The sequence below is a fragment of the Streptomyces sp. NPDC030814 genome (genome assembly GCF_055572155.1).
On record NZ_JBVIDX010000007.1, the window covers coordinates 1 to 57671 of the forward strand.

Consider the following 57671-nt stretch of genomic DNA (forward strand, 5'->3'; position numbering starts at 1 on the left):
CGCACCCGCACCAGCCACTTCGCAGCACTTTGCCCCGCCGAGCTCATGCTCGACGGGGCAAAGTAGGACCAGCCCCCGAATAAACCAACAGCGTCCGGTAGTTCACAGGGGGCGGTTGCCGGGAGAACCACCGGTGGGCGACTCCCTTTGTCCGGCACTGAGCCCTGGGCCCCGCTCAGGGCCCCAGCGCCGCGCAGAGAGCGGCGGCCGGAGCGCTGTCGCCGCGGGCGGCAACTCCCAGGCACCGGCCGCTGCCGCTGCCGGGCGATGGACACAAAAAGGCCGCCGCCGCCCGCTCCCCGCATGCGGGGAGCGGGCGGCGGCGGCCGTGCCTCTCAAGTCGGCGCCCGCGGACGGACGCCGTCGAGGCAGCGCCGTCAGCCGCTGCAGATCGTCAGGCTCTTGCCGCCGGTCCGCGCCGTGGCGCAGACCTGCCGGACCTCCGGCACGGTGACACTGAGGGTGCGCCGCACCTTCGCCTTCACGGCGAGGTCGGCCTTCGCCAGCTCGGTCCGACCCGAGGTGATCGTCACACCGACGGTCCGCGCCTTGGAGCAGGTGACGTTGACGTCGATCGTGGTGGTCTCACTGCTGCTGACCTTCCGAAGGCCGACGTCACAGGGGAAGTTCTGCTGCACGGCAGCCTGAGCGGGCGCGACCGTCCACAGGGGCGCGGAAGCGAGGAGCGCGGTGGCCGCCGAGCGAAGCATGAGGTGAGGCATGGGTCCTTCCACGTTGTCACAGGGGCAGACCGCCCGCCGGCGGCCTGCCCTCGATAAGGCGCCAGGAGATCCCTTTTGCGCCTTTCGAGAGATGCGACCACGGTGCCCTGAGCCCCGCAACGTGCCACGCCCGGCAACTTCCGGGCTCCGCCTACCGAGTGACCGAACCGTCGTGACCTCGTCGCTGGTGTGTGCGGGGAGTCAGTCGCCGTACAGTGCCGCGATCTCCTTCCCGTACGCCTCCGTCACCGCATGCCGTCTGATCTTGAGAGACGGGGTGAGCAGGCCGTTCTCCTCGGTGAACTCGCCCTCGACGAGGCGGAATTCGCGGATGGACTCGGCACGGGAGACCGCCCGGTTCGCGTAGTCCACGGCCTTCTGCACGTCGGCGCGCATCCGCGGGTCGGAGACGAGCTCGGACAGCGGGGTGTCGGCGGGCATGCCGCGGACGTAGAGCCAGTGGGCGACATCCTCGGGATCGAGGGCGATCAGGGCACCGACGAACGGGCGGTTGTCGCCGACGACGATGCACTGGCCGATCGGCGGGCAACTGCGCAGACGGTCCTCCAGAACGGCAGGAGAAACGTTCTTGCCCCCGGAGGTGATCAAAATGTCCTTCTTGCGGCCGGTGATGGTGAGGTAGCCGTCCTCGTCGAGGGAGCCCAGGTCGCCCGTGGCGAACCAGCCGTCGGCCAGGACGGCGTCGGTGGCCGCCTGGTCGTTCCAGTACGAGCCGAAGACGATGCCGCCCTTGATGAGCACCTCGCCGTCGTCGGCGATACGGATCGCGGTGCCGGGAACGGGCCGGCCGACCGTGCCCGGGCGGGGGCCCAGGGGCGGAACGATGGTGGCGGCCGCGGTGGTCTCGGTCAGGCCGTAGCCCTCGTAGACAAGGATCCCGGCGGCGTAGAAGAACAGGTTGAGGTCGCGGTCGAGCGGGGAGCCCCCGCTGATGGCATAGCGCGTGCGGCCGCCGAGCTCTCTGCGGATGCGGCGGTAGACCAGGAGGTCGTACAGCGCCCACGCGGCGTACAGGGCGAGGCCGGGGCCCGGACCCCGGCCCAGGAACTTGTTCATGTGCGCCTCGCCGAAGCGGACGCCGATGCGGTGCGCGCGGTCGAAGGATGCGCCGCGGCCTATCCGCTCGGCGGTGGCGCGCCCGGTGTTGTGGATCTTCTCGAAGAGGTACGGCACGCCGACCAGGAAGGTGGGCCCGAACTCCTTGAGTGCGGGCCGGAGTTCGGCGGGCTTGATGCTCGGGCAGTGGCCCATCTCGATGCGGGCCATGAGACAGGCGATCTGGATCGTCCGGCCGAGGATGTGGGCGAGCGGCAGGAACAGGAGGGTGGAGGCGGTCTGGCCGGTGACCGCCTTGAAGACGGGGTGGAGCGACTCGACCGTGTTGGCCGCCTCCGCGTGCAGGTTGGCGTGGGTGAGCAGACAGCCCTTCGGCCGGCCCGTGGTGCCGGAGGTGTAGCAGACGGTGGCGACTGTGTCGGGGGTGAGGGCGGCGCGGCGTTTGGCGACCTCCGTGTCCGGGATGTCCCTGCCGAGGGCGGCGAGTTGGGACATCGCGTCCTCGTCGAGCTGCCAACAGCGCGGCGGCACCGAGTGGGCGGCGGTGCCGGCACGCACGGCCGCCGCGTTCTCGGCGGTCTCCACGATCATGAGGCGGGCCCCCGAGTCCCGCACGATCCACTCGATCTGCTCGGCCGACGACGTGGCGTAGAGGGGGACACTCTGGCCGCCGGCCGCCCATATCGCGAAGTCGAGGACCGTCCACTCGTAGCGGGTGCGGGACATGACCGCGACACGGGCGCCCGGTTCGAGGCCGGCCGCGATGAGTCCCTTCGCGGTGGCGGTGACCTCCTGGGCGAACTCGGCGGCCGAGACCGGGCGCCAGGTGCCGGCCTCCTTGCGGCGGAGCACCACGGCACCGGGAGCCTCGGTCGCGTTGACGAACGGGAGGTCGGCCATGCTTCCGGTCGTCGGCCGCGGTGCCATGACAGGAGTGCGTGCCTCGCGGACGACACCGTGGTCGTCCGTGACGACCTCGACCGTGAGACGGCCCGCCAGGTCGCTGCGCTGCTTCGCCTGCTTCAAATCCTTGCGTACGCCCATGACGGCTCCCGGTCGCGGCTGTGCCGGCATGCTGCCTCATACCTGGTGTGCTTGCCGGACAGATAACTTACCGGCAAGTAATGAAATTTCAATGGTTCGGTGCAGAACGTCCCGAAGGCCCTCCGCCGAGCGAGGGCCCCCGGCGCGAACGGCCGGGAGCCCTGTCGGCGCGCACGTTCAGCAGAACGTCGGGGCCGGCGGCGCCGATGTGACGCGGTCCGCGGGGCCCTCGTCCGAGGGACGGCGCACCACACCGGGCGCGACCCGGCAGATGTTGTCGGCCCGGATGCCGGACGAGTCCTCGGTGATGTCGAAGAACACCCGCTCGCCCGCGAGCAGTGTGCGATCGGCGCGGCCGTGCACGGCGGAGCGGCAGGCGGCGACGTCCGGTGCCTCGCCGTCCCGCGCGATGACACCCACTCCCCGGTCGTGGTCGAACCACTTCACGACGCCACTCGGCACAGCCACCCCCGGTTTCCGGCGCTCCGGTCGGGACGCGCGTCCGGCACGCGTCCACGCCTTGTCCTGGACCCGCGTGCGTCCGGCACACGAGACCTCTCCGTCATGTCGCTGCCGCGCGTCCCGTTCTCCCGGCGCCACCGGCCTGACCGGGTGCCCAAGGACGGCGATCCGCTTGTCCGACGAACTGATGGCCCCGAACGAGGGACTCGCTCTCCTTCGATGCGGGCAATGCCGGGAAGCGTGCGTATCGCTCGACCGCGCAAAGGCATTGACGGAGACATGCGTCGCACAGTCACTTCAGAAGACCTCCTCCTCGAACGCGAGGGCGAACCGGCGCCGCACGGGCCGCCTTTCAGCGCCTGCGCCGGGGGTCCGCCCCTCCACGCCGTTCTCTTCACACGCCATCAGGCGGGCACCAGGCGGCTCTCGGCACGGGCGTGCACACCACGGCACCGGCGTGTGTGCCGAGAGTGTGCGGCCACGTCGTCACGCGGCCCCGCGAATCCGGGGCAACCCGGTCGTCGGCTCGCCGCCCGAGGCGTCAAGCCGACCTCGGGCCCTTCATCGTCAGCCGGACCGGCCGCCGCCGAGCAGGCGGGTCTCCTCGGTCCGCGATCCGCACACCGGACACCGCCGCCGTGTGACGGCCTGGGCCGCGAGTGTGCCCAGGGCCTGCTGAAGGGCCGCTTCGACGGCGTCGGGGACGAAGAGCGTTCCCCCGTCGTCGGGGCGGACCAGCCAGCGCAGGCGTCCCGACACCCGATGCGGGGCCGGCACCGTGATCCATGCGTCCTTGCCCAGGTATCTGACGTCCCTGCCGACCCAGCGGCCCGCGGGATCCGGCGGCAGGAAGAAACCCACTCGGCGGGCGACGGCGTCCGCCAGCACGGGACCGGGTGTCTGCGCGACACGCAGGAGGGCGTCCAGGGCCAGGACGCCCAGTTCCTCCGGCACGCTCAGCACATCCCAGAAACGTCCGCAGGCCAGGACCGCGACGCCGCTTTCTCCGTGCCACCGCCGTTTGCAGTCGCGGGGATCGGTCGCGGCGGCGGCGAGCCACTCGGTGGCCTGCCCGCTGATGGTGCGCATGAGGTTCCTCCGGATCCGTCGGACACGGCGTTCTCCCCCTCAGCGCCAAGGCTGGTCAGACCCGGCCTGTTCATGCTGATGGATACTCGCGTCCGACGGAAGGGGTGGCGTACCGTGGCGAATTCCCCTGGAGCGTTCGGAACCGGATTCATTCCGTTCACTGCCCATTGAAGATCATCCAAGCATATGAACGACACTTCCCCATGGGCTCGGCTCCGTCGGCCATGGCCATGGCTCTGGCGAAAGGTCCGTGCGCTGCCCCGTCGGCGCCGCTCCGGCGGCGAAACTCCCCTGGACGCCCTGGTGGAGACGGCGCGACGGCTCGACTACGGTGCCGGCCGGTGCGGCGACGGCACCGACGACGCGCAGGACGAGCGGTGACGCAGCGCCGGTGGCCTCAACCGTGCAGCGCGTCGGCGGCTTCGATGGCCTCCGCGAGGCCGCGCAGGTCGTCGTCCTCGTGGTCCCGGGCCAGCTCCCACGCCCGCTCCGCGAGCCGTCCGAGTGGCGGCCGGCCCGGCAGCCCCGGCCCGCGACCGTCCCCGTCACGCAGGGCGTCCGCGAAGTAGGCGGCGACGACGGCCACCTGAAGGCCCCGGGGCGAGGTCCACAGATCGCCGTGGAGGGCCAAGGCCTCGATGCCCTCGGACTCCTCGTGCGGGATGCGGCTGTCGGGGTCGAGCCAGCGGACGGTGGCCGTGGCGAGGTGGCCGGCCTCGGTGCCCGGCCTGGTGCTGACCGCGTAGAGGGCGGTGACGGTGTGGCCGGGGCCGACCTCGCCGCCGTCCACGGAGTCGTCGCGGAAGTCCTCGTCGGCGACCTGCCGGTTGTCGTAGCCGATGAGGCGGAACTCCTCGACCGTCTCGGGGTCGAAGGTGACCTGGGCCTTGGCGTCACGGGCGGTCAGGTCGACGTGGCGCGGGAGTTGCTCGCAGAACACCTCCTCGGCCTCCTTCTCGCTGGACACATACGCGGTGTGGCCGTCGCCCTTGTCCGCGAGGCGTTCCATGAGGGCGTCCCCGTAGTCGCTGCCGACGCCGACGCCGAAGAGGGTGATGCCGTGTTCGCGGCGCTCGCTCCCGATGCGTTCGAGGATGGTGTCGGCGTCGGTCTCACCGGTGTTGGCGAGGGCGTCGGACAGCAGGACGACGCGGTTGGTGGCACCCTCGCGCAGGCCCTCGACGGCGGTCTCGTAGCCGCTCTCGACGCCCGCGCCGAGGTTGGTGGAGTCGGAGGGCTCCAGGCTGTCGATGGCGTCGTGGATCCTGGCCCGGTTGTCGTCGAGGCGGGTCATCGGCAGGACGGTCTCGGCGGTGTCACTGAAGGTGACGAGGGCGACGGAGTCGTTGTCGCGGAGCCGGTCGGTCATCTTGCCGAGGGCGTCCTGAGCGAGGTCGAGGCGGCCGGGTTCGGCCATGGAACCGGAGACGTCGATGACGAAGGTGAGGGCGGCGGGCGGCCGTTCGCGGTCGCTCTCGGCGGCACGGGTGGCGAGGCCGACGCGGACGAGGGACCAGTCGTCGTCCCTGGTGCGGGCGCCGTCCACGGTGACCGAGAAGCCGTCGCCGTCGGGGCGTTCGTAGTCCTGGCGGAAGCTGTTGACGAACTCCTCCGGGCGGACCGTCGACGGGGCGGGCAGGCTGCCGTCCTGAAGGGTGCGGCGGGCGTAGCCGTAGGAGGCGGTGTCGACGTCCAGGGCGAAGGTGGAGAGATGGTCCGGCGACGGCGCGATGTCGCCGGACTCGTCGTCCGGTTGCTCCCCGGTGCCGGTTCCGTCGGGGGCCGGGGCCGGGAAGCCGTCGGCGGTGCGGCCGCCGTCCTTGGAGCGGTCGTACGCGGAGGAGTTGCCGCGTTCGCCGGTCTGACCGCAGCCCGTGAGGAGCAGGGCCCCGGCCGTGCCCAGGGCGAGCAGTGCGGTGGTCAGTCGTCGTGTCGTCCCTGTGCTGCGATACATGTGCATCGGGCCCCCTCGGCACGTCGTCCGTCGCCCTGTCGTCGGGCGACTGTTGTGACTGTGACGGCCGAGGAGGCCCGATGGTGCGTGACAGGGAGTTGCGGATGCGTCTCGAAGCGGCCACGGCGGGTGCCCGTCGAGACCGGTGGGTGATCCTCCGTTGACCTACGAGACCACGTCCTTGCGGCCGAAACCGCGGAAGGCCAGGGCGAACAGGACCAGCGCGTACGTTACCGAGACCGAGACGCCCTGGATCATGTCGGTGTAGTCGGGCTGCGGTCGGACGACGTCGAGCCAGGCGTACTGCCAGTGCGCCGGCAGGAAGTGGCGCCAGTCGCCGAGGGCGGTCACCTCGTCGAGGACGTTGCCGATGATGGTGAGGCCCACGGCGCCGCCGACCGCGCCGAGCGGGGCGTCGGTCCTGGTGGAGAGCCAGAACGCCATGCCGGCGGTGACCAGTTGGGACACGAAGATGTACCCCACGGTGATCACCAGGGCCTGGGCGGCGGCACCGGAGGCCAGTTCGCCGCCCGTGGGCAGTTCCAGCGGGCCCCAGCCGTAGGCGACCGTGCCGATGGCGAGGGCGACCGCCGGGAGCAGGACCAGCGCCGCGAGGCTGAGGGTGAGGCCCACGACGAGCTTGGACCACAGCAGCCGGGCGCGCGGTACGGGCGCCGCGAGGAGGTAGCGCAGGGAGGACCAGCTGGCCTCCGAGGCGACGGTGTCGCCGCAGAACAGCGCGACCGGGATGACCAGCAGGAACCCGGCGGCGGCGAAGAGGTTCACCGCGGCGAAGTTCGCGCCGGACGCCGTCGCGGTGTCCATGAGGTTGACCCGGTTGTTGCCCTCGCCCGGGGTGCCGCCTATCTGGAAGGCGATCACCAGGATGACCGGCAGGGCGAACAGGATGCCGCCCATGACCATCGTGCGCCTGCGCTTCAGCTGGCGGACCAGCTCGACCCCGAGGGGCAGGGTGCGGCCCGCGCGGTAGCCGTCGGCGACCTCGGCGGGTTCTGCGTGCTCGGCACGCTCGGCCAGCGTGCTCATGCGGACTCTCCGATCAGGGTGAGGAAGGCGTCTTCGAGGCGGCGGTGGGGGCCGACCGCGTCGACGGGGACCTCCAGCCGGACCAGCTCGGCGATCAGGCGCTGGGCGCTGCCGTCCGCGTCCAGGCGCACGACCAGGCCGTCGTCGGTGCGTACGGCCGAGTCGACGCCCGGAAGTGCGGCGATCTTGTCGACGACGGGCTCCTCCACGGGGGCGGAGGTACCGACCAGCAGGGTGTCGCCGGAGCCGACGATCTCGCCGACCGGGCCCGCCTGGACGAGCTGTCCGTGGTCCATGACGACCAGGTGGGTGCAGGTCTGCTCGACCTCCGCCAGCAGATGGCTGGAGACGATGACGGTGCGGCCCGCCGCCGCGTACCGGATCATGACCTCGCGCATCTCACGGATCTGCGGCGGGTCGAGTCCGTTCGTCGGCTCATCGAGTATCAGCAGGTCGGGCAGGCCGAGCATGGCCTGGGCGATGGCCAGGCGCTGGCGCATGCCCTGGGAGTAGGTGCGCACCGCGCGGGCGAGGGCGTCGCCGAGGCCGGCGATCTCCAGCGCCTCGTCCAGGTGGGCGTCCTCGGCCGGACGGCCGGTGGCCCGCCAGTACAGCTCCAGGTTCTCCCGGCCGGACAGGTGCGGGAGGAAGCCCGCGCCCTCGACGAAGGCGCCGACGCGGGACAGCACGGGCGCGCCCGGCACGATCGCGTGGCCGAAGACGCGGATCTCACCGCCGTCCGGCTGGATCAGCCCCATCAGCATGCGCAGGGTCGTGGTCTTGCCCGCGCCGTTCGGGCCGAGGAGACCGAGCACCTGGCCCTTCTCGACGCGGAAGGACACATCGCGGACGCTGTACCGGTCGCCGTTCTTGTACTTCTTGCTGAGGTCGGTGATCTGGAGGGGGACCTCGGCGAGCGTCGGGTCGGGGGCGGGGGGCACGACGCGGCGGCGGCCCGTGACGAGCAGGACGGCCGCGACGGCCGCGCCGCCGATCGGCAGGTACCAGACCCAGGCGGGCAGGATGTCCGAGCGGTCGGCCCCGCCGAACGGGGTCGGCACCTCCAGCTCGCCCTTCAGGGAGACGGTGTACGTGGCCGGGGCGGCCGGGGAGGCGTAGCCGAGGTCGGTGGAGGCGAGGACCAGACGCAGGCTGTGCCCGTCGTCGAGTTCGTGGTCGATGGCGGGGAGGGTGAGCTTCACGTCCTTGCCGGCCTTGGCGCCCTCGACCCGTACGGGCTGGACGAGCTGGGAGGGGAGCACCTGGGAGACGCCGCCCGGGCCGACGTCGTAGACCTTGGCGAAGAGCACGGCGTCGTCGCTGGTGGACTTCACATGGACGGTGGCCGTGGGTGAGCCGGTGATCTGGAGGTCGTCCGTGACGGGCTTCGACTGGAACGCGGCGAACTGGCCGGGGAAGTCCAGCGAGAGACTCACGCCGAGCGAGGACAGCTGGGAGAGGCCGCCGGCCGCGCCGCCGATGCCGGGCAGGGCCGACACGGCGGGCGGGCTGGCGCCGGCCGGGTTCTCGAAGCTCTGCTCGCGTCCGGCGAGGGCGATGGACCGACGGTCGCCGTCCAGGCCCGGGTAGGTGTCGTCGGTGGTGCCGCTCAGACGGGGCTCGCCGTCGCCGGAGCCGGTGCCGAGGGTGCGGGTGACGCGGAACGCGGAGCCGGTGTCGGCGGTCTTGTCGCCCTTCAGATAGCGGTCGAACCAGGCCTCGACGCGGGACTGGACGCGGCCGGTCTCCATGTCGCCGCCGTCGTGGCCGCCGGAGATCCAGTCGACGTCGACCGGAGCGCCGTTGGCCTTGATCGCCTTGGCGGCGGCGTCGGCCTGGCCGAGCGGGAAGAGCGAGTCGGTCTGGCCCTGGAGCAGCAGCGTGGGCACCTTGATGCGGTCGCCGACGGCCTCGGGGCTGCGCTCTTCCAGGAGCTTGACCGCCTCCGCGTCCGGAGATCCGGCCTCGGCGACCCGCTCGTACATCGCGCACAGGTCGGCCTCGAACTTGGCGCAGCCGCCGCCGGTGTTGAAGAAGAGGCCGGTCCAGAGCTTCTTGTACACACCGTTGGGGAACAGGGCGTCCGCGAGGTTCCAGTACGTGATCGCCGGGGCGATGGCGTCGACCCGGTCGTCGTACCCGGCGGCCAGCAGGGCGATCGCCCCGCCGTAGGAGGCGCCGGCGGCGCCCACGCGCGGGTCGCCGTCCTTGTCCAGCTGGACCTCGGGGCGCTTCGCCAGCCAGTCGATCAGCCGGGAGACGTCGGCGACCTCGGCCTTCGGGTCGTTCAGCCCGATCTTTCCGGTCGAGTCGCCGAAGCCGCGCGCCGACCAGGTCAGCACCGCGTAGCCGTCGCGGGCGAGGTCCTCGGCCTGCCGTCGTACGTCGTTCTTGCTGCCGCCGAAGCCGTGCCCCAGCAGGACGGCCGGGCGGCGGCCGTCCGAGCCGGAGGTGAAGTACGAGGTGTCGATGCGTACGCCCTCAGCCATGGCCATGACCTGGTCGGTGCGCTTCACCGGCGCCGCTTCGTCCGAGGCGGTGGCCGTCCACGTGCCGGCCCCGGCGAGCACGGCGACGGCCGCCACGGCGGCGAGGGTGCGCCGCGGCCTCCGCCGCAGCGCCCTTCGCACTCGCGGTCCGGACAGTCGAAGATCCATGCGTCAACGGTACGGGGCTCCCTAGGCACCCCACGGCAGCCTCCGGTCGGATCAGTGGGCCATCCCACAGTCGTACGGGCGGATTTCGACATACAGCGGTCGCGGTACGCGGAGGCGCGGCGCGGACTGACAGCAACCTGTCAGGCGGACCGACAGCACGCGAACAAGCCGGGTTTCGGCGGCCCCGCCGTTCATCCGTGGCCGGCGGGTCGGTGGGGCCGGATAGAGGCGCCGCTCACAGTGGGCACACGTGTCCGGCAGGGGCAGGGATCTTCGGGGTGGGGCACATGAAGCTGCGGCAGACCGCGGCCTGGGTGGGGGTCACGGCGACGGCGCTCCTGGCGACAACGGCGTGCGGCGGCGCGGAGCGCGTCAAGCGGGCCGCCGAGACGGTCGACAAGTCCGACGCGATTCTGGCGGCGCTCAGCCGGGCCACGGACCGGACCGAGGAGCTGGGCTCCGCCGAGGTCGAGGTGAGCGCCGACACGGGCGACGGCCCGGTCACCATGGAGGGCACGTACTCCTGGGGCGACGGCTACGCGTACGACATCGAGATGGACACCAGCGCCGCCGGGATGCAGGACCTGACGGACGACCCGACCATCCACGCCCTCTTCGTGGACGGCGCGTACCACTACAACGTCGACCCCATGACCTCCGGTCCCTACAAGGGCAAGGAGTGGCTGAAGGTCGACGGGTCGGCGGTGTTCGGCCCGCAGGGCGCCCGGGCCTTCAGCGGCGGCAGCGGGGCCGGCCCGGCGGCGTCCATGCGGAGCCTCAAGTACGCGAAGGGCTTTGAGGACCTCGGCCAGGAGCGTGTGGACGGGCGGGCCGCCACCCACTACCGGGCCGTGCTCGGCAGGAAGCAGCTGGGCAGGTTCAGCGACGCCTTCTCCGGCGAGGGCAGCGTCGTGGACTGGGCGACCGGCGGCGTCGACAAGGTCACGATGGATGTGTGGGTCGGCGCCGACGACCTGCCGGTCCGGCTGCGGCAGGAGATGGGCGCCCTGACCGTCACCATGGACTTCGAGAAGTTCGGCGCCACCGCCGAGGTGAAGGTCCCGCCCGCCGCGGAGACCGCCGATGTCACCGAGGCCCTGCGGGAGAACCTCGAGCAGCAGCGCTGATGCGGGGGCGACCGGACTCGGCGGGCCAGGGCTGATCCCCGGCCGGACACGGCGGTGCCCCGCCCCTTCCCGTGGAGGGAGGGACGGGGCGCCGTACGCGCTCAGTGGTTGCGCGGGAAGCCCAGGTCGACGCCGGTCGGGCCGTCGGCCGGGTCGGGCCAGCGGGTCGTGACGACCTTGCCGCGGGTGTAGAAGTGGGTGCCGTCGTTGCCGTAGATGTGGTGGTCGCCGAAGAGGGAGTCCTTCCAGCCGCCGAAGGAGTGGTAGCCGACGGGGACCGGGATCGGGACGTTCACGCCGACCATGCCGGCCTCGACCTCCAGTTGGAAGCGGCGGGCGGCGCCGCCGTCCCGCGTGAAGATCGCGGTGCCGTTGCCGAAGGGCGAGGCGTTGATGAGGGACATGCCCTCCTCGTAGGTGTCCACGCGGAGCACGCACAGGACGGGGCCGAAGATCTCGTCCTGGTAGGCCTTGGCGGTGGTGGGCACCTTGTCGAGGAGCGAGATGCCGATCCAGTGGCCGTCCTCGAAGCCGTCGACCGTGTAGCCGGTGCCGTCGAGGACCACCTCGGCGCCCTCGGCCGCCGCACCCGTCACGTACGAGGCCACCTTGTCGCGGTGGACCTTGGTGATCAGCGGGCCCATCTCGGAGGTCGGGTCGTTGCCGGGGCCGATCTTGATCTTCTCGGCGCGCTCACGGATCTTCTCCACCAGCTCGTCGCCGATCGCGCCGACCGCCACGACCGCGGAGATCGCCATGCAGCGCTCACCGGCCGAGCCGTAGGCGGCGGAGACGGCGGCGTCGGCCGCCGCGTCCAGGTCGGCGTCCGGGAGGACCAGCATGTGGTTCTTGGCGCCGCCCAGGGCCTGGACCCGCTTGCCGTTCGCGGAGGCCGTGGTGTGGATGTAGCGGGCGATCGGGGTGGAGCCGACGAAGGAGACCGCCTTGACGTCCGGGTGCTCCAGGAGGCGGTCGACGGCCACCTTGTCGCCGTGGACGACGTTGAAGACACCGTCGGGCAGACCGGCCTCGGCCAGCAGCTCGGCGATCTTGATGGACGCCGAGGGGTCCTTCTCGGACGGCTTCAGCACGAACGTGTTGCCGCACGCGATGGCCATGGGGAACATCCACATCGGGACCATCGCCGGGAAGTTGAACGGCGTGATGCCCGCGACGACACCCAGCGGCTGGCGGATCGAGGAGACGTCCACGCGGCTCGCGACCTGCGTCGACAGCTCGCCCTTCAGCTGCACGGTGATGCCGCACGCCAGGTCGACGATCTCCAGGCCGCGCGCGACCTCGCCGAGCGCGTCCGAGTGCACCTTGCCGTGCTCGGCGGTGATCAGCTCCGCGATCGCGTCCCGGTTGGCGTCCAGCAGCGCCCGGAACTTGAACAGGATCGAGGTGCGCTGGGCCAGCGAGGACTGGCCCCAGGTCACGAAGGCCTCCTTGGCGGTGCGTACCGCCGCGTCGACCTCGTCGACGGTCGCGAAGGCGACCTTGGTGGTGACCGCGCCGGTCGCCGGGTCCGTGACCGGACCGAACGTACCCGACGCGCCTTCGACGGTCTTGCCGCCGATCCAGTGGTTGACGATCTTCGTCATGCCGAAAGACTCCTTCTTACAGATGGCGGCGTCGGGTAGAGACGTGCCGGTCGTACTCCTCGCGTGCCTTGACCGCCGACGCTCGCGTCGCGGTCTCGGCCACAGGTACATCCCACCAGGCCTGCGCCGGGGGCGGGCCCGACACTGTGTCTGCGGTTTCGGTCTCCACGTAGACACAAGTGGGAGTGTCGGCGGCCCGTGCCTCGGCGAGGGCCGCGCGCAGCTCGCGGACGGTCCTGGTGCGCAGGACGCGCATGCCGAGGCTGGCCGCGTTGGCGGCGAGATCCACGGGCAGCGGAGCGCCCGTGAACGTGCCGTCGTCCGGGTTGCGGTGCCGGTAGGCGGTGCCGAACCGCTCCCCGCCGACCGACTCCGACAGGCCGCCGATGGAGGCGTACCCGTGGTTCTGCACCAGCAGCACCTTGATCGGCACGTTCTCCTGGACGGCCGTGACGATCTCCGTCGGCATCATCAGATAGGTGCCGTCGCCGACCAGCGCCCACACCGGGCGCCCGGGAGCGGCCATGCGGACACCGATCGCGGCCGGGATCTCGTAGCCCATACAGGAGTAGCCGTACTCCAGGTGGTACTGGTCCCGCGACCGCGCCCGCCACAGTTTGTGCAGGTCACCGGGGAGGGAGCCGGCCGCGTTGATGAGGATGTCGTTCTCGTCGACGATCTCGTCGAGGAGGCCGAGGACCTGGGCCTGGGTGGGCCGGGTGTCCGGCTCCTCCGCCTCGTAGCAGGCGTCGACGCGGTGCTCCCAGCGCTGCTTGTCCTCGCCGTACTCGGCGACGTACGCGTCCGCGACCCGGTGGCCGTGCAGCTCCAGCGCCTCGGCCAGCTCTTCGAGGCCGGCCCGTGCGTCCGCGATCAGCGGCAGCCCGGAGAGCTTGTGGCCGTCGTAGGGCGCGATGTTGAGGTTGAGGAAGCGGACGCCGTCGGCGGCGAAGAGGGTGCCGGAGGCGGTGGTGAAGTCCGTGTACCGGGTGCCGACACCGATCACCAGGTCGGCGGTGCGGGCGAGTTCGTTGGCCGTCGCGGTGCCGGTGTGGCCGATGCCGCCGACGTCCTGCGGGTGGTCGTACCGCAGGGAGCCCTTGCCCGCCTGGGTGGAGGAGACCGGGATGCCGGTGGCCTCGGCGAGTTCGGCGAGCGCCTCCTCGGCGCGGGCGTGGTGGACACCGCCGCCGGCGACGATCAGCGGACGGCGGGACTCGCGGATCACCCGTACCGCGTCGGCCAGTTCGGCCGGGTCCGGGGCGGGCCGCCGTACGTGCCAGGTCCGTTCGGCGAAGAACTCCTCCGGCCAGTCGTACGCCTCCGCCTGCACGTCCTGCGGCAGGGCGAGGGTCACGGCGCCCGTGTCGACGGGGTCCGCGAGGACCCGCATCGCCTGGAGGGCGGCCGGGATCAGCGCCTCGGGGCGGGTGACCCGGTCGAAGTACCGCGACACCGGGCGCAGCGCGTCGTTCACGCTGATGTCGCCCGCGTACGGCACTTCGAGCTGCTGGAGGACCGGGTCCGCCGGCCGGGTGGCAAAGATGTCGCCGGGCAGGAGCAGCACCGGGAGGTGGTTGATGGTGGCGAGGGCGGCGCCGGTGACGAGGTTGGTGGCGCCGGGGCCGATCGACGTGGTCACGGCATGTGTGGACAGCCGGCCCGACTGGCGGGCGTAGCCGACGGCCGCGTGCACCATGGCCTGTTCGTTGCGGCCCTGGTGGTACGGCATGACGTCGGCGTACTCGACCAGCGCCTGACCGAGGCCCGCGACGTTGCCGTGGCCGAAGATGCCCCAGGTGGCGCCGATCAGCCGCTGCCGCTCGCCGTCACGCTCGGTGTACTGGGCGGCGAGGAACCGCACCAGCGCCTGCGCCACGGTGAGCCGCGTGGTCCGGGTGGTCATCGGTATCCCCCTGTGCCTTCTACGTGGTCCGGGTGGAAGCAGATCCGCCACTGCCGCTCGGTGCCCGGACCGGCCATCACGTTCAGGTAGTACATGCTGTGGCCGGGCTGCGCGATGGACGGGCCGTGCCAGCCGTCGGGGACGAGGACGGCGTCACCCGAGCGGACCTCGGCGAGCACGTCGGAGCCGCCCTCGCGGGAGGGGAACACGCGCTGGTAGCCGAAGCCGTTCGGGCCGTCGATCTCGAAGTAGTAGATCTCCTCCAGCTCGGTCTCCTCCCCCGGCCGGTTCTCGTCGTGCTTGTGCGGCGGGTACGAGGACCAGTTGCCGCCCGGGGTGATGACCTCGACGGTGATGAGCTTGTCGCACTCGAAGGCGTCGGCGGAGGCGAAGTTGCGCACCTGGCGGGCGCAGTTGCCGCTGCCGCGCTCTTCGACGGGAACCTCCGGCGCGGGGCCGTAGCGGGCGGGGAGTCGTCGCTCGCACCTCGCTCCTGCCAAAGCGAAGCGGCCTCCCGCGCCGGAGGCGATCTGTACCCGGGAGTCGCGGGGCGCGTAGACGAAGTCGGAGACTCCGGCGAACACGTCCTCGCGGCCCAGGATGTCGAACTCTGCGGTACCGTCGCCGTCCGGTTCGTCCGGTTCACTCGGATCCTCCGATACCCGAACCGTACAGGCGCCGTTCAGGGACAGCACGATCCATTCGCTGTCCCCCGTGCTGAAGGTGTGCGTACCGCCCGGCTCCAACTCCACGACGCGCAGGCTGCTGTGGGTCCAGCCGGCCAGCTCGGGGTCGATGTCGAGGGTGTAGTCCCCGTGGGCGGTCGTCCCCTTGGGGACGTGCAGCTCGGTCTTGTGTGTCATGAGGCCCTCACAGCAGTCCGACGGCGGTGTCCACGGCGGCGGTCACGTCGTCGTCCGCCGGGTAGAGCAACGAGCGGCCGACCACCAGGCCCTGCACGGTGGGCAGTTGCAGCGCGCCCCGCCACTTCTCGTACGCGCCCTCCTGGTCCTCGCCGACATCGCCGCCGAGGAGCACGGCGGGCAGGGTCGAGGTCTCCATGACCCGGGCCATGTCGTCGGGGTTCTCGGTGACGGGCACCTTCAGCCAGGTGTAGGCCGAGGTACCGCCGAGACCGGCCGCTATGGCGATCGACCTGGTGACCGCGTCGGCGCTCAGGTCGTTCCTGACCCTGCCGGTGACGGGGTCACGGCGGCTGATGAACGGCTCGACGAAGACGGGAAGCCGGCGCTCGGCCATGGCGTCCACGGCATGCGCGGTGGACTCCAGGGTGTCGAGGGAGCCGGGGTCGTCGTAGTCGACGCGCAGCAGCAGCTTCCCCGCGTCGAAGCGGAGACGCTCGATGTCCTCGGGGCGGTGGCCGGTGAAACGGTCGTCCAGTTCGAAGGAGGCGCCCGCGAGTCCGCCGCGGTTCATCGATCCCATGACGACCTTGCCGTCGAGGGCGCCGAGGAGAAGCAGGTCGTCGAGGATGTCGGCGGTCGCGAGAACCCCGTCGACGCCGGGCCGGCCGAGGGCCAGGCAGAGTCGTTCGAGGAGGTCGGCACGGTTCGCCATGGCGAGCTTGCGGTCGCCGACGGAGAGGGCGCCGCGGGCCGGGTGGTCGGCTGCGACGATCATCAGCCGTCCGGAGTCGCCGATCAGGGGGCGGCGGACGCGTCGGGCGGCGGCCTCGGCGATCGCCTCGGGGTGGTGGACCCTGGTGCGGACCAGGGCGGAGACGTCGACGCTCACCGCACTTCCCCCGCCGTGACCGCGGCTTCGATCTCCTGCTCGGTGGGCATCGCGGAGGAGCACTCCAGGCGGGAGGCGACGATGGCGCCGGCGGCGTTGGCGTACCGCATGACGCGCTCCAGCTCCCAGCCGTTCAGCAGGCCGTGGACGAGGGAGCCGCCGAAGGCGTCCCCCGCGCCCAGCCCGTTGAGGACGTTCACCGGGAGCGGCGGCACCTCGGCCGTCGTGCCGTCGCGGTGCACCGCCAGCACGCCCTTGGGGCCCTGCTTCACCACCGCGAGTTCCACCCCGGCGGCCAGCAGGGCCTCGGCGGCGGCGTGCGGCTCGCGGACGCCGGTGGCGACCTCGACCTCGTCCAGATTGCCGACGGCGACGGTGGTGTGCCGCAGGGCCTCCTCGTAGAACGGGCGGGCCGCGGCGGGATCGGCCCAGAACATGGGGCGCCAGTCGAGGTCGAAGACCGTCGGACCGGCCTTGGCGCGGTGGGCGAGGGACGCGAGCGTCGCCGTACGGCTCGGCTCCTCGCTCAGACCGGTGCCGGTGACCCAGAAGATCCTGGCCGCGCGGATGGCTTCGAGGTCCAGTTCGTGGGCGTCGATCTCCAGGTCCGGCGCCTTGGGGCGGCGGTAGAAGTACAGCGGGAAGTCGTCCGGGGGGAAGACCTCGCAGAACGTGATCGGGGTGGCGAGGCCGGGGACCGGCGTCACCCAGCGGTCGTCGACGCCGAAGTCCCGCAGCGCCTGGTGGAGGTACTCGCCGAAGGGGTCCTCGCCCGTGCGGGTGATGACGGCGGTGTCGCGGCCGAGACGGGCGGCGGCCACCGCGACGTTCGTCGCCGACCCGCCGAGGAACTTCCCGAAGGACGTCACCTGCGGCAGCGGGACCCCCGTCTGCAGCGGATAGAGGTCCACACCGATCCGCCCCATGGTGATCAGGTCGTACGCCATCGAGTTCCCTTCACGCTCCGGTTGCGTCAAGGTCTAGCTCCGCGAGAGCGGCCCTGTCAATGTTTTGTCCAGACATTCGGACTACCTATTGACACCTTTCGGTTCCGGCCTGAAGCTGGCCGCCATGACGTCGTTGTCACCTCAGTCCTCACTCTCGCGCATCCGGATCGGCTCGGCGCCCGACTCCTGGGGTGTGTGGTTCCCCGACGACCCTCAGCAGGTCCCCTGGCAGCGCTTCCTCGACGAGGTGGCGGCGGCCGGCTACGAGTGGATCGAGCTGGGCCCCTACGGCTATCTGCCGAAGGACCCCGCCGTTCTCGCCGAGGAGACGGCCAAACGTGGCCTGAAGGTGTCGGCCGGCACGGTCTTCACCGGGCTGCACCACGGCCCCGACGTCTGGGAGAAGACCTGGGCGCACGTCGCCGACAACGCGGTCCTCGCCCAGGCCATGGGCGCCGAGCACCTCGTCGTCATCCCCTCCTTCTGGCGGGACGACAAGACGGGCGAGGTGCTGGAGCCCAGCGAGCTGACCGTCGAGCAGTGGCGGCACCTGACCCAGCTCACCGAGCGGCTCGGGCGGGAGGTGCGGGAGAGGTACGGCCTGAAGATCGTCGTCCACCCGCACGCCGACACCCACATCGACAGCGAGGAGAACGTCGTCCGCTTCCTGGACGGCACCGACTCCTCGGTGGTGTCGCTGTGCCTCGACACCGGGCACTACGCCTACTGCGGCGGCGACAGCGTCAAGCTGATCGAGACGTACGGCGAGCGCATCGGCTACCTGCACCTCAAGCAGGTCGACCCCGAGATCCTGGCGGACGTCCGGGCCAAGGGGACGCCGTTCGGGCCCGCCGTCGCGCAGGGTGTGATGTGCGAGCCGCCGAAGGGCGTACCCGAGCTGGGGCCGGTGCTCGCCGCCGCGCAGAAGCTGGACGTGGATCTGTTCGCGATCGTCGAGCAGGACATGTACCCGTGCGAGCCGGACGCTCCGCTGCCGATCGCCAAGAGGACGCGGGCGTTCCTGAGGAGTTGCGGGGCGTAGGTCTCCTGGGCTCGGGAGGGAGTGGGGGCTGTGGGACGTTCGAGGCCGCGGGTTCGTCGTGGCCTGTCGCGCAGTTCCCCGCGCCCCTTCGGGGGCGGGCGACGGCTTTGCGGGTGACCCTCGTTCGTCACCACGGTCGCAAATGACACCCCTTTGTCACAGATGTCACGCGTACGCGGGGGTTGTGTCACGTGTGGCCCACTGCAGCTTCCCGGTGATCACTGTGCGTCGTTGAGCGAGCACAGGCTTGTGATCGCCAGCGCAGCGCCCGGCTCCCCCGACGGTCTTCCCGGCCGCCACCGCGGTGCGCGCGGGGAGGTGCCACAGATGACCGACCGACGCCTCTGGTCGTACAAGGACATCGCGGCGCACATCCGTGTGCAGCCCGACACCGTCCGCTCGTACCGCAAACACGGGTTGCTGCCGCCGCCCGACCATGTGGAGGCCGGCAAGCCCTACTGGTACGCGGACACGGTCCGTGCCTGGGTCGCTTCCAGACCGGGCAACCGCGGGCGCAGGCAGGTCGACTGACCACCACGCTCAGGGTTAATCGCTTGCTCCGGCCTCCGCCCGCTGCCAAGGATGCCGGGATGAGCTTCTCCGTGAAACCCGTGCTCACCGGTGAGCGGACCGCCCTGCGTCCCTTCGCCGCGGACGACACCCCCGTGATGGCCCGCATCCTGGCCGACCCGGACGTCATCCGGCTCACCGGCAGCCAGGACGGACCGTACGAGCCGGAGCGGCTGCGCACCTGGTACGGCAACCGCAACGAGCAGACGGACCGTCTCGATCTCGGCATCGTGGACCGGGCGAGCGGTGAGCTGGTGGGCGAGGTCGTGCTCAACGAGTGGGACGAGCCCAACCGCAGCTGCTGCCTCCGCATCCTGATCGGTCCCGGCGGGCGGGACCGGGGGCTGGGCACGGAGGCCGTGCGGCTGACGGCGGGCCACGCCTTCGAACGACTCGGTATGCACCGCGTCTCGCTGTATGTCTTCACCCACAATCCCCGGGCCCGGCGCGCCTACGAGAAGGCCGGGTTCGTGGCCGAGGGCGTGGAGCGGCAGTCGCTGTGGCAGGACGGGCAGTGGATCGACGCCGTACGGATGTCGATCCTCGCCCCCGAGTGGACCGCGCATCGTGGACGGCCGGGGACCGACCGGGCCGACGTCACGGCTCGCTGACCGTCAGAGCCGTTCCGCCCACGGCTCGATGACCGTCACCCCGCTGCCCGGTGCGGTGCCCATCGCGGCGAGCGCCGCGGGGACCGCGTCCAGCGGGATCGTCGATGTCACCAGGAGGTGGGGGCGCAGAACACCCGAGCGGACCAGTTCCAGCATGGGCGGGTAGGCGTGGGCCGCCATGCCGTGGCTGCCGAGGAGCTCCAGTTCCAGGGCGATCGCGCGGGCCATGGGGACGGGGGTGGTGCCGGTCGACGACGGGAGCAGGCCCACCTGGACGTGGCGGCCGCGGCGGCGGAGACTGCCGACCGAGGCCGCGCAGGTGACCGGGGAGCCGAGGGCGTCCAGCGAGAGATGGGCGCCGCCGCCGGTGAGGTCGCGCACCGCCTCGGCCGTGTCCCCCGCCGTCGAGGCGTCCACGCAGGCCGACGCGCCGAACGTCCGCGCCAGGTCCAGGGCCTGGGGCGAGACGTCGACGGCGACGACCTGGGCCCCGGCGGACGCCGCGATCATCACCGCGGACAGGCCCACTCCTCCGCAGCCGTGCACGGCGACCCATTCGCCCGCCGCGACCCGGCCCTGCGCGACCACCGCCCGGAACGCCGTGGCGAACCGGCAGCCCAGGGAGGCCGCCGTGCCGTACGACAGTCCGTCCGGCAGTGCCACCAGGTTCACGTCGGCGTGGTCCAGGGCCACGTACTGGGCGAACGATCCCCAGTGCGTGAACCCCGGCTGGGTCTGCCGCTCGCACACCTGCTGGTCCCCGGCCGCACAGGCGGCACAGGCGCCGCAGGCGCAGACGAACGGGACGGTGACCCGGTCACCGGGGTGCCAGCGGGTCACCCGGGCGCCGACCTCCTCGACCACCCCGGCGAGCTCATGGCCGGGGACGTGCGGCGGGGTGATGTCGGGGTCGTGACCCATCCAGGCGTGCCAGTCGCTGCGGCACAGTCCGGTGGCCTCGACACGTACGACCACGCCGTGGGCCGCCGGGGCGGGGTCCGGCACCTCCCGTACCTCGGCCGGCTCGCCGAACCGCTCGAACACCACCGCGCGCATACGCCCTCACCCTCACCGACCGGCCAAAGATCCTTCCGGTGAAGGCTAAGGGCTGTGCCGTAACCACCGGCGGGCGCACGACGCCGGCTACGCCACCTCGCCGCGTTGCCGGAACGCCCGCACACGTCCGGTTCGCGGACGCCCCTCCGCCTTGCGACGCTCCCCCACTGTCTGAACGGCGTGGGAGGTGCCCCCAGCATCCGACGCCGTGCCCTGATCCACCGCGGATCACGGGACAGCCCTCAGCCGGAGATCTCCACCTTGTCGTGGTCGCTCTGCCGGTCGGCGCCGCTCTCCTTCTCGACGCCGCTCTCCTCGCCGCGGTCGCTCGCCTTGACCTTCTCGGACGCGGTGGTCGGGGCGGGCGTGGTGCTCTCGGCCTCGGTCCCGGTGTCGGCCACGGTCGCGGGCGGGGCCGACTCCCCCTCGCTCAGGCCGAACCGTGCGTGGAACCTGCGCAGCGGAGCCGGGGCCCACCAGGTGGCGGGACCCGTGAGCCGCATGACGGCAGGCACCAACAGGCTGCGCACGATCATCGCGTCCATGAGCACGGCGAGGGCGAGGCCCAGGCCGAGCATCTTGGTGTTCGTCACCCGTGAGGTGCCGATGGCGATCATCACGACGGCCAGGATGACGGCGGCGGCGGTGATGAGGCCGCCGGTGCGCTGGAGGCCGAAACGGACGGAGGCGGTGTGGTCGCCGGTGTGGTCGTACTCCTCCTTGATGCGGGAGAGCAGGAAGACGCCGTAGTCCATGGAGAGGCCGAAGGCCACGCAGAACATCAGCACCGGGAGGGTCGTCTCGATGGAGCCGGAGCTGGTGAAGCCCAACAGGCCGGAGAGGTGACCCTCCTGGAAGACCCAGATCATCGCGCCGAACATCGCGGTGAGGCTGAGCGCGTTGAGCAGGACCGCCTGGAGGGGGACCAGCACACTGCCGGTCAGCAGGAAGACGAGCAGGAGGGTGACCACGGCGATGAAGGAGAGCGCCAGGGGCAGGCCGCCGGCTATCGCCGCCTTGGTGTCGACCAGGACCGCGCCCGCGCCCGTCACCGACGTCTTGAACGGGGCGTCGGCCGCCTGTGCCCGTATGTCGTGGACCAGGTCCTGCACGGCCTCGTCGACCACGTCGCCCTTCGGCTGGACGGCGAAGTAGGCCGCGTCGCCGTCGACCACGGGGCCGTCCACCCGGAGCACATCGGGCAGGGCGGCGATCGCGTCCTTGTACGCGGCGTACTCGGCCTTGGTCGCCCCGCCCTCGGCGAGGATCTCCAGGCCGCCGCCGGGGGTGCCCGGGAAGTCCTCCCGGATGTGCTGCTGGACGACACGGGACTCGGCGGACGAGGGAAGCTGACGGTCGTCGGCCGAGCCGAACTTCACGCCGAGGAAGGGCAGCCCGAGGAGGACCAGGCCGGCGGTGGTGGCGATGGCGAAGAAGGGGGCGCGGCGCATGACGAAGGCGGCCGTGCGGCCCCAGGCGGCACCCTCCTCCCGCGCGGGAGCCCCCTCGGCCCTGCGGCGCTTGAACAGCTTGCGCAGGTCGAGGGCGTTGACCCGCTCGCCCAGCAGCACCAGGACCGCCGGGAGCACGGCCAGGGCCGCCACCGCGGCGAGCAGGACGACCGCGATTCCGGCGTAGGCGATGGACTTCAGGAAGGACTGGGGGAAGACCGCCATGGCGGCCAGTGAGACGGCGACCGTGAGCGCCGAGAAGAGGACCGTGCGCCCGGCGGTGCGCAGGGTGGTGGCCACGGCGGCCACGGGTTCGGCGCCGACGGACAGCTCCTCCCGGAAGCGGCGCACGATGAACAGCGCGTAGTCGATCGCGAGGCCGAGGCCCATGGCCGTGGTGAGGTTCAGCGCGAAGATCGAGACGTCGGTCAGCTCCGTGAGGCCGCGCAGGATCGCATTGGTGCCGAGGATGGCGACGACGCCCACGACCAGCGGCAGCAGGGCGGCGACCGCGCTGCCGAAGGCCATCACCAGCAGCACCAGGGTCACCGGCAGGGCGATCAGCTCGGCGCGCAGGAGGTCCTCCTGGATGATCGTCTGCATCTCGTGGCGCACGGCCACGATGCCGCCGACCTTGACCTGGACCGGGCCGTGTGTGCCGCGGAACTCGGGCGTGATGCGGTCCAGCGTCTTGTTCATCGTGGTCTCGTCGCCGGTCAGGCGGGCCGCTATCAGCGCCTCCCGGCCGTCCTCGGCGCGGAGGGTGGGAGCACCGGTCAGCCAGTAGGAGCCGACGCCCGTGACGCCCTTCTCGGCGGCGAGCCGCTCCGTCAGCCGCTTCGCCTCGGCGGCGACCTCCGGATCGTCGACCGAGGCGTCGCCCGCGTCGACCAGCAGCAACAGGTTGGGCTGGGAGTCGGGGAACTCGCGCTGCAACGCCTTGGTCGCATAGGTGGACTCGGCCTTGGGGTCCTCCCAGCCTCCACTGCTCAGGCGGTCGGCGACATCGCCGCCCGCGACGACCGCGAGGGCGGTGATCAGCAGGGCCACGAGCAGGGAGAGCCGGGGACGCGCGGTCACCAGTCTGGTCCAGCCTCCCGGTCGGGGTGGCCTGTTGACTTCGGTCATGGTGCGGTGTCCTCTTCAGTCTGATCCGTGCTGAGCGCAGCCGGGCAGTTGGGAGCGCCAAGCCATAAGCTTGCAAACACGAGAGATCGCTCGCGTTTCACCAGAATGCGAGCGACCACTCGTGTTTGTCAATCAGGTCCGAGAAGCTGGGGACAACCGCATGCCCACCCACCAGGAGCAGGAACAGCCGCGCCGCCGCCAGGCCCGCGGCGAGCGCCGCATCGCCCAACTCCTCGAAGCCGCGGCCTCGGTGTTCACGTCGATCGGGTACGCGGCCGCGAGCACCAACGCGATCGCCCGCGAGGCGGGTGTCTCACCGGGCACCCTGTACCAGTTCTTCCCCAACAAGGAAGCGATCGCGATCGAACTGGGCCAGCGACTGATGGCCGAGATGCGGGCGGCGTACGGCGAGGCGCTCGCACCGGTCGATCCCGCGACCCCACTGGAGCAGGCCGTGGCGGCAGCCGTCGACCGCTTCATCGACTTCAACTGCCAGAACCCGGTGTTCTTCACCCTCATGCACGGCCCGGACGTCCCCGGCCGGATGGCGGAGGAACACGACGCCCTGCACAACACCCTGATCACCCGGGTCGAGGACCTGCTCTCCCCGTTCCTGCCCGACCGGCCGGCCGCCGAGATCACGCGCATCGCGCACGTCTGCATGGCCATCTACAAGGCGGGGCTCGAACTGGTCCTCCCCAGCGAGGGCGCCGACCGCGAGGCCTACGTCCAGGAGCTGAAGAACGTCCTGCTCCGCTACCTCGACCCGATGGTGGGCGATCACCTCAGGGGCCTGTCGGCGCCCTCCGCCGCGCCCCGCACCCCCTGAGCCCGCACCCCCCTGTACCCGCGCGCCCCATCCGGCCCGGCATCCCCGCCTTGGATTTATACCCCCTAGGGGTATAGGGTGGCTGTCCTGAAGGGTTACACGTACCCGCACACCCCGATGAGGAGCAACGACATGACTGCCCAGACCGACACCCCCGGTTCCGTCACCACCGTCTACAAGGTGAGCGGTATGAGCTGCGGCCACTGCGAAGGCGCCGTCTCCGGCGAGATCTCCGAGATCGCGGGCGTCTCCTCGGTGCAGGCCGTCGCCTCCAGCGGCGAGGTCACCGTGGTCTCGGCCGCCCCGCTCGAAGAGGAGGCCGTGCGCGCCGCCGTCGACGAGGCCGGCTTCGAGCTGGTCGGCACCGTCTGAGAACCGCCCGCCCAGGCGGGGCCCCGCCCCGCCCCGGGCCGCACCTTCGCACGCACCCCCGGAGCACGGACACGGACATGACCAGCACCACCGCAGCCGTCCCGACAGCCGGGCCCGCCCATGAGGTCGAGCTGGCGATCGGCGGAATGACCTGCGCCTCCTGCGCGGCCCGCGTCGAGAAGAAGCTCAACCGCCTCGACGGCGTCACCGCCACGGTGAACTACGCGACGGAGAAGGCGAAGATCACCTACCCTTCGGGGATCGCGGTCGCCGATCTGATCGCCACCGTGGTGAAGACGGGCTACACGGCCGAGGAGCCGCCGCCCCCGGCACCCCCTCAGGAGGACCGGGAGCCGGTCGCGGACGCCCCCGAGGAGGACCCCGAGCTCGCCGCCCTGTGGCAGCGTCTCACCGTCTCGGCGTTGCTGGCCGCCCCGGTGATCCTCATGTCCATGATCCCGGCCCTCCAGTTCGACAACTGGCAGTGGCTCTCGCTGACGCTGGCCGCGCCGGTCGTCGTGTGGGGCGGGCTGCCCTTCCACCGAGCCGCGTTCACCAACCTCCGGCACGGCGCGGCCACGATGGACACGCTGGTCTCGCTCGGTACGCTCGCGGCGTTCGGCTGGTCCCTGTGGGCCCTGTTCCTGGGGCACGCGGGCATGCCGGGCATGCGGCACGGCTTCGAGTTCGGCGGGTCCCGCACGGCCGGCTCGTCCACCGTCTATCTGGAGGTGGCCGCCGGGGTCGTCGCGTTCATCCTGCTGGGCCGTTGGCTGGAGGCCCGCTCCAAGCGCCGGGCGGGCGCCGCCCTCAAGGCGCTGCTGCGGCTGGGCGCCAAGGACGTCTCGGTGCTGCGCGAGGGCCGGGAGACCAGGATCCCGGTCGAACGGCTCGTGGTCGGCGACCGTTTCGTCGTACGGCCCGGCGAGAAGTTCGCCACCGACGGCACCGTCGTCGAGGGCGCCTCCGCCGTCGACGCGTCGATGCTGACCGGCGAGTCCGTGCCGGTGGACGTGACCGTCGGCGACGCCGTCACGGGCGCGACGGTGAACGCCGGCGGCCGGCTCGTCGTCGAGGCGACCCGGGTGGGCGCGGACACCCAGCTGGCGCGGATGGCCCGGCTGGTGGAGGACGCGCAGAACGGCAAGGCGGAGGTACAGCGGCTCGCCGACCGGATCTCGGCCGTGTTCGTGCCCGTCGTCCTCCTGATCGCGGTGGCCACGTTCGGCACCTGGCTCGGTGCCACGGACGACACGACCGCGGCCTTCACCGCCGCCGTCGCGGTCCTGATCATCGCCTGCCCCTGTGCGCTGGGCCTCGCCACACCGACCGCGCTGATGGTCGGCACGGGCCGCGGCGCCCAGCTCGGCATCCTCATCCGGGGCCCCGAGGTGCTGGAGTCCACCCGCCGGGTCGACACCGTCGTCCTGGACAAGACCGGCACGGTCACCACCGGCCGGATGGCCCTCCGGAAGGTGTACGCCGCCGAGGGGGTCCCCGAGGAAGCGGTCCTGCGGCTCGCGGGCGCCGTCGAACACGCCTCCGAACACCCCGTCGCACGGGCCGTCGCCACCGGCGCCGAGGAGCGGCTCAGCAGCCCCCTGCCCCCCGTCGAGCACTTCCGGAACGTCCCCGGAAAGGGCGTACAGGGCCGCGTGGCGGGCCATGACATCCAGGTCGGCCGGATCCATGACGGACCCCTTCCCGAGACGCTCGAGGCGGCGAAGGAGGCCGCCGAGGACGAGGGGCACACGGCGGTCGTGGTGACCCGCGACGGCACGGCCCTCGGCGTCCTGACCGTCGCCGACGCGGTCAAGGACACCAGCGCCGAGGCCGTCCGGCGGCTGCGTGCGCTCGGGCTGACCCCGGTCCTGCTGACCGGGGACAACGCCAGGGTGGCCCGGTCCGTGGCCACGGCCGTCGGCATCTCCCCCGAGCAGGTGATCGCCGAGGTCCTGCCCCAGGACAAGGTCGAGGTCGTACGGCGACTCCAGGGCGAGGGCCGCACGGTCGCGATGGTCGGGGACGGGGTCAACGACGCCGCCGCGCTCGCCACCGCCGATCTGGGGCTCGCCATGGGCACGGGCACGGACGCGGCGATCGAGGCGAGTGACCTCACGCTCGTCCGCGGCGACCTGCGGGTGGCCGCCGACGCCATCCGGCTGTCCCGCCGCACCCTGGCCACGATCAAGGGGAACCTGATCTGGGCCTTCGGCTACAACGTGGCCGCGCTGCCGCTGGCCGCCGCCGGACTGCTGAACCCGATGATCGCGGGCGCCGCTATGGCCTTTTCGTCCGTTTTCGTGGTTACGAACAGCTTGCGACTGAGGTCGTTCTCGTGACGACCGGGCAAAAGTCCCTCTAGAGTCCGGAAGCAGCCTCACATAAGCTCTTCACAAGGCTCGCGCATCTTCCTTACGCTGGGACCTCGGTCGCCGTATCGGGTCTCTTGCGCATCTTCAGGACATAAGGCAAGAGACGCAGATCACAGTGACGGGAACGTAACCAACGAAGGGGTTCGTGAGTCTAAGTTGGCGATGTCAGAAGCGTCTTGGGGGGCGCGACTGGCATCTGGGGATGTCTTGGGGGACGTTCCCGGAATTGCGTTGCCGGGGCACGTGCCCGGGGAGCTTTGAGCGGCCCTCCCGTACGTACGCGTCCCGGCAGACCGCACATCACGCACAACATCTCCATATACGCAGGACGGGCCCCGCTCGTTCTGCTCAGCGATTCAGGCGCTGGTCCACCAGACGCCCGGCCGGATCCCGTGGGGGGAATCCGCACCGGGACATGGGAAGGCGCCCTGCTCGCCGGCCCGTGGGGGGACCAGCGGCGCAGGGCGCCTTCTTTCTGTGCCCGTACAGGCGTTCCACGCCCGTACGGGCTTTCCGTGCGTACACGGGGCCGCGCGCATCCGGCGGGCCGGAGCACCCGAAACATGAGGGCCGGAGCACCCGACATATGAGGGCCGGAGCACCCGATACATCGGGGGCCGGACCGACCGAACCCGTGGGCCGGTAAACCGAAAGGGGCGCGGGGAACCGGAAGACCGGCTCTCACGCGCCCGCAGACGGGAACGACCTCGGCGGGGCCTTAGCGGGCCTCGACCGGAACGAAGTCGCGCTCGACGACACCCGTGTAGATCTGGCGCGGACGGCCGATACGGGAGCCCGGCTCCTTGATCATCTCGTGCCACTGGGCGATCCAGCCCGGCAGCCGGCCGAGGGCGAACAGGACCGTGAACATCTCGGTCGGGAAGCCCATCGCGCGGTAGATCAGACCGGTGTAGAAGTCCACGTTCGGGTAGAGGCTGCGCGAGACGAAGTAGTCGTCGGAGAGCGCGTGCTCCTCCAGCTTCAGGGCGATGTCCAGCAGCTCGTCGGACTTGCCGAGCGCGGAGAGGACATCGTGGGCGGCGGCCTTGATGATCTTGGCGCGCGGGTCGAAGTTCTTGTAGACCCGGTGGCCGAAGCCCATCAGACGGACGCCGTCCTCCTTGTTCTTCACCTTGCGGATGAAGGAGTCGACGTCGCCGCCGGCGTCGCGGATGCCCTCCAGCATCTCCAGGACGGACTGGTTGGCGCCGCCGTGCAGCGGGCCCCACAGCGCGGAGATACCGGCGGAGATCGAGGCGAACATGTTCGCCTGCGAGGAGCCGACGAGGCGGACCGTCGAGGTCGAACAGTTCTGCTCGTGGTCCGCGTGGAGGATGAGGAGCTTGTCGAGGGCCGAGACGACGACCGGGTCGAGCTCGTACTCCTGGGCGGGGACCGAGAAGGTCATGCGCAGGAAGTTCTCGACGTAGCCCAGGTCGTTGCGCGGGTAGACGAACGGGTGACCGATCGACTTCTTGTACGCGTAGGCGGCGATCGTCGGAAGCTTCGCGAGCAGACGGATCGTGGAGAGGTTGCGCTGCCGCTCGTCGAACGGGTTGTGGCTGTCCTGGTAGAACGTCGACAGGGCGCTGACCACGGAGGAAAGCATCGCCATCGGGTGGGCGTCCCGGGGGAAGCCCCGGTAGAAGTTCTTGACGTCCTCGTGCAGCAGCGTGTGCTGGGTGATCTCGTTCTTGAAGCTGGAGAGCTCGTCGACCGTCGGCAGCTCGCCGTTGATCAGCAGGTAGGCGACCTCCAGGAAGGTGGAGCGCTCGGCCAGCTGCTCGATCGGGTAGCCGCGGTAGCGGAGGATGCCCGCCTCGCCGTCGAGATAGGTGATGGCGGATTTATAGGCGGCGGTGTTCCCGTAACCGCTGTCCAGGGTGACCAGACCGGTCTGGGCCCGGAGCTTCCCGATGTCGAAGCCCTTGTCGCCGACGGTGCTGTCGATCACCGGGTAGGTGTACTCGCCGTCGCCGTACCGCAGTACTACAGAGTTGTCGCTCACGTCTTCCCTCACCGACGTAGTGCCTCATCTTCGAGGTGCCCTGACTGTCTCTACCATCCCCCAATTGGCTCAGGAGAGTGCACTCGGGGTCGACCATCGGGCCTGCCGGCGGCACTGAGTGCCGCCAACTTGCTCATCCTGCCCGCTCCGTCCGGCATCTGGAAGGGCTGTGTGACCTTTGCGACTCATTTGATCGATCAAATTTCACTCACGTGACGCCGGGGAGTCGCGAGAGGACCCCTCGCCGGTCCCTCATGTAGATCCTGCGGGCTACAGGGCCCTGGGCGCGAGCCGGAAGTCGAGGGCCGTATACCGGCGGCCCGCGGAAACCGTGCGCACCGCCTGGCCGATGGCCTTGCGGGAGCCGACGAGGACGACCAGTTTCTTCGCCCGGGTCACCGCTGTGTAGAGCAGATTGCGCTGGAGCATCATCCAGGCGCCGGTGGTGACCGGGACGACCACCGCCGGGTACTCGCTGCCCTGGGACCGGTGGATGGTCACCGCGTAGGCGTGTGCCAGTTCGTCCAGCTCGTCGAACTCGTAGGCCACCTCCTCGTCCTCGTCGGTGAGGACCGTCAGGCGCTGGTCGACCGGGTCGAGCGCGGTGACCACCCCGACGGTGCCGTTGAAGACGCCGTTGGCGCCCTTCTCGTAGTTGTTGCGGATCTGGGTGACCTTGTCGCCGACGCGGAAGACCCGGCCGCCGAACCGCTTCTCGGGCAGGTCGGGGCGGGCCGGGGTGATGGCCTGCTGCAACAGGCCGTTGAGGGTGCCGGCGCCGGCCGGGCCCCGGTGCATCGGCGCGAGCACCTGGACGTCCCGCCGGGGGTCCAGACCGAACTTGGCCGGAATCCGACGGGCCGCCACATCCACGGTGAGCCGCCCGGCGGCCTCCGTGTCGTCCTCCACGAAGAGGAAGAAGTCCTTCATGCCGTCCGTGACCGGGTGGTGCCCGGAGTTGATCCGGTGCGCGTTGGTCACCACTCCGGACTGCTGGGCCTGACGGAAGACCTTGGTGAGGCGGACAGCGGGGACGGGACCGCCGTCGGCGAGCAGATCGCGCAGGACCTCGCCGGCGCCGACGCTGGGCAGCTGGTCGACGTCCCCGACCAACAGCAGATGTGCGCCCGGGGGCACCGCCTTCACCAGCTTGTTGGCGAGGAGGAGGTCCAGCATGGACGCCTCGTCGACGACCACGAGGTCGGCGTCGAGGGGACGGTCCTTGTCGTAGGCCGCGTCGCCGCCGGGCTTCAGCTCCAGGAGGCGGTGGACCGTGGACGCCTCGGCGCCGGTCAGTTCGGCGAGGCGTTTGGCGGCGCGGCCGGTGGGGGCGGCGAGGACGACCTTGGCCTTCTTGGCGCGGGCCAGCTCCACGATCGAGCGGACCGTGAAGGACTTCCCGCAGCCGGGGCCGCCGGTCAGCACGGCCACCTTCTCGGTGAGCGCGAGCCGGACGGCGGCCTCCTGCTCGGGAGCCAGCTCCGCGCCCGTGCGGCCCCTGAGCCAGGACAGCGCCTTGTCCCAGGCCACGTCGCGGAAGCCGGGCATACGGTCCTCGTCCGTGCGCAGCAGGCGCGACAGCTGGGCGGACAGGGACAGTTCGGCGCGGTGGAAGGGGACCAGGTAGATGGCGGTGACCGGGTCTCCCCCGTCCTGGCCGGGGACCTTCTCCCGGACGACACCGGGCTCGCCGGAGTCCTCGTCCGGCTCGGACAGCTCCGCAAGGCACTCGATGACCAGGCCCGTGTCGACCTGGAGGAGCTTGACCGCGTCGGCGATCAGCCGCTCCTCGGGGAGGAAGCAGTGGCCCTGGTCGGTGGACTGCGAAAGGGCGTACTGGAGACCCGCCTTGACGCGCTCCGGGCTGTCGTGCGGGATGCCGACCGACTGGGCGATCTTGTCGGCGGTGAGGAAGCCGATGCCCCAGACGTCGGCGGCGAGGCGGTAGGGCTGGTTCTTCACGACTCCGATCGAGGCGTCACCGTACTTCTTGTAGATGCGCACGGCGATGGACGTGGACACCTCGACCGTCTGCAGGAAGAGCATCACCTCCTTGATCGCCTTCTGCTCCTCCCAGGCGTCGGCGATCTTCTTGGTCCGCTTCGGTCCGAGACCGGGAACCTCGATGAGGCGCTTCGGCTCCTCCTCGATGATCTTCAGGGTGTCCAGCCCGAAGTGCTGGGTGATGCGGTCGGCGAAGACCGGGCCGATGCCCTTGACCAGGCCGGATCCCAGATACCGGCGGATGCCCTGGACGGTGGCCGGCAGGACCGTCGTGTAGTTCTCCACGGTGAACTGCTTGCCGTACTGCGGGTGGGAGCCCCAGCGGCCCTCCATGCGCAGCGACTCGCCGACCTGGGCGCCGAGCAGCGCGCCGACGACGGTGAGCAGGTCACCGCCGCCGCGGCCGGTGTCCACGCGGGCGACCGTGTAGCCGTTCTCCTCGTTGGCGTACGTGATGCGCTCCAGGACGCCTTCGAGCACGGCGAGCCGACGCTCCCCGGTCCCCTCCTGGGAGGCCGTCTGATTGGGCATGATCCGACGTTACAGCGAGGGTGTGACAGCGGCGGGGCCAGTGCCGCCGCACCCGGGCCGCCGCCGGGCGTCAGCGGCGGGGGTGCGCCTTCAGGGCTTCGAGGAAGGGGGCGAAGGCGGCGACGGGGAAGGTGAGGGTGGGGGCTCCGGGGGTCTTGGAGTCGCGGAGGGATATGCGGGTGGGGGTGGTGGCTATCTCCACGCACTCGTTGCCGTCTCCGGGGCCCGAGTAGGACGACTTCCGCCAGTTGTCCATAGGGTTCCTCACAGTTCCTTGGCCAGCCTGTGGATGAACTCACGCGACTGTGCGGGATCGAGCGACGCGTCCTCCACCTTACGAAAGCTCGTTCGGTAGGTGTGGAGCTGGGCTTCGGAATCGATGAAGGCCGATCCGTGGAGCGCGTCACGGACCACCGTGTCCAGCTTGGGCAGGGAGCCGCCCACGTAGGTCATCGTGCCTGCGGCACTGGCGAAGCCGTCCAGATCGAACGGGATGACGCGCACGGTGATGTGCTCCGCCTCGGAGAGCTCAACCAGTTGGTTCAGTTGGGCCCTTGAGGTGTCACGGCCACTGACTCTGATCCGGAGTGCCGCCTCATGGATCACCGCCTCGTAGGGGACGGTGAACCGCTGGCGCGCCTTTCGATGCTGGACGCGCAACTCGATTTCCTCGCCGGTGAGTTCCGGCACTCGGGACGAGAAGACCGCACGTGAGTACTCCTCGGTCTGCAACAGGCCGGGCACGTAGAGGATCGCCACGTGGCGTAGAAACCGAGCGTGGTGCTCCAGTTCGGAGAGGTCCAGGAAAGGGGTGGGCAGCAAGCCCCGGTATTCCTCCCACCAGCCTCGTGTGCGATCGGTAGCCATCGCGACCAGGGCGTCGATGAACTCCTCGTCCGTGCAGGCGTAGTGGGACGCAAGGCGGCGGAGCCTCAGCTCGCTCACGCCCGCGAGCGCGGACTCGATATGGGTGATCTGTGCGGGGCTCACTCCGAGCAGTGACGCCGCCTCTCGGGAGGAAAGCCCTGCCGCCTCGCGGAGCTTGCGCAGCTCAGTGGCCAGACGCATCTGACGTGCCGTCGGCTCGCGCCTCTTCACCATCGAATGGCCCTCCTCAGACGCCCACAGGCGCGACTCGTTCGGCGTCAGATTACGCGACCGAGTTGCAGCGTCCCTAGATTTAGATCTACCGCCTGTGACGCAACGTACACGCTACGGAAGCGCACCGCCCCTTCTGCCACGACGGCGGCGGCACTGCCACCCTGCGTGAACCTCCCCTCACCTGACCGGAGTTGATGACCCATGCCCGAAACCAGGGACTACACCCTCCACATCCCCAACGACCCCAGAGCCGTCACCATCTGCCGCCGCACCCTGCGCCCTGATCTTGACCATGCACGGCCTCATCAGCCTCGTGGACACCGCGGAGCTGCTCGCGACCGAGCTGGTCTCCAACGCCGTACTGCACACGAAAGGACCCGCCGCGCTCCGGGTGCGGCGGTCACCGGAGGGGATGGTGTGGATCGGGGCGTGGGACGCCGACCCCGAACCACCTGAGCCCCCACAGCGGCTGGAGCGGGTGGGCGAGCAGGAGGGCGGGCGGGGGCTGGGGCTCGTCGCGGCCTGTACGCAGTACTGGGGGTGGATGCCGTCCGCCAGGTTCGGCAGTCCGGGCAAGTACGTGTGGTGCGAGCTGGCGGCGGCGTAGGGGGCAGCCAGCCCCCTATAACGACACAGGAGGGGATACCGATGAACCACAACGCCCCACAGCGCGTTACCGCCGGACTTCTTCTACCGGTGCGACACCTGGCTCTGTCATGCTGGGGATGGTGGCGGCGCTGGGCAGGACGGGGTGAGGCAGGCGCATGACAGAGCAGCCGACTGACGAGACTCAGCCGGACGAACCACCCCCCGAGCCCACGTACGAACCCAATCCAAAACACAAGCCCATCCCACAACCGGGCAGACGCGGTTCGATCTGCCCGCCCGGGGCCGACGGCCCGGGGCTGCTCGAAGTGAGCGACCAGATCGATCGACAGCGCTACGCGACCGATGGCACGCAGGCGTACATGGCCCAGTGTCACGACTCTGTACGGAACTTGTGGCACGGATACCCTGTCAGCTGGGACGAAGTGCCACCCAAACTGGTCGCCAAGTGGATATCCGAGGCGAAAGTCGACCGAAGGACCGTACGAAGGGCACAGAGGAGGCGAAATTAAGCATGGCCGTAACCTGGGAGCGATTCAGTGGCACCACGGACACGTTCGCCATCCGCCTTTCATTCATGCCTGATCCCGATCACGGGGTCGCCGCCGAACCGGACGAGAGCGCATCGTGGGGAGCTCTTCAGATCTGGGTCGCCGGTCACAACCTGTGTGCCCACGTCGACCAGGGCGAAATCCTTCAGAGTTCCCACTGGTACCTTCTTCCCTTCCTTGAGTGGCTTGCCGACAATTGGAACCCGCTCCTGCATGAAGAGCGGTTGCCCAATAGGAACATGGAGGCCACGGCCGTAGCATCCGTCGACCGGACACGGAACGCACCACCTCTCGCCAGCGAGGCGGAGACACTGGCCTGGGAAGAAGAGCGCTATGACTGGCGATCCCGTCACGCTCTTCGTTCGGCGCGCGCAGGTGGGCTTTTTCCGAATGTAATCATCCGCAGAGTTCGCGATTCGGTTGAGGTCAGCTGGGACGACGAACCTCTGGCAGGAACGCAATCAGATTTCGCGTACACCTCCAGCGGCGGCGCGGCATTGTTGCCTCCAGCCCAAGTGGCAAGCGCTTTTTATGAAGTAGCAAGCGAGGCGATCCATCACCTTCACTCCCTGCATCCCGAGAGTGCTCGAATCCAGAAGGTGAAGTCTGCGCTGGATTCCCTGAAGACTCCTGTTCAGGACGAGACTCGGTTGAGCTGGCTGGCCGGTTTGCGCTCCTGCGGCTTCAGGCCCGGGATAAGCGATGAGGCCGGCGGAAGAATCAGGGACTCATGGGAGTACATCCGTGGAGTCATCGGTGATGCGTCGGCCGCCGCGCGCGCCGCACTCACGGTAGCGGACAGAAATCCGCTGGTAGTGACCGGGTCCTGCCAGGCTGCGCTGCTCTTCGGAAGTGTCTCCCCGACGGTTTCCGAAGCGGACATCGAAAGGCTGGCCGCCCTCCTGCTCCAGCAGTACGACGCCACCGGCGAGGCACACGCCCGTCTGGAGGAGTACGCAGAGGACTGCCAAGTATCTCTTCAGGTTCCGGCCTGGGAGCAAGGCTATGAACTAGCGGAATCGCTACATGACGATATCCAGTCGGACAGTTCTGTGGATGTCGATGAGTTCGCGGAATCACTGGGAATCCGACTCACTAGGATCCAGCTCGACGATGTGAACGTTCGAGCATGCAGTCTGGTGGGACCACAACACGTACCGACAATCGCGCTCAACTCTTCCTATGCCCGCGGCTCCTCCCTTCATGTCAACAGATTTTCCGTGGCGCATGAACTGTGCCATCTACTTTATGACCGGACTCATGGAAAGCGCCTCGCCATCGCAAGTGGCCCTTGGGCGCCTGTCGATGTCGAGCGACGCGCCAATGCCTTCGCGGCGATGTTCTTGATGCCTCCCCATCTGGTGCAGGAAGCGATTTCAGCGTGCCCGGATCCGATAAATACTCCTGAAGGAGTCTCCTTTGTTTCCGCCAGACTGCGGGTGGGCTTCCACGCCACCGTCGAACACCTCTACAACCTGACATTCATGACCGAAGAGGAGAAGGAACTTCTGCTGAGGCGACCGAACGGCACCGCCCGCTGATCCGGTTCGGGCCGCTCCTCGTTACGAAATAGAGTCGCGAGGTCGCGCCGGAGCGGGCCGAGAAGGTCTCGCCGTTCACGTCGGCGCCGGTCCAACCCGCGCGTCGGTGTGCCGCCGTATCCCTCGGCACCGCCCAAGGCCTTTGGCGTAGTCGGATTAAGCGCAGACTGGGTGCGCCTCGGTCAGCCGTCCCGGTACCTGGCGTTTGAGGGGTCCGGCCTGCGGCCACCTGCGAGCCGGTCAAGATCGGGCCACCCCGGCGACGTGGCGTCGGCAGAGATGCTCTGACCGTGCACCGCCATCCCGCCGATGGACCGAGCCATCGGGCCCTCTCCGGGGCGGGGTGGGGAGTGGCATGGAGCCACATTGACAAGGGTCCTGCTCCTCGAGGGTAGCTTCCGAGGCCGCCGGGCCCGCCTCCCCCGCTTCGCTCACGCCCCGGCCAGACCCCCTCGGTCACGATTGAATTTCGGCCACCCGTACCCCCTTGTTTCCATCCGTGTAATCGATTCCAATCCTCCCTACACGTCGATGTAATCGATTCCACGAGGAGGTGGAGCGGCGATGGCGAGCATCAAGGACGTCGCTGCCGAGGCGGGGGTTTCCGTCGCCACGGTGTCGCGGGTCCTGAACGACCATCCGTCGGTCAGCCCGGACGCACGCACGCGTGTCATGGCCGCCGTCGAGACGCTGGGCTACCGCCCGAACGCCGTCGCCCGCTCCCTGCGCACCGACCAGACCCACACCCTAGGCCTGGTCATCAGCGACGTGATGAACCCGTACTTCACGGAGCTCGCGCGGTCCGTGGAGGAGGAGGCCCGCGCGCTCGGCTACAGCGTGATCATCGGGAACGCCGACGAACGGCCGGACCTCCAGGACCACCATGTGCGGAACCTGCTCGACCGGCGCATCGACGGGCTGCTCGTCTCCCCCACCGACGGCGGCTCCCCGCTGATGCTGGACGCCGTGCGCGCGGGGACGCCGATGGTGTTCGTGGACCGGTGGATCCCGGGTGTCGAGGTGCCCGTGGTCCGGGCCGACGGACAGGCCGCCGTACGGGATCTCGTGGCGCATCTGCACGGGCTCGGGCACCGGCGGCTGGCCATCATCGCGGGCCCGGCGGCGACCACGACCGGCCAGGAGCGTGTGGCGGCCTTCCGGGAGGCGCTGCACGCGTACGGGCTCGAACTGCCCGAGGCCTACATAGGGCAGGGCGACTTCCAGGCGGAGAGCGGACGCCGGGTCACCGAGGGGTTCCTCGACCTGGCCGAACCGCCCGAGGTCGTGTTCGCGGCCGACAACCTGATGGCGCTCGGCGCGCTGGACGCGGTACGCGCGCGTGGCATGCGGGTTCCGGACGACATCGCGCTGGCCGCCTTCGACGACATCCCCTGGTTCGTGCACACCGATCCGCCGATCACGGCGATCGCCCAGCCCACGGGCGAGCTGGGGCGCGCCGCCGTGCGCGCGCTGGTCGACCGCATCGAGGGGCGGCCCCCGCAGCCCGTCACCCTCCCCGCCCGTCTCGTCGTACGCCGCTCGTGCGGCGAGTCCGCTCCCCCCGAGCGACCGGCTTCCCCACAGCCGTCCCCCGTAACGAACAGGAGCCAGACGTGAGCAACGCGGACGAGTTGCTGCGCATCGAAGGCATACGGAAGTCCTTCCCCGGTGTGGTCGCGCTGGACGGCGTCGACTTCGATCTGCGCCGGGGCGAGGTGCACGTACTGCTCGGTGAGAACGGTGCCGGCAAGAGCACGCTCATCAAGATGCTCTCCGGTGCCTACACACCCGACGCCGGGCGGATCCTGGCCGGCGGCGAGGAGGTGCGCATCCATGGCGCGCAGGACTCCGAGCGCCTCGGGATCGCGACGATCTACCAGGAGTTCAACCTCGTACCCGATCTGACGGTCGCCGAGAACATCTTCCTGGGGCGGCAGCCGCGCCGCTTCGGGATGATCGACCGCAAGCGGATGGAGGCGGACGCCGCCGTCCTGCTGGAGCGGGTGGGCGTCGACGTGTCGCCACGCGCGCGCGTGCGTGAACTCGGTATCGCGCGGCTCCAGATGGTCGAGATCGCGAAGGCGCTGAGCCTGGACGCGCGGGTGCTGATCATGGACGAGCCCACGGCCGTGCTGACGACCGAGGAGGTGGAGAAGCTCTTCGCGATCGTGCGCAGGCTGCGCGCGGACGGGGTGGGCATCGTCTTCATCACGCACCACCTGGAGGAGATCGCCGCGCTGGGTGACCGGGTGACGGTGATCCGGGACGGCAGGAGCGTCGGGCAGGTCCCGGCGTCCACGCCCGAGGACGAGCTGGTACGGCTCATGGTGGGCCGGTCGATCGAGCAGCAGTACCCGCGCCGGCGGCCGGACGCCGGGGAGGCGCTGCTGGTCGTCGAGGGGCTCACGCGGGACGGCGTGTTCCACGATGTGAGCTTCGAGGTGCGGGCCGGTGAGGTCGTCGGCATCGCCGGGCTCGTCGGGGCCGGCCGTACGGAGGTCGTGCGGGCGGTGTTCGGCGCCGACCCCTACGACAAGGGGGCCGTGAAGGTCTCCGGTACCCCGGTCCCCCGGTCCGACGTCAACGCGGCGATGACCGCGGGCATCGGGCTGGTGCCCGAGGACCGCAAGGGCCAGGGCCTGGTGCTGGACGCGTCCGTCGAGGAGAACCTCGGTCTGGTCACCCTGCGGGGCGCGACCAGGGGCGGGTTCGTCGACCTGAAGGCGCAGCGGGCGAACGCGGCGCGGGTCGCCGAGCAGTTGGGCGTGCGGATGGCCGGGCTGGGCCAGCGGGTGCGGACGCTGTCCGGCGGCAACCAGCAGAAGGTCGTCATCGGCAAGTGGCTGCTCGCGGACACCCGGGTGCTGATCCTCGACGAGCCGACGCGCGGCATCGACGTCGGCGCGAAGGTCGAGATCTACGAGCTGGTCAACGAGCTGACGGCCGCCGGAGCCGCCGTCCTGATGATCTCCAGCGATCTGCCCGAGGTGCTCGGTATGAGCGACCGGGTGATCGTCATGGCCCAGGGGCGGATCGCGGGCGAACTGCCCGCCGCCGAGGCCACCCAGGACGCGGTGATGGCGCTCGCCGTGTCCACCCCTCACACCATCACGACCGGAACGGAGGCCACCGGTGGCCGCTGACACGCTCAAGGGCACGACGGGCGCGAGTGGCGCCTCGGGTCTGCGCAGACTCCTGCTCGACAACGGCGCGCTGAGCGCCCTGATCGTCCTCGTCGTCGCGATGTCGCTCCTGTCCGGCGACTTCCTGACGGCCGACAACCTGCTGAACATCGGCGTCCAGGCGGCCGTCACCGCCATCCTCGCCTTCGGTGTGACCTTCGTGATCGTCTCGGCGGGCATCGACCTGTCGGTCGGTTCGGTGGCGGCCCTGTCCGCGACCGTGCTGGCGTGGAGCGCCACGTCGGAGGGCGTACCGGTTGCGATAGCCGTCCTCCTCGCCGTCGTCACCGGCGTGGCGTGCGGTCTCGTCAACGGCTTCCTCGTCTCGTACGGGAAGCTGCCGCCGTTCATCGCGACGCTCGCGATGCTGTCGGTTGGGCGCGGTCTGTCGCTGGTGATCTCGCAGGGCAGCCCGATCGCGTTCCCCGAGTCGGTGTCGCACCTCGGTGACAACCTCGGCGGCTGGCTGCCGGTGCCGGTCCTGGTGATGGTCGTGATGGGTGCGATCACGGCCGTGATCCTGGGCCGGACGTACATCGGGCGGGCCATGTACGCGATCGGCGGCAACGAGGAGGCTGCCCGACTGTCCGGCCTCCGGGTGAAGCGGCAGAAGCTCGTCATCTACGCCCTGTCCGGGCTGTTCGCCGCCGCGGCGGGCATCGTGCTGGCCGCCCGGCTGTCGTCCGCGCAGCCGCAGGCCGCGCAGGGCTACGAGCTGGACGCGATCGCGGCGGTCGTCATCGGTGGTGCCTCGCTGGCCGGCGGCACGGGCAAGGCGTCGGGGACGCTGATCGGCGCGCTGATCCTCGCGGTGCTGCGCAACGGCCTCAACCTGTTGTCGGTGTCGGCGTTCTGGCAGCAGGTCGTCATCGGTGTCGTGATCGCGCTGGCGGTGCTCCTCGACACGGTCCGCCGGAAGGCCGGGGCGACCCCGGTGACGGCCGGGGCCGGTGGCTCGGGCAACCGGGGCAAGCAGGCGATGACGTACGTCCTCGCCGCGGTGGTCGCGGCGGCGGTCGTGGGCGCGACGTCCTTCCTGCACGGCGGTACGTCGGCGGCGAAGAGCCAGAAGATCGGGCTGTCGCTGTCCACGCTCAACAACCCCTTCTTCGTGCAGATCCGTGCCGGCGCGCAGGACGAGGCCAAGAAGCTGGGCGTCGACCTGTCGGTCACGGACGCGCAGAACGACGCCTCGCAGCAGGCCAACCAGTTGCAGAACTTCACCAGCGAGGGCCTCGGCACGATCATCGTGAACCCGGTGGACTCCGACGCGGTGACCCCGGCGGCGAAGGCCGTGAACAAGGCGGACATCCCGCTGGTGGCCGTCGACCGGGCGGTCAACGGCGCGAACACGGCCGCCCTCGTCGCCTCCGACAACGTCAGCGGCGGCGAGCTGGCCGCCAAGGCGCTCGCGGAGAAGCTGGGCGGCAAGGGCGAGATCGTCATCCTCCAGGGCCAGGCGGGCACCTCCGCCAGCCGGGAGCGCGGCGCGGGCTTCGCCGAGGGCCTGAAGGCGTATCCGGGCATCAAGGTCCTGGCCAAGCAGCCCGCCGACTGGGACCGCACCAAGGGCCTCGACGTGATGACCAACCTCCTCCAGGCCAACCCCGGCGTCGACGGTGTCTTCGCGGAGAACGACGAGATGGCCCTCGGGGCGATCAAGGCGCTCGGCGCCAAGGCCGGGAAGTCGGTCCAGGTCATCGGCTTCGACGGCACGGCCGACGGCCTGAAGGCCGTCCAGGGCGGCACGCTGTACGCGTCGGTCGCGCAGCAGCCCGCCGAACTCGGCAGGATCGCGGTGCGCAACGCGGTGAAGGCGGCCGAGGGCGAGAAGGTGAAGAAGTCGGTGATGGTGCCGGTGAAGGTGGTCACGGCGAAGAACGTGGCCGAGTTCGGCGGCTGACACGATGCGGTGGCCGGACGGGGAGACCCGTCCGGCCGCTTCGGCTTTTCCGCCCACCGGCGCGACCGGCCGGCGGGCGGCTCCAACCCAGCACAGGGAGATGCTTCATGTACGACTACGACCTCCTGGTCGTGGGATCGGCCAACGCCGACCTGGTGATCGGTGTCGAGCGGCGGCCGGGGGCCGGTGAGACGGTGCTCGGCTCCGACCTGGCCGTGCATCCGGGCGGCAAGGGAGCCAACCAGGCCGTGGCGGCGGCCCGGCTCGGGGCCCGCACGGCGCTGCTGGCGAGGGTCGGCGACGACGGCAACGGCCGACTGCTGCTGGACTCGCAGCGCGAGGCGGGGGTCGACACCGCGGGGGTGCTGGTCGGCGGGGCGCCCACCGGGGTCGCCCTGATCACCGTGGACCCGTCGGGCGACAACAGCATCGTCGTGTCCCCCGGCGCCAACGGGAGGCTGACCCCCGAGGACGTCAGGGCCGCGAACCCGCTGCTGCAGCGCTCCCGGGTGGTCTCGGCGCAGTTGGAGATCCCGCTGGAGACGGTGGTGGAGGTCGTACGGCGGCTGCCGGAGGGCACGCGGTTCGTGCTGAACCCGTCGCCGCCGCGGGAGTTGCCCGAGGAGGTGCTGGCCGCCTGTGATCCGCTGATCGTCAACGAGCACGAGGCGCGGGTCATCGCCGGGGGCGAGCTGGCCGGGTCGCCGGAGGACTGGGCGCGGGCGCTGCTGGCGCTCGGGCCGCGTTCGGTGGTCGTGACGCTGGGCGGCGAGGGCGCGCTGGTCGCGACCGCCGAGGGCACCGCTCGGGTGCCGGCCGTGAAGGTGGCGGCCGTGGACACCACGGGTGCCGGGGACGCGTTCACGGCGGCGCTGGCGTGGAAGCTCGGTTCGGGTGAGGAACTGGAGCAGGCCGCCGCGTACGCGGCCCGGGTCGGGGCGGCGGCCGTCACCAGGGCCGGGGCGCAGGTGTCCTTCCCGACGGCGGAGGAGGTCGCCGCGCTGGGGGGTGGGGGCCGGTGAAGCGGTCCGGGATCCTCAACCGCCATCTGGCCGGGGCGCTCGCCGAGTTGGGGCACGGGCACGGGGTGCTGGTGTGCGACGCCGGGATGCCGGTGCCGCACGGGCCGCGGGTGGTCGACCTCGCCTTCCGGGCGGGGGTGCCGTCGTTCGCCGAGGTGCTGGACGGGCTGCTCGACGAGCTCGTGGTCGAGGGCGCGACCGCCGCGCACGAGGTCCGGGACGCCAATCCGCAGGCGGCGGCCCTGCTCGAGGACCGCTTCGCCGGGCTGGAGCTGGTCTCCCACGAGCGGCTGAAGGAGCTGTCGGCGGACGCGCGCCTGGTCGTGCGGACCGGTGAGGCGCGGCCGTATGCGAATGTGCTGCTGCGCTGCGGGGTGTTCTTCTGAGCGGCTGACGAGCGTCGGACATGTTTCGAGGGGCCCGGTCCGTGACCGGGCCCCTCGGCTTTCCCCTCCCCGTCAGAACCCCCGCGATCCCCCCAGATCCCCCTCCAGAAGTTCCGACGCCTAGTACGACCCGCACGGTGGGGGGAGGGTTGCACGGCCTCTTGAAGTTTTTTTGGTATGCCAATGGGCCCCTCTTGGGCCGGTCGGCCAGGGAGGAAGCGGCGCGCCCCTCGCCCGCGTAGAGCTCGCCGGGGTCGAGGTCCGTCGACCCGCCGCGCCTCAGGGGCGGCGGCCGCCCGGGGTACGCGTCGCGGACGAGTTCGGTGATGGGCCAGGCCGCGGGCCGACCTCATCGAGGTGTTCGAGGCCTGCCTCCGCGGTGACGTCACCGCCAGGATCGCCGCCCGGCTGCCCCTCGGTGACATCGCCGAGGCCATGCGCCTGCCCGAGTCCGGCACCGTCGCAGGCACGGTCGTGCTGACCCGTGGCACGGTGCGGCCGACCGGATGCCCCGCCCCGCCAGGACGCGGGCGAGGCACGGACGGATCCAGCCCTCGCCGGCGATCCTCGCCCGGCCCGGGGGGACGAGGTGCGGAGTGAGTGCTCACTCATTGACGGAGTGAGCACTCACTCCGTACGCTCGTGTTCATGACAGCGCCCAAGGAGAACCCGACAACGCGCCGCCGCGCCCCCGGCATGTCGCCCCAGGAGCGGCGCGCGATGATCATCCAGACCACGATCCCGCTGATCGCCGAGTACGGCGCCGCGGTGACCACCGCGAAGGTCGCCCGGGCCGCGGGGATCGGCGAGGGCACGATCTTCCGGGTCTTCGCCGACAAGGACGAACTGCTGCAAGCCTGCCTGGCGGAGGCGCTCTCCCCCGAGCACGCCGTCCGTGAACTCGGCGCCATCGAGATCTCCCAGCCGCTGCCCGACCGGCTCGCGGAGGCGGCCCAGGCGCTGCAGGCCCACCTGGCCCGCATGGGCGCGATCGCGGGCTCACTGCACGCCTCCGGGCACCGGGGCGGCAAGCACCCCGGCACGGTGCGCGGCGCGGGCCGCGACGAGTCGACGACGCGTATCCGCGCGGCCCTCGCGGAGTTGCTGGAGCCCGACAGGGCCGCGCTGCGGCGGCCTCCGGAGCAGGTCGCGGCCCTCTTCTTCGGACTCCTCTTCACACAGCCGCACTTGGAGGACGAGCCGGAGATGACCACGCAGGAGCTGGTGGAGGTCTTCCTGCACGGCGCACTCGCGGGCGGCGCCAAGTGAGCCCGCGTGGACGACGCCTGAGGGCTTCGGGCCTCGCGGTCCTGGCACCTGTCCTGGTGTGGCTGGTTGCCGACCCGGTACTGGGGCACCGGCTGCGTATCAGCGACGGCGAGCAGACGCTCGCCATCGACGCCGTGCCGGTGGTGCTGGTCGCGTCGGCGGCGGCCCTCGCCGGCTGGGGGCTGCTGGCCGTCCTGGGGCGGTTCGGGATACGGCGCGCCCGCGCCGTCTGGACCGGGGTGGCCGTCGCCGTACTGGTTGTGTCGTTCCTGCCGTTGACCGGCCCCGGCATGGACGGCGGCACCCGGACCGCACTGGCCCTGATGCACCTGGCGGTGGCGGCGGCGCTGCTCTGGGACCTGCCCGCGAAGGACGCCGACGCGGCGACACCGCCGGCGCCGCGGACGGGACCATGAGAAAGCAGCCCGACAGAGCGCGCGCGGCGCGGCCGACCTTCGCGGATGACGAGCCCGATCGTCCGCGCCGACGGCCGATGTGAACGGGCCCGCGCCACAAGCCTGTTCGAGTTGTGTCCCGATCATGTCACTTCGTGGGCAAGTGCGTTGCGGGTGCAACGGCTTGTGGGAGAGCATGGCCGGGACGTAGGTGACCCAGACACACGGGGGTGGACACGACGTGAAGTTCGACATGGGGTCGACGACTCTGGCGGACCTCGGCAAGAGCACGCTCGGTTCGAGCGACGACCTGGGGACGCTGATCCAGTTGCTGATCAGCGCGGCGGAGCCGCTGGAGGGCAAGTTCAACGGCGCGGGCAAGCTGGCGTTCGACTCGTTCAAGAACCGCGCGGACGAGATCACGGCCGACCTCAACAGCTCGCTCGCCGCGATCCTGGGCGGTCAGTCGGGCATGGACAACGCCTTCGGCACCGGTGACGTGGAGTCCCAGGACAACGCCAACCAGAACATGGGCCTCGCGAACTTCGACGCGGCCCGCTTCGGCGCCCGCTAAGGGGTCCTTTCACCATGAGCGTCCGATGAGGTCGCCACGAGAGCTACAGGGGGATATACACCATGGGTCAGACACAGGACCGCCGTTCGTACGACACCGGCGCCTCGGGTGAGGTGCAGACCTCGCTCGGCACCATCGTGGGCCAGCTGGAGCGCGTGCTCAGCGACCGCGACGCCGCGGTGAAGGCGGCGATGACCGACTTCCAGGCCGACGGTGTCTCCGACGACTACCACGGCAAGGAAGAGCGCTGGAAGAAGGCCGCGGGCGAGGTCCGCGAGATCATCCGCCTGGTGCGCACCACACTGGAACAGAACGACGGCACCGCCCAGTCCACGCTGGCCAAGGCCCGCGCGGCCGTCGACCAGATCGGCTGACGCCGGCCGGCGTCCTCCGCGCTCGGCGCGTGAGCAGGGAATGAGGGAAGGCAGCCGTGGCGGCGCAGGATTACGACAGCCAGTTGCTGGAGTCGGTGTCGGTGCGCCGTCGACGGCTGCGCGACGCCCTGCTGTTCGGGGCGCAGCGGCAGCGGCGCTCGGTGGACGAACGGATCGGGAAGGTCTTCGCGGGGATCGTCATCGCGGCGGTGCTGTGCGCGGGATGTGTGGGGTGGTCGTTCGTGTCGAACCGCATCATCGGAAAGAGCCCCTACGGGAGTTCGGTGCAGCCGTCCGTGACGCCCTCGGCGAGCCCGTCGGGGGCCTCCTCCGCCTCTCCGACCAGCACTTCTACCCGGTGATAGGTTCGAACGCGTGATGTCTACGGGGGCTCTGGGCCAGGAGATGACCGGCGGTCGTACGGCACTCAGCCGGGTCACGCTCGTCGGTGAGCGGCGGCGCGTGGATCTCGTGCTGCCGTCGCGGGAACCGGTCGGGCTGCTGCTGCCCGAGGTGATGCGGCTGCTCGACGACCGGGTCGGCGGACGGCCGGAGTTGCGGCATCTCGTCACCGCGGACGGCAGCGCGCTGGACCACGACAGCACACTGGAGTCGGCCGGGGTCCCGGACGGCGCCGTACTGCGTCTGGTGCGGGCCGAGGACGCGCCGTCGGCGCCCGTCGTGCACGACGTCACGGACGAGGCCGCAGAGGACGTCGACGCACGCGGCTGGCGCTGGCGCCCGGCCACACGGCGGGTCACCGCCGGGCTCGCCACGGTCGGCTGGGCCCTGGCCGCCGGCTGGCTGGCGCGCGCCGAGTACGCGGCCGGGACCGTCGCGGGCACACTGCTCGCCGTCGCCGTGGTCGCCGCGCTCGCGGGCGCGCTGCTGGGGCGCCTCAGGAAACTCGGGCTCGCCACGACGCTCATCGTGACCGCCGGGGCGCTGGGTCTGCTCGGCGCCGCCACGCTCGCCGACGCCCAGGACTGGTCCGGCACGGCACGGGTCGCGGCGCTGGCCGGGGCCGGGATCGTCACGCTCGCCCTGCTCGGCCTGTTCAGCCCGCTCGGACGCGGCGGGCTGGTCGGGGCGGGGGCGCTGGCCGGGGCCGCGGTGTGCTGGCTGAGCGTCGCGGCGTTCGTGTCGGGACCCGCGCCGGTGGACGAACAGGCCCGCGTGGGCGCCGTACTCGGCGTCGTCTCCGTGATCGTGCTCGGTCTGCTGCCCCGGCTCGCGCTGATGGCGTCCGGCCTCTCCGGGCTCGACGACCGGCGCTCCGGCGGGGCCTCCGTGAGCCGCCACCAGGTGGCCGCCGCGCTCACGGCCACCCACCGGGGGCTGGTGCTCGCGACGGTGACGACGGCCGTGTCGGCCACCGCCGCCGGGGTGTTCGCGCTGCGCGCGCCCACCAAGTGGACCGTCCTGCTGGCCGTCCTCACCATGGTCGTCCTCGCGCTGCGGGCCCGGGCGTTCCCGCTGGTCGCCGAGGTCGTGGTGCTGCTGGGCGCGGCCGCGGTGCTCGCGGTGCGGCTGGTCGCGGTCTGGGGGGAGCGCTCCGGCGAGGCGGCCGGTCCGCTCGCCGTGCTCGTGCTGCTGGCTGTCCTGCCGCTGCTGGTGCTCGCCGTGCAGCCCGCCGAGCATGTCCGGGTACGGCTCCGGCGCCTCGGCGACACGCTGGAGTCCATCGGCGTCATCACCCTGTTCCCGCTGCTCATCGGGGTGTTCGGCGTGTACGGGCGACTGCTCGACACCTTCGCTTAGGAGCTGGGGGCGCACATGGCGCAGGCAGGGGACTGGCAGCGGGACGTGCTGCGCGAACTGGGGCAGGAGAGTGCCGGGTCGGGCTCGGGCGCCGAGTCCGGTCCGGGGCCGTCCGGGGCCGATGCCGCGTCGGGCACCGCGGGTGCCCCGGCCGGCGCCGCGCGGCGGGCCGAGCCGACGCTGAGGCTGGTGCGGTCGGTTCCGGCCGAGCCGGCCGAGCCGTCCGCGCCGGCTGAGGAGAGCGGCGACGACAGGCCGGTACGGGCGGTGCCGGGACGGCCGGGTCCGGTACGGCCTGGGCCCGTGCAGCCCCTGCCGGTACAGCCTGGGCCCGCACACCCGGGCCCGGCGCAGGAGGTGCCCGTGAACCCGGTACCCGCACAGCCCGCACAGCCCGCACAGCCCGAGCCCGTCGTCCAGCAGCCGGTTCAGCCCGCGTCTCGACAGCCCGCCCACGGCATCGACCCCCACGGCGTCGGCCCCCACGGCACCGACCCCCACGGCGTCGACCCCCGGGTCGGCGCCCCCCAGGCCTCCGCGCAGCCGCCGGGCACCCCTGACCGACCCGGCGACCCCCGCCCCGTACCCCGCCCCGTACCCCGCACCGCTCCCCCGGCCACTCCCGCACCCCGCGGTTCCCGTGTGCCGCAGTCCCCGGCGCACACCCCCGAGTCGGTGCCGACGATCGATCCCCGGCTGGCGCACGCGCTGGGGCGGCCGCAGCACGGGGACTCCGTGGCCCGGCGTACCGGGCGTTCGATCAAGAAGCTGACGTCGTCCGCCGCGCAGGACGTGGCGGAGGAGACGAGGATCGCGCGGGAGTTGCAGCAGCCGGTGACGACGGGGCGGGTGATCGCCGTGACGTCGATCCGGGGCGGCGTCGGCAAGTCGACGGTGACCGCGCTGCTGGGGCGGACCTTCAACCACTACCGGCACGACCCGGTGCTCACCCTGGAGGCGGACGCCGCGCTCGGCACGCTGCCGGTGCGGATGGGCGCCGACTCGGTGCGCTGGGCGGCGGCCGACCTCGCACGGATCCTCAACCCGGCGATGCAGCTCACCGATGTCACCGGCTACCTGGTGCCCGTGTCGGACGGCGGCTGGCTGCTGCCCGCGAGCCAGGGCCGGGTAGGGGCCCCGCTGGACATCCGGACGTACCGCACGGTGACCCTCGCCCTGCGACGCTACTTCGCGGTGACCGTCGTCGACTGCGAGACACTGCCGGGCGAGGTGGCGCGCACGGCGATGGACACGGCGCACGCGCGTGTGGTCGTCGCCCCGATGACCGCCGAGGGCGTCAACGGCACCCGGCAGGTCCTGGACTGGCTGGGCCAGTTGCCGCACTCCGCGCTCGCCTCGACGGTCGTGGCGCTCACCGCCAACTCGCCCGACGTCACCCTGGACCGCAGGACGGCGGTCGCGCACCTGAAGGAGTCCGGCGTCCACGTCGTCACCGTCCCCTACGACCGGCACCTCGCCCAGGGCGGCCCCATCCGCACCGCCCTGCTGGGCCAGGCCACGCGGGACGCGGCCGTGACGCTGGCGGCGGAGGCGATGACCCGGGCGGTGAGGATGCGATGAACGGCCGGCGCAGGACGGCGATGTACGACCACCCATGGGAAGAAGGGGTCCGTCCGTGACCCAGCAGTTGGTCCACCGGCCCGCGCGCAGCACCCGCCCGCTCGGGGCGGCCGAACCCCGCACGATCGAGCCGCCGCCGAACCTCCCGGAGGGCAAGGCGGGCTCGGCGGCGACGGCGTTGCTGCCGATGGCGGGCGTCATGGGCTCCGTCGTCATGATGACCGTGATCCGCAGCAGCCAGTTCGCGGCGCTCGGCGCGGTCGTGCTGGTCTTCGCGCTGCTCGGCGCGGTGGCCCTGTTCCTGTCGCAGCGCGGCAAGGCGCAGCGCACCCGGCGTACGCAGCGGGAGCGGTATCTGGAGTATCTGGAGGAGCTGCGCGAGGAGTTGGGCGCGAAGGAGCGCGAGCGGCGGACGCTGGCGCGGATGCTCAATCCGCCGCCGGAGGCCCTCTACGACCTCGTACGTGACCCGGCGCGACTGTGGGAGCGCCGGCGGCGGGACCCGGACTTCCTGCGGGTGCGGGTCGGCACCGGCGACGTGCCGGTGGCGGACCTCGCCATCGGGCAGAACCAGGGCGGTGTGATGACGCCGCCGGACCCGTTCATGCTGAACGAGGCGCGAGCTCTGCTGGCCCGCTACTCGGTGGCCAACGACTGCCCGATCACCGTGCCCCTGGACCGCGCGGGCAACGTCAGTGTCGTCGGCGACCGGGAGGGTGTGCTGCGGGTGGCGCGGGCCCTTCTCGTCCAGGTCGCCGTGACGCACGCCCCGGACGACGTGGCCGTGGCGCTCGGGGTGCCCGGGGAGCGGCTGCCGGACTGGGAGTGGGCGAAGTGGCTGCCGCATGTGCTGGACGGCCAGGAGCACGACGGGCCCGTGGCCGCCCGGCGGATCGCGCCGAGCCTGCCGCAGCTGGCCCGGCACTTCCGCCATGAGCTGGGGCGGCGTGCCTCGTACGCGGCGGAGGTGCGGCGGGGACTGGCCGACCGGGGCGCCCTGCGGCTGGCGTCACGCATGCTGGTGGTGAGCGACGAGTACGGCGAGACGGCCACCGAACTGCCGCTGCCCGACACGGCGGTGGGGCTCGGCGACATGGGTGTCACCGTGCTGCACCTGCTGGAGCGGCAGGTGCACGAGCCGGACCAGGTGTCGGTGCGGATCACCGTCCGGGGCGACCAGGTCGTCGTCGAGGACCTCCGGGAGGGCCACGCGGTCGCGCAGGGTGGCTCCGACGACGTGACCACCGCCGGGGCGGAGGGCCTCGCCCGGCTGCTCGCGCCGCTGAGGCTGTCGGCCGAGTCGGCGGCCGAGGGCACGCCGGTCACCGGGCCCGTCGACTTCCCCGTACTGCTGGGCGTGGACGACCCGGCCGTGCTGGACCTGGACCGGCTGTGGGCGCCGCGCGGCGAGCGGGAGTTCCTTCGGGTGCCCATCGGCCTGACCGACCGGCATGAGCCGGTGCTGCTGGACCTGAAGGAGTCCTCCGAGCTGGGCATGGGCCCGCACGGGCTGTGCGTGGGCGCGACCGGGTCCGGCAAGAGCGAGCTGCTGCGCACCCTGGTGCTGGCGCTCGCCGCCACCCATCCCCCCGAGGACCTCGCGCTCGTCCTGGTCGACTACAAGGGCGGCGCGACCTTCGCCCCGTTCACCGGACTCCCGCACGTGGCCGGAGTGATCACCAACCTGGAGAACCAGGCCGGGCTCGTCGAGCGGGTGCACTCCAGCCTCGCCGGCGAGGTCAAACGGCGCCAGCAGGTGCTGAAGGACGCGGGGAACGTCGCCGACATCGGGCACTACGCCGCCCTGCGCGCGAGCAGCCGCCCGGACCTCGAACCACTGCCGCACCTCTTCGTCGTGATCGACGAGTTCGGCGAACTCCTCACCGCAAAGCCGGACTTCATCGACCTGTTCCTCTCCATAGGCCGCATCGGACGCTCCATCGGCGTCCATCTGCTGCTGTCCAGCCAGCGCATCGAGGGCGGCAAGCTCAAGGGCCTGGACACCTATCTGTCGTACCGGCTGGGCCTCAGGACCTTCTCCGCCGACGAGTCGCGGACCGTGCTCGACACCACCGACGCCTTCCATCTGCCGCCGCTGCCGGGCTTCGGCTACCTCAAGGTGGACACCTCGACGTACGAGCGGTTCAAGGCGGGCTATGTGTCCGGCGCGTACCGGGGGCCGGCACGCGCCGCGCAGGACGACGACGACACGCCGCTCGTATGGCCGTACCCGACGTACAACACGCCGGGCGGCGCGCCCGCGCAGGGCGCCGCCCCGGAGGTGGCCAAGGCGACCAAGCGGGAGACCGGGCCGACGGTGATGTCGGTGATGGTCGACCGGCTCGCCGGGGCCGCGCGGCCGGTGCGCCGGATCTGGCTGCCGCCGCTGCCGGACGCGATCACGCTGGACGCGGCGGCCGGGCCCGTGCAGGTGGACGAGCGCGGGCTGCAACTCGCCGCTCGCCAGGGGCCGTTGCGGATTCCGCTCGGAGTGCTGGACGACCCGGCGAAGCAGTGGCAGGGCCACTGGGTGCTCGATCTGACGGTCGCGGGCGGACACGTGGCGGTGATCGGCGGCCCGCAGTCCGGCAAGACGACGCTGCTGCGGACCCTCGCGCTGTCGCTGGCGACGACCCACACGCCCGCCGAGGTCGCCCTCTACGGCCTTGATCTGGTCGGCGGCGGTCTGTCCGCCCTGGCCGGGCTGCCGCACGTCGGCGGGATCGCCGGGCGGGCCGACCGGGAGCGGGCGGCGCGGACGGTCGCCGAGGTGCGGACGATGCTGATCGAGCGCGAGGAGCTGTTCCGCGAGCACGGCATCGACTCCGTCGACCAGCTGCGCCGCCTCCGCGCGCAGGGCAGGCTCCGGGAACTGGGCTCCACCGACATCGTGCTGCTCATCGACGGGTTCGGCGCGCTGCGCGACGAGTTCGCCGAGTTGGACGACACGGTCGTGGACCTGCTGAAGCGGGGCGGCGGCTACGGCATCCACGTCGTCGGCGGCATGCTCCGCTGGAACGACGTGCGGATCGCGACGCAGTCCATGTTCGGCACCCGGATCGAGCTGCGGCTCAACGACCCGAGCGATTCGAGCGTCGACCGCAAGCTCTCCCAGACCCTGTCGCCCGACACCCCGGGGCGCGCCCTCACCGACGGCAAGCTGTTCGCGCAGGTAGCGCTGCCGCGCCTGGACGGACGGCCGTCGACGGGCGACCTCGGTCCGGCGCTGGAGGACGCGACCCGTACGATCCGCTCCACCTGGCACGGTGAACTGGCGCCGCCCGTAAGGGTGTTGCCGACCCGGCTGCACGCCGGCCGGCTGCCGTCGCCGGTCGCCGAGCCGGGTCGCGTCCCGATCGGCGTCGACCAGGACGCCCTCGCCCCCGTCCTCCTCGACCTCTTCGGCTCCGACCAGCATCTGCTGGTCCTCGGGGACAACGAGTGCGGCAAGACGAACCTGCTGAAGCTGATCGTGGACCGGCTGGTGGAGCGGTACTCCGAGGAGGAGCTGGTCTTCGGTGTGTTCGATCCCCGGCGCGGGCTGCGGGGTGTGGTCCCGGAGCCCTACCGGGGTGGTTACGCGCACAACGCGAAGCTCGCCGTCGGGCTGGCGTCGGGCATCGCGACCGAGCTGGAGAAGCGGATGCCGGAGACCGCCGACCCGGACGCGATGGCCGACGAGCCCGCCTTCCAGGGGCCGCGGATCGTGATCCTGGTCGACGACTACGACATCCTCACGACCGCCGGACAGCAGCCGCTGGCACCGTTCCTGCCGTATGTGTCGTCGGCGCAGGACATCGGCCTGCACTTCGTGATCACCCGGCGGACGGCGGGCGCCTCTCGGGCCCTCTACGAGCCGCTGCTCCAGACGCTCCGCGAGACGGGGACGGCCGCCCTGCTCATGACCGGCGAGCGCAGTGAGGGCCAGCTCTTCCCCGGCCTGTACCCGTCCGCGCAGCCGCCCGGCCGGGGCACCCTGGTCCGCCGGGGCCGCGCCCACCAGCTGATCCAGACCGCGCTGTCCGGCGAGGAGGCCGACCCCCGGTGACGGCTCAGCCGGAACGGCGCACAGCCATGCCCGCCGAGCGGGGACCGCACATGCCCGGCCCCGCCCGGCGGGACCAGGCACCCCCGTGGGCGGCCGGGCCGGGACGACCCACGCCCACGACCGCCCGACCGGGACGCCCCACCGACCGCGACCAGCCGACCGGGACGCCTTCCCGGCGGTGCCCGCGCGGCCGGAATCACACCCGCCGGCGAGCACCCGTCCCGGATCACACCTGCCCGTGCCCGCCCCGTCAGGACGGACCCTGATGACCACCGACAAGGACGACCTCACGTGACCAAGGACGTCATCGCTCTCACCCCGACGATGCCCAACGTGTGGGCGCTCATGGCGAGTCTGTACGCCGGCGGCTCCGACCTGGACCTGTCGGCGGCGGCCGACGGAGCGGTCGTCCAGCTGCACGGCCCCGGCGGGCGCCCCCTGGTGTCCGTGGAGTCACCGCTGCTGGTGCAGGTGCCGGGCGAGGCGGAGCGGCTGCTCGGGCAGAGCGCCGAGGCCCCGTACTGGTGGACGGAGGCACGGGCCTCCACGGCCGTACCGGAGGCGGAGAGACTGGCCGGGGTGGTGTGCGGCCGGCTCAACGCGCTGCTGGGCGGCACCACATGGCCGGCCGGGGCCGCGAGCACGGAGGCCGTCGATGTGTCCGCCGTGCCGTCGGCGGGGGCCGGGCAGCCCGCCGTGGACGTCGTCACGGAGAACGCGGCGGTCGTCCTCATCGACCGCCCGGTGGTCGCCGTGACCAGCTGGCTCGCCGAGATCATGCGCACGGCCGTCGCCTCCCGGCGGTCCCTCCAGATCGTCACCCCGCCCGAGGTCCGCCTGAGCGCCCCCGCCCGGACGACGCTCGCCCGTGTCCCCAACCGGTGGGTCGTGCAGGACCCGGAGTGCGGCTACTACGACGGCCTGTCGGGGGCGGTGCTGCGCTGGCAGGACGGGGCGTTCTCGCCCGCGCTGTCGCAGGGCGGCACGGCCACGGTGGCCGCCGCGTTCACGCGGCCCGCGGACGGGGCGCCGGGCCGCCGGCTGATCGTCGCGATCCGTACGGCGCACCGGCCCGACGAGCGGCTTCTGCTGGGCGGTGCGCTGGAGACCGCCTGGGAGGCCCTGACCGGCTCGGTCCCCGGCGGCTGGGGGACGGCGGAGCCCGTGAACCTGCCCTGGTCACCACGGCAGTTGACGGACCTGGCCCGTGAGCGGATGCCCGAACCGTCGCAGTTGATCGTGGTGGGCCGTCCCGAGCGCCCGGCCATCGCAACCGTGCGGGTGACCCGGACGACGAAGGGCGTGGAGGAGGACATGGTCCTGACCGTCGGCTACGCGGACGGCGAGGAGCTGCCCCTGGACCGGGTGCGGGCCCTGGCGGAGGAGCTGGTCACGAATCACTCCCTGGTGACCATGCTGACCTCCGTGCAGGCAGCCCCCGCCGACCTCACCACCGCGCCCCGTCTGGAGGGGCCGCCGATCCCGGCCGCCTTCACCCTGGGCCCGGACGACGTGCGGGCCATCGGCCTCGACCACGCCCGACGGCCGCCGCTCGACCTCCGCCCGACGGGCCTCGGCCCGACATCCCGCCCGGCGCTGCACTACCCCCTCGGCGACGGGGAGGACCCGGCGGCCTGGGGACGGCTCCAGCAGCTCACCACCCATCTCCAAAGCGATCGTTCCCAGCCAACCGCCCCTGTTCAGCGGCGGTGACTCGCGTCATGTACACAATGACCAATACGAGCAGTACGAGCTCTGACGGGTGAGGGATTTACCGGCCTGACCTGGGTCCCTAACCTCCCGGCAACAGCTGCCAGCAGGCACGCGCCAGGAGGAGAACCATGGCCAGATCCAGCCACTTCGGCACCGGACACATCGCCGTCACCGACACGGCACCCACGTACCGGCGTCCCGTCCGGCGCCCCTTGGCGGCCGCGGTCGCCGCGACCCTCGCGCTCGGCACCCTGGCCGCCTGCGGCGGCGGGGAGACCGACGCGCCGAAGGTCGCGGAGAACAAGATCTCCGCGGGCAAGGTGCCGGACTACTACCCGGCGGACTACTCCGACCTGATCGAGGCGGCGAAGAAGGAGGGCGGCAAACTCACCGTCTACTCGAACCTCGGCGACGAGAACATGGCGCCGATCGTCCGGGACTTCAAGAAGAAGTACGGCTTCATCAAGACCGTCTCCGTCAACGAACTCGACAGCGACGAGCTGTTCCAGAAGACCCTCTCCGAGAACGCGGCCGGGTCCTCCCCGGCGGACGTGCTGATCTCCAGCGCGGCGACCGCGTGGGCGGACTTCTCCGCCCGCAAGGACACGGTCCTGGAGTACGAGTCGCCGGAGCTGAAGGAGCTGGGCGACAGCGCGCAACTGCTGCCGAGCGTGTACTCGATGTCGCAGGACCCGATGACGATCGCGTACAACACCTCGCTGATGGAGAAGCCGCCGACCACCCTGACGGACTTCGCGGACATGGTCACGTCCGACGAGGACACCTTCAAGAACAAGGTCACGGTCCGCGACCCGGAGGGCTCGTTCGGCTTCACCGTCACGCGGGCGCTCACCGAGGGCAACCCGGAGGCGTGGGACGACCTGAAGCGGATCCTCCCGCTGACCCGCCCGGAGACCTCCTCCGGCACCCAGCTGGAGAAGATCGTCTCCGGTGAGTACTCGGCCGGTTTCCTGATCAGCGCCTCCCCCGCCTACCCGGTGGTCGAGGACAGCGCCGGCCTGGTGAAGATCGTCTTCCCGAAGGACGGCACGGTGGTGCTGCCGCGCGGTATCGGCATCGCCGCCGAGGCCCCGCACCCGGCGACCTCGAAGCTCTTCCTGGACTTCGCCCTCTCCGACGAGGGCCAGCGCGCGGTCGCCGAGGGCGGTCTGGCCTCCTACCGCGAGGGCGTGAAGGGCGAGGGCCTGCACACCTACCAGGAGGTCGTCGACGCGGTCGGCGAGGAGAACATCATCCACGTCAAGTACGAGCAGGTCGCCAAGGACGACGCCGCGGCCTGGCTGGAGCGCTTCGACGGACTCCGCAAGTAGGCAGTGATCAGGGACGATCGGAGTCAGAGCAGATGTCAACCCTCACCCAGCCATCCCGGACACCGGCCGGCGCGTCACCCGCGGAGAAGTTCGAACCGCCCCGCTACCGCCGCCCGCTCGGCATCGGACGGGACACGGTGGTCCAGTACGCGGTCCTGGCGTTCCTCGCCGTGCTGGTGCTGGCCCCGATCGTCCCGACCCTCTACCAGAGCATCCGCAACCGCCCGCTCTACGAGGCGGGCGGCGCCTTCACCCTCAGCGGCTACACCGATCTGTTCACCAAGGCCGGCTTCGGTGAAGTCGCCCTGAACACGCTGCTGTTCGCCTCGCTGACCACGGTCCTGAGCCTCGCCATCGCCATCCCCATGGCGATCGTGGTGGTCCGTACGAAGCTGCCGGGCGGCCGGCTGATCGCCCTGGCGATGCAGTGGCCGTTCTTCATCTCGTCGCTGATCCTGGGTTTCGGCTGGATCATCATGTACGGCCCGGCCGGGTTCGTCAGCGTCAAGGTCCAGCAGGTCTTCGGCTCCGTGCCGTGGAACCTGTACTCGATCCCCGGCATGGCGCTCACCGAGGCCGTGGCGCTCGCGCCGATCGCTTACGTCTTCTGCGCCAACGCCCTCCGCCAGTCGGACGCTTCGCTGGAGTCGGCCGCCCAGGTCTGCGGGGCGGGCCCCTTCCGCATCCTCGCGCAGGTGATCGTCCCGCTGCTGCGGCCCCCGATCGTCTACAGCGCGATCCTGGTCTTCTCCGTCTCCATCGAGACGCTGAGCGTTCCGCTGCTGTACGGCCAGCCGGTCGACATCGACGTGTTCTCGACGTTCCTCTACCACAACGGGCTTCAGTCGGTGGACCCCGACTACACGATGCTCGGCGCCGCCTCCACGGTGATCCTCGTCGTCACCCTGAGCCTGGTCGCCGTCCAGGCGAAACTGCTGAAGGACGCGGCCCGGTTCGTCTCCGTACGCGGCAAGGTCACCCGCCCGCGCAAGCTGGACCTGGGCTGGCTGAAGTGGGTGAGCATCGCGTGCATCTGGTTCTACGTGATCGTCGGCGCCCTGGTCCCCATCGCGGGCCTGGTGATGCGGTCCTTCACCCTCGTCTTCACGCCGCTCCAGTCGCCGTTCAGGACGGTGACGACGAAGAACTACGAGATCGTCTTCGACTCCGACAACTACGTGCAGTCGCTGTGGAACAGCCTGATCGTGGCCGGTGTCGGCTCGGTGGTCGTGTCCGCCCTCGCCGTGTTCGCGGTGATGGTGGCCCGGCGCTCGACCTTCCGCTGGGGCCGGGCGGTGGAGTACCTGGCCCTCATCCCGCAGTCGCTGCCCGGCATCATCATCGGTATCGGCTTCTTCTGGGCCTTCGCGCTCGCCCCGTTCGGCATGGGGTCCGCCCTCCAGGGCACGGTCTACGCCGTCGTCATCGCCTTCGGCATGCGGGCCCTGCCCAGCGCGTTCGGCTCGGTCGCCCCGGCGATCATGCAGATCGGCGGTGAGCTGGACAACGCGGCCCGGGTCTCCGGCGCCGACTGGCTGATGACCTTCTTCCGGGTCCTGCGGGCCCTGATCACCCCGGCCTTCGCCGGAGCCCTCGTGCTCACCTTCGTGATCATGCTCAAGGAGTACTCCCCGGCCGTCTTCCTCAGCTCGGCCGACAACAACATCCTCGGCACCACCATGCTCAGCCTGTGGACGCAGGGCAGGGCCGGGTCCGTCGCCGCACTGGCCACCCTCCAGATCGGCATCACCGCTGTCTTCGTCGCCCTGGCGGGACTGCTCATGAAGGGAAAGCACCATGCCTGAGGTGACCGTCAAGAACCTGGCGAAGACGTTCGGCGACAACTCCGTCCTGCGCGACGTCACCTTCACCATCAAGGACGGCGAGTTCTTCACGCTGCTCGGGGCGAGCGGCTGCGGCAAGTCGACGACGCTGAACTGCATAGCGGGTCTGGAGCAGCCGACGGAGGGCTCGATCGCGGTGGGCGGGAGGTCCTTCGTGGACGCGTCGGCCGGCGTGTTCCTCCCGCCCGAGGAGCGCAACCTGGGCATGGTCTTCCAGTCGTACGCGCTGTGGCCGCACATGACCATCGCGAAGAACCTGGCCCTCCCGCTCAACATCCGCAAGGTGCCCAAGGACAGACAGAAGACCCTCATCCACGACGCGCTGGACAAGGTGGGGCTGGCGGCGCTGGCGGGCCGCTACCCGCACCAGTTGTCGGGCGGCCAGCAGCAACGCGTGGCGCTGGCACGGGCGTTGGTGTACTCCCCGACGGTCCTGCTCCTCGACGAGCCCCTCTCCAACCTTGACGCCAAACTCCGCGAGCAGGCCCGCGCCTGGCTGAAGCGGCTCCAGGAGGAGCTGGGCATCACCACGGTCTACGTCACGCACGACCAGGACGAGGCCCTGGCGCTGAGCGACCGGATCGCCGTGATGGAGGGCGGCAACATGATCCAGATCGGCACGCCGCACGAGATCTACGAACGCCCGGCCGCGCCGGCGGTGGCGGCGTTCGTGGGCCGCTGCAACTTCCTCACCGGCAAGGTGGTCGGGCTGGACGGCAACCGGCACGGTGTGCGCCTCGACGCGAGCGGTGAGGTGGTGCGGGTCGACAGCGAACGCCGGGTCGCGGCAGGCGAGTCGGTCACGGTGGCGGTGCGCCCCGAACGGCTGGAAGTCGTGGCCTCCGCCGCGACCCCGGCCGGTGTGAACAGGCTCGACACCCAGGTCATCACCAGTTCCTACGTCGGATCCCGCTACGAGTACGACGTCCGCCTCGGCGACCAGGTCGTCCAGGTCCTCAGCGGCAACGGGGGCCTGTCGGGCGAGGTTGCCCTGGTCTTCGACCCGGCGCACGCGCTGCTGTACCCGGACAGGGTGGAGCTGTCGGCGGACGAGAAGGATCTGCTGACGGTCGCGTAGCCCTCCACCTCCCCTCCCCGGGGTCCCCGGGGGGCCGCCTCCC

Annotated in this window: 44 protein-coding genes and 2 pseudogenes; 28 read left to right on the plus strand and 18 right to left on the minus strand. The window is 71.0% G+C overall.

The annotated features are described in order from the left end of the window. Positions 1–377: 377 nt before the first annotated feature. The 4 genes from ACZ43N_RS16725 to ACZ43N_RS16740 form a co-directional block, all read right to left on the minus strand. The gene (locus ACZ43N_RS16725; RefSeq protein WP_468098189.1) at positions 378–722 is read right to left on the minus strand and encodes a hypothetical protein; all 345 of its coding nucleotides are present in this window, start codon (positions 720–722) and stop codon (positions 378–380) included. 201 nt (positions 723–923) lie between these two features. Then, positions 924–2843 carry an AMP-dependent synthetase/ligase gene (locus tag ACZ43N_RS16730; RefSeq protein WP_468098191.1) on the minus strand — a complete coding sequence of 640 codons (1920 nt, stop codon included), beginning with the start codon at positions 2841–2843 and terminating at the stop codon, positions 924–926. 177 nt (positions 2844–3020) lie between these two features. Beyond that, the gene (locus tag ACZ43N_RS16735; RefSeq protein WP_468098192.1) at positions 3021–3311 is read right to left on the minus strand and encodes a cold-shock protein; all 291 of its coding nucleotides are present in this window, start codon (positions 3309–3311) and stop codon (positions 3021–3023) included. Positions 3312–3872: 561 nt separating this feature from the next. Further along, positions 3873–4394: a hypothetical protein gene (locus tag ACZ43N_RS16740; RefSeq protein ID WP_468098194.1), complete on the minus strand. Its 522-nt coding sequence runs from the start codon at positions 4392–4394 to the stop codon at positions 3873–3875. 186 nt (positions 4395–4580) lie between these two features. Between ACZ43N_RS16740 and ACZ43N_RS16745 the strand changes: the two genes are divergently transcribed. Continuing rightward, a complete protein-coding gene (locus ACZ43N_RS16745; protein ID WP_468098195.1) occupies positions 4581–4775 on the plus strand; it encodes a hypothetical protein in 195 nt (64 codons plus the stop codon). A 16-nt stretch (positions 4776–4791) separates the two neighbouring features. Here the strand turns inward: ACZ43N_RS16745 and ACZ43N_RS16750 are convergent, their stop codons facing one another. The 3 genes from ACZ43N_RS16750 to ACZ43N_RS16760 form a co-directional block, all read right to left on the minus strand. Beyond that, positions 4792–6354, minus strand: a complete 1563-nt coding sequence (locus ACZ43N_RS16750) for a vWA domain-containing protein (RefSeq protein ID WP_468098197.1) — start codon at positions 6352–6354, stop codon at positions 4792–4794. 159 nt (positions 6355–6513) lie between these two features. After that, a complete protein-coding gene (locus ACZ43N_RS16755; RefSeq protein WP_468098199.1) occupies positions 6514–7395 on the minus strand; it encodes an ABC transporter permease in 882 nt (293 codons plus the stop codon). Continuing rightward, a complete protein-coding gene (locus ACZ43N_RS16760; RefSeq protein WP_468098200.1) occupies positions 7392–10052 on the minus strand; it encodes an alpha/beta fold hydrolase in 2661 nt (886 codons plus the stop codon). Before ACZ43N_RS16760 ends, ACZ43N_RS16755 begins: the two co-directional genes overlap by 4 nt. A 287-nt stretch (positions 10053–10339) precedes the next feature. Between ACZ43N_RS16760 and ACZ43N_RS16765 the strand changes: the two genes are divergently transcribed. Beyond that, positions 10340–11179, plus strand: coding sequence for an SCO4651 family lipoprotein (locus ACZ43N_RS16765; RefSeq protein ID WP_468098201.1), 840 nt, complete (start codon positions 10340–10342; stop codon positions 11177–11179). Between the two features lie 101 nt (positions 11180–11280). On the opposite strand, the gene mmsA is transcribed toward ACZ43N_RS16765, so the two are convergent. The 5 genes from mmsA to iolC are packed head-to-tail and all read right to left on the minus strand — an operon-like array spanning position 11281 to position 17391. Further along, positions 11281–12783 carry a CoA-acylating methylmalonate-semialdehyde dehydrogenase gene (gene mmsA / locus ACZ43N_RS16770; protein ID WP_468098202.1) on the minus strand — a complete coding sequence of 501 codons (1503 nt, stop codon included), beginning with the start codon at positions 12781–12783 and terminating at the stop codon, positions 11281–11283. A 16-nt stretch (positions 12784–12799) separates the two neighbouring features. Further along, positions 12800–14689 (minus strand): 3D-(3,5/4)-trihydroxycyclohexane-1,2-dione acylhydrolase (decyclizing), encoded by a 1890-nt coding sequence (gene iolD, locus ACZ43N_RS16775; protein ID WP_468098204.1) that lies wholly within the window; start codon positions 14687–14689, stop codon positions 12800–12802. Next, a complete protein-coding gene (gene iolB, locus ACZ43N_RS16780; RefSeq protein WP_468098205.1) occupies positions 14686–15552 on the minus strand; it encodes a 5-deoxy-glucuronate isomerase in 867 nt (288 codons plus the stop codon). The genes iolD and iolB overlap by 4 nt, the downstream gene beginning before the upstream one ends. A gap of 7 nt (positions 15553–15559) precedes the next feature. Further along, complete coding sequence (locus ACZ43N_RS16785) at positions 15560–16444, minus strand: Cgl0159 family (beta/alpha)8-fold protein (RefSeq protein ID WP_468098206.1); 885 nt, start codon at positions 16442–16444, stop codon at positions 15560–15562. After that, positions 16441–17391 carry a 5-dehydro-2-deoxygluconokinase gene (iolC, locus tag ACZ43N_RS16790; RefSeq protein ID WP_468098208.1) on the minus strand — a complete coding sequence of 317 codons (951 nt, stop codon included), beginning with the start codon at positions 17389–17391 and terminating at the stop codon, positions 16441–16443. The genes ACZ43N_RS16785 and iolC overlap by 4 nt, the downstream gene beginning before the upstream one ends. A gap of 124 nt (positions 17392–17515) precedes the next feature. On the opposite strand from iolC, the gene ACZ43N_RS16795 reads away from it, so the two are divergent. The 3 genes from ACZ43N_RS16795 (at position 17516) to ACZ43N_RS16805 (ending at position 19614) form a co-directional block, all read left to right on the plus strand. Further along, complete coding sequence (locus ACZ43N_RS16795; RefSeq protein WP_468098209.1) at positions 17516–18433, plus strand: sugar phosphate isomerase/epimerase family protein; 918 nt, start codon at positions 17516–17518, stop codon at positions 18431–18433. Positions 18434–18760: 327 nt separating this feature from the next. After that, positions 18761–18964, plus strand: a complete 204-nt coding sequence (locus ACZ43N_RS16800) for a helix-turn-helix transcriptional regulator (protein ID WP_468098210.1) — start codon at positions 18761–18763, stop codon at positions 18962–18964. A 59-nt stretch (positions 18965–19023) separates the two neighbouring features. Next, entirely contained in the window at positions 19024–19614 is a 591-nt protein-coding gene (locus tag ACZ43N_RS16805) for a GNAT family N-acetyltransferase (protein WP_468098212.1), read from the plus strand. A gap of 3 nt (positions 19615–19617) precedes the next feature. On the opposite strand, the gene ACZ43N_RS16810 is transcribed toward ACZ43N_RS16805, so the two are convergent. Together ACZ43N_RS16810 and ACZ43N_RS16815 are read right to left on the minus strand one after the other, a co-directional pair. Further along, on the minus strand, positions 19618–20670 hold the full coding sequence (locus tag ACZ43N_RS16810; protein ID WP_468098214.1) for a zinc-dependent alcohol dehydrogenase family protein: 1053 nt from the start codon (positions 20668–20670) through the stop codon (positions 19618–19620). A 242-nt stretch (positions 20671–20912) separates the two neighbouring features. Continuing rightward, positions 20913–23249 carry an MMPL family transporter gene (locus ACZ43N_RS16815; protein ID WP_468098216.1) on the minus strand — a complete coding sequence of 779 codons (2337 nt, stop codon included), beginning with the start codon at positions 23247–23249 and terminating at the stop codon, positions 20913–20915. Positions 23250–23409: 160 nt separating this feature from the next. On the opposite strand from ACZ43N_RS16815, the gene ACZ43N_RS16820 reads away from it, so the two are divergent. The 3 genes from ACZ43N_RS16820 to ACZ43N_RS16830 all read left to right on the plus strand — a co-directional run bounded on the left by ACZ43N_RS16820 (position 23410) and on the right by ACZ43N_RS16830 (position 26792). Further along, a complete protein-coding gene (locus ACZ43N_RS16820) occupies positions 23410–24078 on the plus strand; it encodes a TetR/AcrR family transcriptional regulator (protein ID WP_468098217.1) in 669 nt (222 codons plus the stop codon). Positions 24079–24210: 132 nt separating this feature from the next. Further along, positions 24211–24450 (plus strand): heavy-metal-associated domain-containing protein, encoded by a 240-nt coding sequence (locus ACZ43N_RS16825; protein WP_468098218.1) that lies wholly within the window; start codon positions 24211–24213, stop codon positions 24448–24450. 77 nt (positions 24451–24527) lie between these two features. Beyond that, complete coding sequence (locus ACZ43N_RS16830) at positions 24528–26792, plus strand: heavy metal translocating P-type ATPase (protein WP_468098219.1); 2265 nt, start codon at positions 24528–24530, stop codon at positions 26790–26792. A 751-nt stretch (positions 26793–27543) separates the two neighbouring features. Here the strand turns inward: ACZ43N_RS16830 and ACZ43N_RS16835 are convergent. The 4 genes from ACZ43N_RS16835 to ACZ43N_RS16850 form a co-directional block, all read right to left on the minus strand. Then, positions 27544–28833, minus strand: a complete 1290-nt coding sequence (locus ACZ43N_RS16835; protein WP_468071089.1) for a citrate synthase — start codon at positions 28831–28833, stop codon at positions 27544–27546. Positions 28834–29103: 270 nt separating this feature from the next. Beyond that, the gene (gene recD2, locus ACZ43N_RS16840; protein ID WP_468098220.1) at positions 29104–31368 is read right to left on the minus strand and encodes an SF1B family DNA helicase RecD2; all 2265 of its coding nucleotides are present in this window, start codon (positions 31366–31368) and stop codon (positions 29104–29106) included. 70 nt (positions 31369–31438) lie between these two features. After that, positions 31439–31624 carry a DUF397 domain-containing protein gene (locus tag ACZ43N_RS16845; RefSeq protein WP_468098221.1) on the minus strand — a complete coding sequence of 62 codons (186 nt, stop codon included), beginning with the start codon at positions 31622–31624 and terminating at the stop codon, positions 31439–31441. Between the two features lie 8 nt (positions 31625–31632). Then, complete coding sequence (locus tag ACZ43N_RS16850) at positions 31633–32469, minus strand: helix-turn-helix domain-containing protein (protein WP_468098222.1); 837 nt, start codon at positions 32467–32469, stop codon at positions 31633–31635. A 201-nt stretch (positions 32470–32670) separates the two neighbouring features. Here ACZ43N_RS16850 and ACZ43N_RS16855 point away from each other — a divergent pair. The 20 genes and pseudogenes from ACZ43N_RS16855 to ACZ43N_RS16950 all read left to right on the plus strand — a co-directional run bounded on the left by ACZ43N_RS16855 (position 32671) and on the right by ACZ43N_RS16950 (position 57628). Next, positions 32671–33076: pseudogene (locus ACZ43N_RS16855) on the plus strand (ATP-binding protein). Positions 33077–33589: 513 nt separating this feature from the next. Further along, positions 33590–35167: an ImmA/IrrE family metallo-endopeptidase gene (locus ACZ43N_RS16860; protein WP_468098223.1), complete on the plus strand. Its 1578-nt coding sequence runs from the start codon at positions 33590–33592 to the stop codon at positions 35165–35167. A gap of 564 nt (positions 35168–35731) precedes the next feature. After that, complete coding sequence (locus ACZ43N_RS16865; RefSeq protein ID WP_468098225.1) at positions 35732–36784, plus strand: LacI family DNA-binding transcriptional regulator; 1053 nt, start codon at positions 35732–35734, stop codon at positions 36782–36784. Next, the gene (locus tag ACZ43N_RS16870; RefSeq protein ID WP_468098227.1) at positions 36781–38310 is read left to right on the plus strand and encodes a sugar ABC transporter ATP-binding protein; all 1530 of its coding nucleotides are present in this window, start codon (positions 36781–36783) and stop codon (positions 38308–38310) included. The genes ACZ43N_RS16865 and ACZ43N_RS16870 overlap by 4 nt, the downstream gene beginning before the upstream one ends. Next, positions 38300–40252 carry an ABC transporter permease/substrate-binding protein gene (locus ACZ43N_RS16875; protein WP_468098228.1) on the plus strand — a complete coding sequence of 651 codons (1953 nt, stop codon included), beginning with the start codon at positions 38300–38302 and terminating at the stop codon, positions 40250–40252. Before ACZ43N_RS16870 ends, ACZ43N_RS16875 begins: the two co-directional genes overlap by 11 nt. 107 nt (positions 40253–40359) lie before the next feature. Beyond that, on the plus strand, positions 40360–41274 hold the full coding sequence (locus ACZ43N_RS16880) for a ribokinase (RefSeq protein WP_468098229.1): 915 nt from the start codon (positions 40360–40362) through the stop codon (positions 41272–41274). Continuing rightward, a complete protein-coding gene (rbsD, locus tag ACZ43N_RS16885; protein WP_468098230.1) occupies positions 41271–41660 on the plus strand; it encodes a D-ribose pyranase in 390 nt (129 codons plus the stop codon). Before ACZ43N_RS16880 ends, rbsD begins: the two co-directional genes overlap by 4 nt. Before the next feature lie 330 nt (positions 41661–41990). Next, a pseudogene (locus ACZ43N_RS16890) lies at positions 41991–42143 on the plus strand (NADPH:quinone reductase); the annotation flags it as partial. A gap of 165 nt (positions 42144–42308) precedes the next feature. Further along, entirely contained in the window at positions 42309–42929 is a 621-nt protein-coding gene (locus ACZ43N_RS16895; RefSeq protein WP_468098231.1) for a TetR/AcrR family transcriptional regulator, read from the plus strand. After that, positions 42926–43345 carry a DUF6069 family protein gene (locus ACZ43N_RS16900; protein ID WP_468098232.1) on the plus strand — a complete coding sequence of 140 codons (420 nt, stop codon included), beginning with the start codon at positions 42926–42928 and terminating at the stop codon, positions 43343–43345. Before ACZ43N_RS16895 ends, ACZ43N_RS16900 begins: the two co-directional genes overlap by 4 nt. 220 nt (positions 43346–43565) lie before the next feature. Next, entirely contained in the window at positions 43566–43898 is a 333-nt protein-coding gene (locus tag ACZ43N_RS16905) for a hypothetical protein (RefSeq protein WP_048821142.1), read from the plus strand. Between the two features lie 62 nt (positions 43899–43960). Then, a complete protein-coding gene (locus tag ACZ43N_RS16910) occupies positions 43961–44272 on the plus strand; it encodes a pore-forming ESAT-6 family protein (RefSeq protein WP_159767521.1) in 312 nt (103 codons plus the stop codon). 56 nt (positions 44273–44328) lie between these two features. Then, complete coding sequence (locus tag ACZ43N_RS16915; protein WP_468098233.1) at positions 44329–44634, plus strand: hypothetical protein; 306 nt, start codon at positions 44329–44331, stop codon at positions 44632–44634. A gap of 16 nt (positions 44635–44650) precedes the next feature. Continuing rightward, positions 44651–46033 (plus strand): type VII secretion integral membrane protein EccD, encoded by a 1383-nt coding sequence (eccD, locus tag ACZ43N_RS16920; protein WP_468098234.1) that lies wholly within the window; start codon positions 44651–44653, stop codon positions 46031–46033. A 15-nt stretch (positions 46034–46048) separates the two neighbouring features. Next, positions 46049–47614 carry a hypothetical protein gene (locus tag ACZ43N_RS16925; protein WP_468098235.1) on the plus strand — a complete coding sequence of 522 codons (1566 nt, stop codon included), beginning with the start codon at positions 46049–46051 and terminating at the stop codon, positions 47612–47614. A 55-nt stretch (positions 47615–47669) separates the two neighbouring features. Further along, positions 47670–51662: a type VII secretion protein EccCa gene (gene eccCa, locus ACZ43N_RS16930; RefSeq protein WP_468098237.1), complete on the plus strand. Its 3993-nt coding sequence runs from the start codon at positions 47670–47672 to the stop codon at positions 51660–51662. 291 nt (positions 51663–51953) lie between these two features. Then, positions 51954–53375, plus strand: a complete 1422-nt coding sequence (locus tag ACZ43N_RS16935) for a DUF6177 family protein (RefSeq protein WP_468098239.1) — start codon at positions 51954–51956, stop codon at positions 53373–53375. A gap of 128 nt (positions 53376–53503) precedes the next feature. Then, a complete protein-coding gene (locus tag ACZ43N_RS16940) occupies positions 53504–54706 on the plus strand; it encodes an ABC transporter substrate-binding protein (RefSeq protein WP_468098240.1) in 1203 nt (400 codons plus the stop codon). Positions 54707–54738: 32 nt separating this feature from the next. Beyond that, a complete protein-coding gene (locus ACZ43N_RS16945) occupies positions 54739–56511 on the plus strand; it encodes an ABC transporter permease (RefSeq protein ID WP_468098241.1) in 1773 nt (590 codons plus the stop codon). Next, the gene (locus ACZ43N_RS16950; RefSeq protein WP_468098242.1) at positions 56504–57628 is read left to right on the plus strand and encodes an ABC transporter ATP-binding protein; all 1125 of its coding nucleotides are present in this window, start codon (positions 56504–56506) and stop codon (positions 57626–57628) included. Before ACZ43N_RS16945 ends, ACZ43N_RS16950 begins: the two co-directional genes overlap by 8 nt. Positions 57629–57671 lie beyond the last annotated feature (43 nt).

Excerpts from the sequence above, each read along its gene's own strand:
- ACZ43N_RS16725 (WP_468098189.1), bottom strand. The coding sequence starts at position 722 with ATGCCTCACCTCATGCTTCGCTCGGCGGCCACCGCGCTCCTCGCTTCC.
- ACZ43N_RS16730 (WP_468098191.1), bottom strand. The coding sequence starts at position 2,843 with ATGGGCGTACGCAAGGATTTGAAGCAGGCGAAGCAGCGCAGCGACCTG.
- ACZ43N_RS16740 (WP_468098194.1), bottom strand. The coding sequence starts at position 4,394 with ATGCGCACCATCAGCGGGCAGGCCACCGAGTGGCTCGCCGCCGCCGCG.
- ACZ43N_RS16745 (WP_468098195.1), top strand. The coding sequence starts at position 4,581 with ATGAACGACACTTCCCCATGGGCTCGGCTCCGTCGGCCATGGCCATGG.
- ACZ43N_RS16750 (WP_468098197.1), bottom strand. The coding sequence starts at position 6,354 with ATGCACATGTATCGCAGCACAGGGACGACACGACGACTGACCACCGCA.
- ACZ43N_RS16755 (WP_468098199.1), bottom strand. The coding sequence starts at position 7,395 with ATGAGCACGCTGGCCGAGCGTGCCGAGCACGCAGAACCCGCCGAGGTC.
- ACZ43N_RS16760 (WP_468098200.1), bottom strand. The coding sequence starts at position 10,052 with ATGGATCTTCGACTGTCCGGACCGCGAGTGCGAAGGGCGCTGCGGCGG.
- ACZ43N_RS16765 (WP_468098201.1), top strand. The coding sequence starts at position 10,340 with ATGAAGCTGCGGCAGACCGCGGCCTGGGTGGGGGTCACGGCGACGGCG.
- mmsA (WP_468098202.1), bottom strand. The coding sequence starts at position 12,783 with ATGACGAAGATCGTCAACCACTGGATCGGCGGCAAGACCGTCGAAGGC.
- iolD (WP_468098204.1), bottom strand. The coding sequence starts at position 14,689 with ATGACCACCCGGACCACGCGGCTCACCGTGGCGCAGGCGCTGGTGCGG.
- iolB (WP_468098205.1), bottom strand. The coding sequence starts at position 15,552 with ATGACACACAAGACCGAGCTGCACGTCCCCAAGGGGACGACCGCCCAC.
- iolC (WP_468098208.1), bottom strand. The coding sequence starts at position 17,391 with ATGGCGTACGACCTGATCACCATGGGGCGGATCGGTGTGGACCTCTAT.
- ACZ43N_RS16795 (WP_468098209.1), top strand. The coding sequence starts at position 17,516 with ATGACGTCGTTGTCACCTCAGTCCTCACTCTCGCGCATCCGGATCGGC.
- ACZ43N_RS16800 (WP_468098210.1), top strand. The coding sequence starts at position 18,761 with ATGACCGACCGACGCCTCTGGTCGTACAAGGACATCGCGGCGCACATC.
- ACZ43N_RS16805 (WP_468098212.1), top strand. The coding sequence starts at position 19,024 with ATGAGCTTCTCCGTGAAACCCGTGCTCACCGGTGAGCGGACCGCCCTG.
- ACZ43N_RS16810 (WP_468098214.1), bottom strand. The coding sequence starts at position 20,670 with ATGCGCGCGGTGGTGTTCGAGCGGTTCGGCGAGCCGGCCGAGGTACGG.
- ACZ43N_RS16815 (WP_468098216.1), bottom strand. The coding sequence starts at position 23,249 with ATGACCGAAGTCAACAGGCCACCCCGACCGGGAGGCTGGACCAGACTG.
- ACZ43N_RS16820 (WP_468098217.1), top strand. The coding sequence starts at position 23,410 with ATGCCCACCCACCAGGAGCAGGAACAGCCGCGCCGCCGCCAGGCCCGC.
- ACZ43N_RS16825 (WP_468098218.1), top strand. The coding sequence starts at position 24,211 with ATGACTGCCCAGACCGACACCCCCGGTTCCGTCACCACCGTCTACAAG.
- ACZ43N_RS16830 (WP_468098219.1), top strand. The coding sequence starts at position 24,528 with ATGACCAGCACCACCGCAGCCGTCCCGACAGCCGGGCCCGCCCATGAG.
- recD2 (WP_468098220.1), bottom strand. The coding sequence starts at position 31,368 with ATGCCCAATCAGACGGCCTCCCAGGAGGGGACCGGGGAGCGTCGGCTC.
- ACZ43N_RS16845 (WP_468098221.1), bottom strand. The coding sequence starts at position 31,624 with ATGGACAACTGGCGGAAGTCGTCCTACTCGGGCCCCGGAGACGGCAAC.
- ACZ43N_RS16850 (WP_468098222.1), bottom strand. The coding sequence starts at position 32,469 with ATGGTGAAGAGGCGCGAGCCGACGGCACGTCAGATGCGTCTGGCCACT.
- ACZ43N_RS16860 (WP_468098223.1), top strand. The coding sequence starts at position 33,590 with ATGGCCGTAACCTGGGAGCGATTCAGTGGCACCACGGACACGTTCGCC.
- ACZ43N_RS16865 (WP_468098225.1), top strand. The coding sequence starts at position 35,732 with ATGGCGAGCATCAAGGACGTCGCTGCCGAGGCGGGGGTTTCCGTCGCC.
- ACZ43N_RS16880 (WP_468098229.1), top strand. The coding sequence starts at position 40,360 with ATGTACGACTACGACCTCCTGGTCGTGGGATCGGCCAACGCCGACCTG.
- ACZ43N_RS16895 (WP_468098231.1), top strand. The coding sequence starts at position 42,309 with ATGACAGCGCCCAAGGAGAACCCGACAACGCGCCGCCGCGCCCCCGGC.
- ACZ43N_RS16910 (WP_159767521.1), top strand. The coding sequence starts at position 43,961 with ATGGGTCAGACACAGGACCGCCGTTCGTACGACACCGGCGCCTCGGGT.
- eccD (WP_468098234.1), top strand. The coding sequence starts at position 44,651 with ATGTCTACGGGGGCTCTGGGCCAGGAGATGACCGGCGGTCGTACGGCA.
- ACZ43N_RS16925 (WP_468098235.1), top strand. The coding sequence starts at position 46,049 with ATGGCGCAGGCAGGGGACTGGCAGCGGGACGTGCTGCGCGAACTGGGG.
- ACZ43N_RS16940 (WP_468098240.1), top strand. The coding sequence starts at position 53,504 with ATGGCCAGATCCAGCCACTTCGGCACCGGACACATCGCCGTCACCGAC.
- ACZ43N_RS16945 (WP_468098241.1), top strand. The coding sequence starts at position 54,739 with ATGTCAACCCTCACCCAGCCATCCCGGACACCGGCCGGCGCGTCACCC.
- ACZ43N_RS16950 (WP_468098242.1), top strand. The coding sequence starts at position 56,504 with ATGCCTGAGGTGACCGTCAAGAACCTGGCGAAGACGTTCGGCGACAAC.